The sequence below is a fragment of the Hymenobacter psychrophilus genome (assembly GCF_900107135.1).
Taxonomy (GTDB): domain Bacteria; phylum Bacteroidota; class Bacteroidia; order Cytophagales; family Hymenobacteraceae; genus Hymenobacter; species Hymenobacter psychrophilus.
The window spans coordinates 115,343-172,095 of record NZ_FNOV01000001.1; the positions used below are offsets into that span (position 1 = coordinate 115,343).

The window sequence follows — 56,753 nt, forward strand, 5'->3', positions numbered from 1 at the left end:
GGCGACGGGCGGGCCATTTCGCTGGGCGAGCTGCCGGGCCAGCAGGGCCGCCGCTGGGAAGTCCAGCTGAAAGGGGCCGGGCCCACGCCCTACTCGCGCCGCGCCGACGGCCGGGCCGTGCTGCGCTCTTCGGTGCGCGAGTTTCTCTGTTCCGAAGCCATGCACCACCTGGGCGTGCCCACTACCCGGGCGCTGAGCCTGGTGAGCACCGGCGACCAAGTGCTGCGCGACATGTTTTACGACGGCAACGCCCGCCCCGAGCCGGGGGCCGTGGTGGCCCGGGTGGCCCCCTCATTTGTGCGCTTCGGCAACTTCCAGCTCCTGCTAGCCCACAACGAAACCGACAACCTGCGGGTGCTGGCCGACTACGTAATCCGCCACCACTTTCCCGAACTGGGCGAACCCTCCCCGGCGGTGTACGTGGCCTGGTTAACGGAAATCTGCCGGCGCACGGCCGAAACGGTGGCGCAATGGCAGACGGTCGGCTTCGTACATGGCGTGCTCAACACCGATAATATGAGCATCCTGGGCCTGACCATCGATTACGGCCCTTACGGCTGGCTGGAACCCTACGAGCCCGGCTGGACGCCCAACACCACCGACTTCACCAACTACCGTTACGCCTTCGGTCAGCAGCCGCAGGTGGTACTCTGGAACCTGACGCAGCTGGCCCAGGCCCTCACGCCCCTCGTGCCCGACCCCGAGCTATTGCGCCCCGCCCTCAACCAGTACGTGGCCACGTTCAACCGCAGCCACCACGTGCGCCTGCTGGCCAAGCTCGGCCTCACGGCTTCTGGCAATGAAGCAGCAGACAAGCAGTTGGTAGGTAGCCTGCTGCCGGCCATGGAAGGTGCCCGGGTGGATATGACGCTGTTCTACCGCCATCTTTCCCACCTGGTGCCCCGCCTGCTGGCCGCCGAATCAGTAAATGAACCGGTGGAGAAACTGGCCACTGCGTTGCTGCAGGCCGTTTCGTACGCCGCACCCGATGCCACTGACTCCGCGGCGCTACGGGCGTGGCTGGGGCAGTACGCGGCCCGGCTGCGGCAGGAGCCGTCCACGCCCGAGGCCATCCGGGACGGTATGCTGACCGTGAACCCCAAGTACGTGCTGCGCAACTACCTGGCTCAGCAGGCTATTGAGGCCGCTGAGGCTGGCAACCTGGCTCCGCTGCATACCCTGCACGAGGTGCTGAAAAGGCCCTTCGATGAGCAGCCTGAGCACGAGGCCCTGGCTGCCCGCCGCCCCGAGTGGGCCGCTACCAAGCCCGGCAGCGCCACGCTCTCGTGCAGCTCGTAGCACCACTGCAGTCCGCACCGTGTTTGCGCTGGCGCGACGTGCTGACGTATGCCCGCTATGGCAATCCTGAACCCGTGCGCCGCCTGGAGCTGCCGGAGGCTGCATGGGCTGACCGGCTAACGGCGCTGCAGTTTCGGGTGTTGCGCCTGGCCGAAACCGAGGCGGCTTACCGCAATGAATTCTGCCGCAGCTACGCGCCGGGCTGCTACTGCTGCGCCGGCTGCGGGCAGCTGCTGTTCGATTCGGCCACCAAGTACCACGCCATTTCCGGCTGGCCCAGCTTCACCCAGCCCGCCAGCCGGGCCACCCTCAGCTTCCACTCCGACGACAGCCACCACATGCAGCGCATAGAAGTGCGCTGCAACGTCTGCGCCGGGCACCTGGGCCACGTATCGGCCGACGGGCCCGCGCCGGCCGGGCTGCGGTTTTGCATCAACTCGGCCAGCTTACTATTGAAAGCGGGGTGACAACGCGTATTCGCGTCTGGTCATCCGCTCCGTCAGCCCGGTTTCATCTAACGACCAGATGCAAATACGCGTCGCTACAACCTGTGAAGCTCGTTCTATTCGGCGGAAAAGGCCAATTCCGCGTATTGCTGGATTCTACTTTACGCAGTATGTATGTCGGAATGGAAAGCTGAACAGTCAACTACTGGCTTCGTGCAAGTGCGCGGTGCCCGGGAACACAACCTGAAAAACGTGGACGTTGATGTACCCCGCGATGCGCTGGTGGTGTTTACCGGCGTGTCGGGCTCAGGCAAAAGTAGCCTGGCGTTTGGTACCTTATACGCTGAGGCCCAGCGGCGCTACCTCGAGTCGGTGTCGCCGTATGCGCGGCGGCTGTTTCATCAGATGGCCGTGCCCGAGGTGGATTCCATTGAGGGCCTGCCGCCGGCCGTGGCCCTGCAGCAGCAGCGCGGCACGCCCACTACGCGCTCGTCGGTGGGCTCGGTGACTACGCTTTCCAACCTGGTGCGCATGCTATATTCGCGGGCCGGCGACTATCCTAAGGGGCAAAGTATCATCTACGCCGAGGCGTTTTCGGCCAACACGCCCGAGGGTGCCTGCCCCACCTGCCACGGGCTGGGCCGCGTGTACGAAGTGACGGAGCAGAGCATGGTGCCCGACCCTACGCTGACGATTCGCGAGCGGGCCATTGCCGCCTGGCCCCAGGCCTGGGGCGGCCAGAACCAGCGCGACATCCTCGTGACGCTGGGCTACGACGTGGACACGCCCTGGCAGGACCTCCCGCAAAAGCAGCGCGACTGGATTCTGTTCACCGACGAGCAGCCGGTGGTGCCCGTGTACCCTGGCTACTCGCCCGAGCAAACCCAGCGGGCCGTGCAGCGGAAGCAGGAGCCCAACTATATGGGTACCTTCAGCAGCGCCCGGCGGCACGTGCTCTACACGTTTTCCAACACCCAGAGTGCCCAGATGAAAAAGCGGGTGCAGCAGTATATGCTGAGCACCGCCTGCCCCACCTGCCACGGCAAGCGCCTGCGCCGCGAGTCGCTCAGCGTGACATTTGCGGGCCTCGATATTGCCGACTTCTCCGCCCTGCCACTCAAGCAAGTGGCGGCCCTACTGCAGCCCTACGAGGCCGGCACCGAAACCCGCCACGCCCAGCACGCCGCCCACGACCCGGCCCAGGTAGAAGCCGCCCGCCGCATTGCCGAAGACCTGCGGGCCCGGCTGGCAGTACTGCTCGATCTGGGCCTGGGCTATTTATCCCTGGAAAGAAGCACGCCCAGTCTTTCGCCGGGCGAATTACAGCGGCTGCGGCTGGCTACCCAGCTCTACTCCAATCTGTTCGGGGTAGTGTACGTGCTCGATGAGCCCTCGGCGGGCCTGCATCCGGCCGATACCGAGGCGCTGCTCACGGCCCTGGCCAGCCTGCGCAGCGCGGGCAACTCGCTGTTCGTAGTCGAACACAACCTCGACGTGGTGCGCCGGGCTGATTGGCTGGTGGATGTGGGCCCCCAGGCTGGTGAGCAGGGTGGCCAAATCCTGTACAGCGGCCCGCCCGAAGGGTTGAAGCAGGTGGAAGCCTCGCACACGCGCCGCTTCCTGTTCCCGCCGCAAGCAGGCCGCCCGGCCACCGCCGAACCCCGCGAGCCGGCCGGCTGGCTGGAGTTGGCCGGCATCACGCGCCACAACCTGCACGACCTCACCGTGCGCTTCCCACTGGGCGTCCTCACGACCGTAACGGGCGTTTCGGGCTCGGGCAAATCGAGTTTGGTAAGCCAGCTGCTGAAGCTGGAAGTGAGGAGCCCGCGCGAAAAGGCCCCAACGGAGGACGAGCCGGAAACGGCCGATGAGCTGCTGGCGGCCGAAGGCGACGACCGCGACCAAGGGAGCGGGGCGTTGGCGTTCAGCTTCTCGCCCGATGCGGCCCCGCTGACGCGGCTGGTACAGGTAGACCAGAAGCCCATCGGCCGCACGCCCCGCTCGAACATGGCCACTTATACCGGCCTGTTCGACCATGTGCGGCGGCTGTTTGCGGCCACGCCCGAGGCCCGCAAGCGCCGCTACGATGCCGGCCAGTTCTCCTTCAACGTGAAGAAAGGCCGCTGCCCCAACTGCCAGGGCGAAGGCTTCGTGATGGTGGAGCTGCTGTTTCTGCCCAGCGTCTACGCGCCCTGCCCCGTCTGCCACGGCACCCGCTACAACGATAAAACCCTCGAAATTGAGTACAACGGCCAGAATATTGCCCAGGTGCTGGGCACGACGGTGGACGCGGCCAGCGAATTTTTCGCCGACGAGCCGCCCATCCATCGGGCCCTGACGGTGCTGCGTGAAGTGGGCCTGGGCTACCTGCGCTTGGGCCAGCCGGCCACCGAACTGAGCGGGGGCGAGGCCCAGCGCATCAAGCTGGCCACCGAGCTGCAGCGCCCCGCCCGCGGCCACACGCTCTACGTGCTCGATGAGCCCACCACTGGCCTGCACCCCGCCGATGTGGAGCGCCTGCTTGTGCAGCTGCAGGCGCTGGTAACGGCCGGCAACACCGTGGTGGTAGTGGAGCACGACATGCGCGTAGTAGCCGCCTCCGACTGGGTGATGGACATGGGCCCCGGTGCCGGCGACGAGGGCGGCCAGGTAGTAGCCGAAGGCCCGCCGGCTACGGTAGCCAAGGCGAAGGCCAGCAAAACGGCCCCTTACCTGCGGCGGTTTATGGGGTAGTAAATTGCCGCTTCTGCTCCGGGTAATATTGACCGGAACTATTAGAACGTCAGCCGGACAAGCGTGACTCTCGGGCTGGCTGGCTGGCTTCCGGGAATGTTTCAGCGGCTCTGATGCACGAGCTTTTTAAGGAAGCTATGTGAAGTAGCAGGAGCCAAACGAGCGAGTATCCCGGAGCATATTTTCGGGGTACTCGCTCGTTTGGCTCCTGATCTTTTTTCAGGCCGTAAAATCACTTCGGCAGCGCATCTGCCAAAATCAGTTCCTGATAAGCAAGCGGCTTTCGGAACCTTGCGGGGTAATTGACCGCAACAGGTAGGCCCCGGCCGGGAGCGTGCGGATATCCAGCAATATCTGGTTATCGGCGGACAGTACGGTGCGGGAAAGCAGGAGCTGGCCGGTCATATTATACAGATGAAGCATGGTGGGCTGTCCGCGCTTGTTCGGCAGTAATACGGTCAGGCGGCCATCGGGCGTGGGGTTAGGATACACCTGCAGGGCAGTAGGTGCCGATGAAGAACGGGTTGTGGTGATAACCAGCGGCAGTGAAGGCTGCGAAGCGCAACCCTGGTCCGAGGTTGTGATGACCGTGTAGCTACCCTGGGCCGCATTGGGGTCGGTGGCCAGGGTATTGGCCGTAGCACCGGGCAGCGCCGTTCCGTTCAGGTACCATTGGTTGCCAACTGGGGCGCTGCTGGTTAAAACCGGACCCGGTGCGTAGCTCACCGATACCGTTGGGCGGACCGGAACGGGGTTTATGCGCACGACTACCGCCTCCGAAACCGTGCTGCAGCCGGTGGAGTTGGTAACCCGAACCGTGTAGGAACCGCTGGCGGTAGCCGCGTAAATGGTGGCCGTAGCGCTGGCAATCGGCTGCCCGTCGCGCAGAAACTGGTAGGTGTAGCCCGGCGCATCGGTGGTGGTGGTAAGCCGAACCGAAGTGCCGGCGCAAACCGTAGCCGGACCCGCCGCCGCTAATGCCACCACGGGCAGCGGCAGCACCATAACGGTTACCGGCTCGGAATACACGATTTCGTTGGCCGGGTTGCGCAGCACGGCGCGGAAGGTAGTGGTGGCGGAGAGGTTGGCAAACGCAAAGGCCAGGTCGGTGCCGGCCAGGTTAGTGTAGCCGGAACCCGTGTTGGCCTGGTAGCCGAGCACCGTGCCCACGGCGTAGCGTAGCGTAAGCGTGCCTTGGTTGGAGCCCGCGCAAACCGTCGTTGCCGAGCTGCTTAGCACGCCGCCGCCATCGGTGTTGAGGCGGACACTGACCGCGCTGTTGCCCTGGCCCACGGTCAGCACATCCACGTCGCCGTCGCCATCCACGTCGCCCAGCGCCAGGCCCTGGGGCGAGATGCCGACTTCGTAGTTGCCTTCACCCGAAAAAACGCCGGTATTGGAGCCCGAATTATCGCCCCCGTTCAGCCGCACGCTCACCGAGGTGCTGATGCTGCCGTAGGTGATGGCCAGGTCCAGGTCGCCATCGGCATCGAGGTCGGCCAGGGCAATGCGGCGGGGCGTGCCGGCCACTGCCACGCCGGTAGCCGGCCCAAATAGGGGCGTGCCGCTGCCCGCAGTTGCGCCGGTGTTGCGGTACACCAGCACCTTGCTCACGCCGTCTTGCTCGTTGCCCACCAGCAAGTCCAGGTCGCCGTCGCCGTCGATGTCGGCCAGCAGCAGGTTGGCGGGGGTGTTGCCGGTCAGCAGCTCCTGCGCGGGTTGGGGGTTGAAGCGCCCCCCGTAGCCGCCCCTTTCGTTGCCTTCGTTGAGGCAGATGCGCACGGTGCCGTCACCGCCGCTGGCGAATACAAGGTCCAGGTCGCCGTCGCCGTCCACGTCGCCCAGGGCCACGCCGCTGGGGTCGCGCCCGGCCGGAATCCGGTAGCTGACGCCAAAAAGACCCGTCCCCCCGTTGCCAGTTACGTGGATGTAGCCCAGGCTCCGGTCGGCCGTTACCATATCCAGGTCGCCGTCGCCGTCGATGTCGCCCAGCGCCAGGTTGTAGGGGCTGGAGAGGTCGCGGATATCGTTGCCGCCCGAGAACCGGCCGGTATTGGAGCCCGAGGCGTCGCCCCCGTTCAGGCGCACGCTCACCTGGCCGCCGGTGTAGCCCTCGCAGGCCAGCACCATATCCAGGTCGCCGTCGCCATCCACGTCGGCCATATGCACCTGACGCGGCCCTTTGGTCGTTTCAATATCTTGCCCACCCGAAAAATGGCCGGTGTTGGAGCCCGAGGCGTCGCCCCCGTTCAGGCGTACGCTCACCGTGGCGGCATATTGGTTGGTCGTAACCATATCCAGGTCGCCGTCGCCATCCACATCAGCCAAAGCCACGCTGCTGGGGTAGTAGCCCACGGCTACCTCGGAGCCGGGGCGCAGGTAGCTGCGGCCCGCGCCCGAAGTGGCCGCGTGGAACTGATACACGTAGGGCCGCCGAAACAACGTATCGGTTACGCTACGGGGACCGCGCAACACGGTAGCAAACAGCTTCTCGCCGGGCATGAACGCGTATTTTGGCTGCAAGCGGAGCGTGCTGCCACTCACGCTGGCTGTGCCCGTCAGCCAGCCCCCGCGCTGGGCACTGCTCACCCGCAGGGCCTGGCGGGTGGCGGCAACATCCTGCATGGGCGACGAAAACGTAACGGCCACGCCACCGGTCCGGGGCGCGTTGGGCTGGTTGCGGGCCGGATTCAAGCCGGCCACGACCAATGTAGGCAGCGTGGGCGGGGCCAAAACGAAAAACGAAGTGGTACTTACGGCTTCGCCGTTGGGCGTGCGCACTGTGATGGGGCCGGTGGTGGCCCCGGACGGCACAGTAGCCGTAAGCCGCGTGGCCGCCGCAACCGTTACTTGAGCCGCTACCACGCCATTGAACAGCACGGTGGTGGCGCTGGTAAACGTGGTACCCAACACGGTTACCTCGGTGCCTACCAGCCCGCTGGTGGGGCTGAAGGCGGTAATGGTGGGCGCCGGTAACGCATCGGTGGGCTGGTTGAACCGGACGCTGACCATACTGCCGGAGCTGGTGCTGACGATGTCCAGGTCACCGTCGCCATCCACGTCGCCCAGGGCTGCACCCGTTACAAATTCGCCGATGGCCACATTGGGGGTGGTTGGCGGGGCCTCGAAGGTACCGTTGCCCATATTAACGCGCACGTTAACCGAGTTGAGCGAGCCGGCCGACGCCACCACGTCCAGGTCGCCGTCAGCGTCCACGTCGCCCAGCAACAGGCTGTAGGCGTTGCCCACATAGGCGTTGGGGCCGTTACTGAAGCTGGCATCACCGTTGTTGAGGCGCACGTTGAGCTGTCCGGGGCCGCCGTCGTTGGTGCCCACTACCAGGTCCAGGTCGCCGTCGGCGTCCACATCGCCCAGCGCCAGGCTGACTGGGTTCAGCCCCACCCGGATAGCGCCGTTGGTGGCGGGCAGCTGAAAATTAGCCGTTTGCTGCCCCGTATTGAGCAGCACGTTCACCAAAGAAGGCAACGCCCCGTAATTGGCGGCCACGATGTCCAGGTCGCCGTCGCCGTCCAGGTCGCCCAGCGCCACAAACTTGATGGTGTTGCCCAACTGGGGGTCGGGGTTGAGGGCCGGCGGAATGAAGCGCCCGCTGCCGTTGTTAAGCCGGATGCTTACCGAGCCGGTTTCGTTGGCCGTTACCAGGTCCAGGTCGCCGTCGCCGTCTACGTCGCCCAGGGACAGGTGCACGGGGTGGTTGCCTACTGCCACTTCGGCGTTGGCGGCCGGCGCGCTGAAAGAGCCGCGGCCATTGTTGAGGCGGACGCTGACGCTGCCCGGACCGTTGTAGTTGGCGTTGGCCGTGAGCAGGTCCAGGTCGCCGTCGCCGTCTACGTCGCCCAACGCTGCCCGCAGGCAGTACTGGCCCACTGCCACTTCGGCATTGGTGGCGGGCGCTGCAAAAATGCCGCTGCCGTTGTTTAACCTTACACTAACTGTGCCCGGACCGGTGAAGTTGGGGCTGGGCGTAACCAAATCCAGGTCGCCGTCGCCGTCGATGTCGCCCAGCATTACATCGCGGGCCGAAGCGGCTACGGCCACATCGGGGACGGCGGCCGCGGGCAGGAAATTACTGCGGCCCGTACCGCCCGTGGCCGTTGTAAACTCGAACACCCGCGGCGTACTTAGCGCCTGGCCAGCCGGGTTGCGGAGGCCAGTTGTTAGGGTGGCCCGCACGGTTTCGCCGGGTTGCCAGGCGTAAGTGGGGGCAAAGACCACGGTGTTGCCGCTAACGGTGGTAGTGCCGCTGGAGCCGCTACGCAGCCCCCCGCGCCGGCTGCTGTGCACCAGTAACGCCCCCGTGCTTGCGGGGGCCAGCACCTCGCTAAGCGTGGCACTTACCGTGCTTTGCCGGGACGCACTAAGCGTGTTGGCCACGGGAGAAACTGCCAGCACAGTTGGTTGGGCGTGGCCACCGAAGGCCAGCAGATTCAGCCCCAAACCCCAGAGCAGCGCAAGTAGACTTGTTTTCATTGACATAAGCGGAAATAGCGGAGGAATAGGGGGCTAAGCGGAGTGCCACGCTGCCGTAGCGAACGGAAAATAGTAGCGAATCCAAGCCGCATTAAGCTAAGCAGCTTGCTTGTTGAAACGGATGGTAGCCACCCGGGGTAAAACCAACTTGATCGTAAAAAAAGAGGGTGAGCTTTTGGGTCGGCATGGCGCACGGCCAAGAAAGAGATAAACCTCAGCCGGGCCTACTCAAGCACCACGCGCCGGCTGAAGCTTTGGCTGCCGATGGTGCCCTGGAGCAGGTACATGCCAGGCGCCAGGCCGGCTGCATCAAATTCCGCCGTGGCCTCGGTGGCGGGCAGGCGGAGCTGCTGGCTCCGTACTACCCGGCCCAGGTTGTCGCGCAGCGTGAGGCGGAGCGGGGCCGGCTGGGGCCGGGCCGGCAGCGTGAGGCTGAACCGCTGGCTGGCCGGGTTCGGGAAAAGGCGCACCGCGGCAGTGAAATCGGACGCCGTGGTGGTCGTGATAACGCCGGGATTCAGGCTGATCCGCACATTGCTGTCAGTAGACTGGCACATAAGCAGGTCCAGGTCCAGGTCGCCGTCGAGGTCGGCCAAAACCACGCCGATAGGGTTTTGGTCCGTCGCAATGCTGGCAGTGCCACTGAACCGGCCGGTGCCATCGTTGAGGCGCACGGAAAGCGAGTAGCCGTCGGAGTTGCTGGTTACCAGGTCCAGGTCGCCGTCGCCGTCCACGTCGCCCGTGGCCATCGTGCGCGGAAAGTTGCCCACGCTCACGCTGGAACCGACCGTGAAAGTGCCCCGGCCGGTGCCCAGCAGGGTTTGTACCGTGCCGTTGGCGCCCACCAGCGCGTCGGGTACATTGTCCCCGTTCACATCGGCCACAGCTAGGCTGCTGTTGCCGTTGAGCGCCATGTAATGCGTGCCGCTGAACTGGCCGGTCCCATCGTTAAGGCGCACGGCCAGCCCGCTGGGGTTGCCATTCAGGCTGATGCAGTCCAGGTCACCATCGGCATCCACGTCGGCCAAAGCTAGTTGATAAGGCTGCGAAAAATACTGCTGGCCATTGCCCACCCCAAAAGTGCCGCGGTTGGTAAAGCCCCCCGCCCGGTTGTTGAGCAGCACCCATACTGCGCTGTTAATTCCATCGGGCAGCAGCAGGTCGGGGTAGCCATCGGCGTTTATGTCGCCGACTACCAGCGAATAAATCTGGTCGGTGATGGTGGTTTGAATCGGCCGGAAGCCGCCATCCACGAAAGTGCCCGTTCCGGAATTGAGCTTGAGGATCAGCAGTCGGCCGTCGGTCGTCAGCAGGTCCAGGTCGCCATCTTTATCCATGTCCAGTACCGCGAAGGCCAGCATATCCGAACCGACCGACAAGTTGGTGGTACCGCTGAACTGGCCGCGGCCATCGTTGAAGCGCACCGAAAACGACCGCCCCCCCGGGTTGAGCGTAACCACATCGAGGGTGCCGTCGCCGTTCAGGTCGGCGGCGGCGGCGGCCAGGGGGTTCAGCCCCACACTGGCCACCTGCCTCAGGGCTGGAAACTGCCCCGAGGCTGCCCCGGCGGCCGTAGTAAACTGAAACACGTGGCCCGCGCTCAGGGCCCGCCCGCCGGCACTCTGCACGGCCGCAGTCAGGCTCGCCGTAACGGTTTCGCCCGGCTTGAAGGGCATCGCTGGCACGAAGGTCAGTTGGTCGCCGCTCACGGTCAGGGTCCCGGTCTTGCGGCCGCCGGCCTGCGAACTCACCACGCTCAGGGCCGCCGCCACGCCGGTACTGCTGATGGGTTGGTTGAACTGGAAAACCACCGGGCTGACCAGCAGGGCGTTGCGCTGGTTGCGCACGGGCAGCACCGAACTGAGCGTGAAGGAGCCCACGACTTCAAAATCCTGCGGGCTGCGGCCGCTGCCGGCCGGGCTGGTCACCGTAATCGGGCCCGTGCTGGCCGTGGCCGGTACGGTAGCTGTAAGCTGCGTGGCCGATACCAGGGTGAAAGCCGCCGCAACACCATTGAAGGCTACCCCGGTAGTTCCCGTGAAATGGGCCCCGGTAATGGTGACGACGGTGCCGGCCCCGCCGCTGGGGGGCGTAAAGCCGAGCACCACTGGCGGGGCCGGCTGGTTGAAGCGGATGCTGACCGTGCTGCTGGTTGCGTTGCCGGAGTTGGCGGCGGCCAGGTCGAGGTCACCGTCGCCGTCGAGGTCGCCCACGGCCAGGCTGAACGAGCCGGCCCTAGTGTAGGTGCTCGTGTCCACGGTGGGGTCGGAGCCGCCGCTGAAAATGCCCTGGCCGTTGTTGAGGCGCACCGAAACCGTATTGCTGCCGTAGTTGGCCGTCAGCAAATCCAGGTCGCCGTCGCCATCCATATCGGCCGCGAGCACGGTACTGGGGGCCGTGCCCACCCCCACCTCCGAGCCGCCGCCAAACGTGCCGCGCCCATCGTTGAGCCGCACGGAAGCGGTAGTACCCGCCGCGAGGCCGCCGAGGTTGGCCGTGAGCAAATCCACGAATCCGTCGGCATTCACGTCGGCCAGCGCTACGCTGTACGGTCCTGGCCCTACGGCTACGCTGGCCGTCCCGCTGAACGCGCCGGTGCCGTCGTTGAGGCGGATGGCCACCCGGTCTTCCCCGAACACCGAAGCCACCAGGTCCAAGTCGCCGTCGTTGTCGACATCGGCCACGGCCAGTCCGGAAATACTCGCCCCCAGTGGTAGCTCCGTGGTGCCCCGGAAGATTCCCCGGCCATCATTGAGCCGCACCGAAACCGTGTTGCCCAGGTTATTGGGGCCAAAATTAGCGGTCAGTAAATCTAGGTCGCCGTCACCGTCGATGTCGGCCAGGGCCAGGCGGTAGGGCGAGCCGCCCACGGGCGCGATACTTTGCGGGAAAAAGCTGCCGGTGCCATCATTGAGCAGGGTGGTTACGTCGCTGCGGCCAAAGTTGGCCGTCACCAGGTCCAGGTCGCCGTCGCCGTCCACGTCGCCGGCCGTTACGCCCCGCACGTCGGGGTTGTTGCCGCCCACCTCGAAGAAGGCCGGCAGGCCGCTGAACGTGCCCTGGCCCGCGTTGCGTAGTACGCTCAGCGAACCGGCAGAGCCCGCGCCCGAAAAGCCCGTAATCAGGTCCAGGTCGCCGTCGCCATCTACATCGGCCAGTGCTACCTGGTAAGGCGACGGAGAGCCGACGACCGGGTCGGCCCCGGGCTGGAAATTGGCCTGGCCGGTTCCGCCCGTCGCCGTCGTGAACTGCAGCACCCGGGGCGTAGCGCCAAGGCCGCCCGCGCTCAGCACCTGCGCGGGTACGGTTACGTTCACTACTTCGCCGGGTAGAAAGCCGGTGGCAGGGGCAAAGCTGGCCGTGTTGCCCTGCACGCTAACCGTGCCCGCCTTGCGGCCGCCGGCCTGCGCCGAAAAAACGGGCAGCGGTGGCGCGGGCGCAGTCCGGAGTGGTTCGGTAAAACTCACACGCACGCTGCTGCCGCTACGGGGCACGTTCAGGGCATTAGGGTCCGGCGCGGTGGCCGTAACCCGGAGCAGGACTGTAAACGCGGTGCTGCTGGAGCTGCCGAAAATATTGGTAACCACTACCGGCCCCGGCGAAGCGCCGGCCGGTACCACGAACGTGAGGCGGGTACCTGAATTGGTGAGAATGGTTGCCGCCACGCCGCCTACCGCTACGGTGGCTCCGGTCAGAAAGTCGCCGACCAGCGTAACCGTGCTGCCCGCCACCGCGCTGGTCGGGGCGAAGCTGCTGATGAGTGGCGTGGGCGGCAGGTTCAGACGGACGCTGACCGTGCCGGTGCCCGGGCTGGCCGTGAGCAGGTCCAGGTCCAGGTCACCATCGATGTCGCCCAGGGCCAGCGCTGCCGGGCCCAGGCCCACCGGGCTGGTGTAGCCACCGCCGAAGATGCCGGTGTTCGAGCCGCTGCCATCGCCGCCATTCAGGCGCACCGTTACCTGGCTGCCGGTGCCGCCGGGGCCGGGGCTGGTGTCGGTTACCACCAAGTCCAGGTCGCCGTCGGCGTCCACGTCGGCCAGCAGCACGGCGCCGGGCGTCGGCCCGACGGCCACTTCCTGCGCGCCGCCAAACGAGCCGGCCGGGTTGCCGTTGCCACCGTTGAAGCGGACGCTCACCGTGCCGCTGCCGGCGTTGGCGCTTACCAAGTCGGGCGTGCCGTCACCGTTCAAATCGGCCAAAGCCAGCGCGGCCGGCCGCAGGCCCACCGGCACCGACTGGCCTGCCAGGAAGAGCCCGGTATTGGAGCCTGAGGCGTCGCCGCCGTTGAGCGCGAAGTTGATGGTGTTGCCATTGGCGCTGGTGCCCAGCACATCCAAGTCGCCGTCGCCATCGATGTCGGCCAGCGCCAGGGCCGAGGTTTCGGCTGCCACGGCGAAGGCTTGGGTGCCGCTGAAAATGCCGGTGTTCGAGCCGCTGGCATTGCCCCCGTTCAGGCGCACGCTGAGCTGGCCGTCGGTGGTGCTGGCCGTCAGCAGGTCCAGGTCGCCGTCGCCATCCACGTCGCCCACCACCAGCGCCTGCGCAATACCTCGGATGGCCACGCTGTGGTTGCCACTGAACACGCCAGTGTTCGAGCCGCTGGCGTCGCCGCCGTTCAGCCGGATGCTTACCGTGCCGCTGTTGGTGGCTACCAGCAAATCCAGGTCGCCGTCGCCATCCACGTCGGCCAAAGCCAGGGCGCCGGGCCGGCCGGCCACGGGTACGCTGCTGCCATTGCTGAAGATGCCGGTACTTGAGCCGCTGGCGTTGCCGCCGTTCAGCAGAATATCCACCGTATTGCTGGCGGCGTTGCTGGTGAGCAGGTCCAGGTCGCCGTCGCCATCCACGTCGCCCAACGCCAGGCCCGCGCCCAGGCCCGGGCGGTACACCTCAGTACCCGGCTGAAAATTGCCCCGCCCCGAGCCACCCACGGCCGTTGTGAACGGGTAAGTGAAGGGCCGAATGCTGCTGCCACCGGGACCTTGAATAGTGCGCGGCACCGTTACCCAGATCTTCTCACCGGGCCGGAAAGCCCCGGCGGGCGTAAACCTGAGCAGGCTGTCGGTAACTACGTAGCTACCCGCTTTGCGTCCTCCCTGGGTAGGGTAAACGGCTAGTCGGGAAGCCGATGCCGGGGCGGGATTGCCCGAAAAGACGACGGTAACAGCCGTGTTGCGGTCGGCGGCTATGGCGTTGGCGGCCGGCCGTAGCTTCGTTACGGTCAGCGGCGCGGGCGGAAGCGTCTGCGCCGCGAGGGGAAGATAGCCGAAACTTAGGCCTAGAGTCAGCGCTAAAAAGCGCGGGGAAGCTACCGGATTGCCTCGGCGGAGGGTAGAGAAACGGGTAGAGGTTTGCACAAATCGTAGAAAATAAGGGAGAGATAACAGGACCGCGCTAGTAACCCCAACTCAGCGCCTCAAATTCCTGTTTATCATCGACTTAGAAAGTAGTGGCCGTTGGGATAAGGCAGCGAAATCAAAGGCGGGGCTAACGACAAAAATAGAAGATTTCAAGTTGGCAACCGCGGGCAACAGGCGGTGTATTCGCAAGTATTTGCTGGCCTTCGGGATGCCTTGGGTTGTCCGATTCTGTCCCGGTTCCGGAGGGTACCAATGGCTGGTATGCTCCCGGAATTGATCTATCCCGTGTATTGGCCGGCTGCCGGCTGCGGTATCCTGCCTGGGCTAAGGAGGAGCTTTGGGGCCGAAGTTGGCTGGAAAATGACGAACTTACGGGGCTTTGGTGATGCGGGTGCGGCTGTTTTTGCTGCCTTGCGCACTGCGGTAGTGGCTTAGCGCCCGGCCTTCCGGCCCCGCGTTCCGTTTCTGGGCTTTCTCTCCATGGATTCTTCTTACCAACCCCCGGCCGAATTGCTGGCAAAGTTTGGCTTCCGAAGCAATGCCTCGCCGGCCGGGCAGGTGCGCTACAGCCGCCCCAGCGAAGTCGGCCAGGAAACCGTGGTGCTCTATGCCGACGGCGAAATGACGCTGCTCGAAGCCGTAAACGGCCAGATGCTCTACTGTTTCCAGGGCCGCGTGGCTTCCGAAGCCGAACTGCGAGTGCTGCTGCGCCAGGTAAACTGGCCCGCCGAAGTATCCGGCTGACCTTAGCTGCCGGCTGCCAATGGCTAGTAGTGCCAGGCGGAGCGCCACCGACGCGTTACTGCCTCCGGGGTGTTTTTTCTATTCTTTTCAGCTTGCTCAACTCCTTCCTTTGGATCAGGACCTTCAACTCAGCTTAGCCAACAACGCCAAGGAATGGCTGGCACTTTCCCTCTCCATTTCATCGGCCGAAAAGCTGGCTTTCGACAAGATTCACGACGGTTTCTTTACCATGTACGGGGCCGATTTCATGACCCATGTGTACCGCATGACCTTCGAGCGGGCCCTGCAGCAGCTACCGGAAGTGGAGCGCGACAAGTTGCTGCTGTCGTTTAAGGCCGCCATGGACAAGGCCATCGACGAGCACTACTCGCGGCTGTAAGATCCCGGCCGCTTGCGTCGGGCGTCGGGTTGCCACAGGCTTAATCCATTCGCTATGGCGAAAATGCTCCCTGGGTGCTGGGGGCGGGCAGCGGCGTGCCCAGGCCAGACCGGCGGGCTCACACCCAAGCCCCCAGCAGCTGGCGCACGAGCACGATTTGGCCCACGTGGTAGGCATTGTGATCGGCAATGAGCAGGGCTTCGCGCAGCAGGCTCTGGCCCGTGCCGTGGGGCAGGGGCGCCAACAAATCGGGGGCGCGGCGCAGGTGGGCCAGGAAGCGGGTGCGGTCGGCTTCGAGCTGCGCGAGGCAGGTTTGCCACCGGGCCACATCGGCGGGTGGGGTGGGAGCGGGCCAGTAGCCGGCCGGAAACTCGGGCGAGACGTGGGCCGGGTTCAGGCAGAACTCCACGATATCCCACTGGGCCAGGCGCAGGTGCTCGGCCAGCTGCCAGATGGTGTGCGGCAGCCCGGGCGCGGGCGCGTTGATGAGGGCTGGGGTGAGGCCGACGCAGGCATCTTCGAGCGAAACGTGGGCGTTGCCAGTAGTCAGCAGAAACTCCAGCTCCTCCAGCAGCCGGGGGTAAGTGGTAGCGTTCATGGGAGAAACTAAAAGGGGTAAATCTGCCGGCTAGCGGACTTATCAAACCGCCGGCCGCAGCCTATTCGAAGACGATGGTTTTGTTGCGGTGCACGCATACCTGCTCGCGGCAAACCAGGGTGAGGGCGCGGGCCAGGGTGAGCTTTTCGACGTCGCGGCCGGCCTGGGCCATGTCGCGGGCGCTCTGGGTGTGGTCGGTCGGGATGACGCTTTGGGCGATGATGGGGCCCTGGTCGAGCTGGTCGGTGACGAAGTGGGCGGTGGCGCCGATGCTTTTTACGCCCCGCTCGTAGGCTTGGGCGTAGGGGCTGGCCCCGATGAAGGCCGGCAAAAAGCTGTGGTGGATGTTGATGAGGTGGCCGCTGAAGTGGGCCACGAACTCGGGCGACAGAATGCGCATGTAGCGGGCCAGTACTACGTATTCGGGCTCGTAGTGCTGAATCTGGGCCAGCACGGCGGCCTCGTGGGCCTCGCGGCTCAGGCCCTCGGCGCTGATGTGGTGGTAGGGCACATCGAGGCGCTCGGTAATAGTGCGCAGGTTGTCGTGGTTGCTGATGACGCCCAGGATTTCGGCGTGTAGCTGCCCGAAAAAGTGGCGCACCAGCAACTCGGAGAGGCAGTGATGCTCGCGGGTGGCCAGCACCACAATGCGGCGGGGCTGGTCGTTGCGCAGCCGGACAACGGCCGTGGGCGGCAGCGCAGCCTGCAGGTCGCGGATGAGGGCAGCCGGGTCGCAGTCGCCCTCAAACTCGGTGCGCATGAAGAAGTGGCTGTCGTGGGGCTCCACGAACTCGCCGTTGCGCAGAATGTTGAGGCCGTGGCGGAAGAGCACTTCGGAGGTGCGGTACACGAGGCCGGGCTCGTCGGGGCAATCAATCAGTAGATAATGGATCATAAGCGAAACCCGGAACAGCGGGGCCGCAAGATTAGGCATTGCCGGGCAGATTCTGGAGATGGGGTGACACTGGCGGGCAGTGGGCGGCGGGCCGGCCCCGCGCCGGTAAGCCCGGCCGTAGCAACGCCGGACCCCGTTTATTGCGTAAGCGGTTGACTGTTCTTTCAACTTACTACTCATGACTGACAACGAAACCAACCTCAGCCGCCGCCGGGCCGTGAGTGGCCTGGGCGCCGCCGGACTGGCCGTGGCCGCCGGGCCGCTGCTGGCCGCCGATGCCGCTACAGGTGGCGGTGGGGCCGCCGCCGCGCCCGCCGTACCGCTCGAAAATCCGCTGACCAAGTACCCGCGCCCGCCCTTCAAAAGCCAGGAGCAGCCCTGGCCGGGGCTGGCCTCCAAAATGGACCCGCGCCCCGACCACGGCGAGCAGAGCTACAAGGGCTCGGGCCGCCTGAAGGGCCTGCGCGCCCTGATTACAGGCGGCGACTCGGGCATGGGCCGCGCCGCCGCCATTGCCTACGCCCGCGAAGGCGCCGATGTGGCCATCAATTACCTGCCCGCCGAAGAGGCCGATGCCCGCGAGGTAATCGAGCTGATTAAAAAGGCCGGCCAGAAAGGCGTGGCCATTCCGGGCGACTTGCGCGACGAGGCGTTCTGCCAGAAGTTGGTGGCCGAAACCGTGCGCCAGCTCGGCGGCCTCGATATTGTGGTGAACAACGCCGGCCGGCAGCAGCAGCGCCAGTCGATTCTGGACCTGAGCACCGAGGATTTCGATGCCACGATGAAAACCAACATTTACGCGCCGTTCTGGATCATCAAGGCCGCGCTGCCCCACCTCAAGCCCGGCTCGTCCATCATCGGCTCGACTTCGGAGCAGGCCAACGACCCCTCGGCCAACCTCTACGACTACGCCCAGACCAAGGCGGCCACTACCAACTACGTGCGCAGCCTGGCCAAGCAGCTGGCTCCCAAAGGTATCCGCGTCAACGGCGTGGCCCCCGGCCCCATCTGGACGCCGTTGCAGATAAGCGGCGGCGCCACCCAGGAAGACGTGCAGAAGTTCGGTGGCAAAACCCCCATGGGCCGCCCTGGCCAGCCAGCCGAGTTGGGCTCCATCTACGTGCAGCTCGCCGACCCCCAGGCCAGCTACGCCACCGGCCAGGTATACGGCGCCATGGGCGGCAACGGCACGCCGTAGGGGCCTCACCCCCCCCTGTCCCCACGGGGCCGGCCCTTGGTTCGCTCGATGCGCGAAGCCTCTGGGAGGGGGGCGGAGGCTAGTAATGAAAAGGTCCCGACGCTGTTGCGGCGGGGCCTTTTTCGTTACCTTTCGTTATCTCCCTCCTCTACAAACCTGCCATTATGAATTCCGCCATTATCCACGAACATATTGCGCTCAATCCAGAAGTACGCTTTGGCAAGCCCATCGTGAAGGGTACGCGCACGACGGTAGCCGAGGTGCTAGAGATGCTGGCCAACGGCATGAGCGCAAGTGATATAGCTGAGGACTTCCCAGCCATCGGGCCGGAGCAGGTACGCGCCTGCCTCCTGTACGCCGCTTATAAAGAAAGCATAGTGCTACTCGCAGTAGCCTAAGAAGTATGCGCCTGCTCCTGGATGAAAATATTTCTTGGCGGCTCGTCGCTTATTTGCGCCCGCATTGCGCGGCCGTGGTGCACGTTCGCGACCTTAACCTAGATAGCAGCCCCGACACCAGCATCTGGCGCTACGCCCGGCAGCACGGCTACGACGTGCTGACCAAGGATGAGGATTTCTTGCGGCTGGTACTGGCCGAGGGCTTCCCGCCCCGCGTGGTCGCTGTGCAGAATGCCCAGGTGCCGGTTGCCCGACTCGCGGAGTTCCTATTGGCCCGGCTGCCGCAGCTACGCGAGTTTCTGGGGGAGCAGCAGGAGTTTGGGTTTGTGGTGCTACGGGTTGTGTAGCTGTTTTCTTTAGTAGTTGAGGCTCACATAAAATCCGCACCATATTATGGCGGCAAAGAGAGCATAGGGCCACCATTCCCTTACGCCGAATGGCTCGGCTCCAATAAGGAATACTGTCGGATAGCTGGGGTCGTAGCGTAACTGAACCAATTGGTTTGCCTGATACCGTGCCGGGTAGCGGTCAACACTGTAACGTGCTACTATCCACCCGTGCTGCTCAGTAAAAAATCGAATTACTGGATAGTGTGCCATCGTCTCATTGTCTGCTTCGTCTTCGACCAGTTTTAGCACCGTACCCGTCGCCAGCACACCGTGCGTTTGAAACCAGCGCTTTTTTCGATAGACGGAGTAGGCCATCGCCGCCGGAATTGCCAGCACAACAAGGAGAAGAATGAATTGACTAGTCGTCATGCTACAAATACCTGATTTACGCTGCACCCAACGACTTCCAGAGAAGAAAAGAGCCCAAAACTAGACCAGCTATTCCCAACAGTGTTATGCTGGTGTAACCTTCAGGAGAATCTACATCGTCTGCGTTGGTCTTGGAAATTAACCTTGAAGTGGCTGATATACCCTTCCCTTACTTCAGTCAGGTTTGTATCTGTAATAACGGACGAAGTAAGGATGCCGTGCTCACGCAGGTAGCGGTTGAGGCGGAGTTGCCGGATGGTATCCCAGAGAATGAATAAACCGCATAGAAAGCAAATCGCGCTTACGAGAAGGGAAACGTAATCCATATCGCATCAACTATCCCTTCAACACCTCCCGAATCCCGCTCAACCCGCCGGTAATGCCTTCCAGCTTGTCGAGTAGCTGCAGGAGCTGACCGGCGCCGGAGTTGCGCAGGTTGGCCTGGTAGGTGGCTTTGATTTCCTGCCAGCGGGCGGTTTCGGCGGGAGTTTGCCAGCCCAGCAGCTCGCGGAGCTTGAGCAGGTTGGCCTCGGTGGCGCTGGTCAGGGTTTGGGCCTCGCTGGCGTAGTGGGCGGCCAGCAGGTCCGTTATTTCCTGGTCGTTCATCACGGGGCGCACCTTTTCGGCCAGCTTGTTCATGTTGCGGTACGAGCCCTGGAGCTTGAAGGGCGGCTCGGTGCGGTAGGCGTCGGCCTGGGCAGCCGAGGCAATGTAGGCGGCATTCACGCGGGCCACTACGTCGCGCAGGCGCAGCAGCTGGCGCAGCACGGCCACGTACTCGTTCAGCTCCTCAGGCGAGTGGTTGCCCTCGAAGGTTAGGCCCTCGGCCGAGCCGGTTTCGGCCAGGCGCAGCAGCGCGGGCACGTCCTGCGGGCTCTGGGTGGCCAGGCGGGCCAGGGTGGGGTGGCTGGTAAGGGCGTTTTCGAGGTAGGAGAGGCGGAACGCGGCCTCGGAGCCGGCCGTGAGGATGTCGCCGAGGTTGTAGATGTCGGCGCGGTTGGCCAGCATGTCGGGCAGCTGGAACACGTCGCCGCTTTCGGTGTAGGGGTTGCCGGCCATCACCACGGCCACCTTGCGGCCCCGGAAGTCGTAGGTGCGGGGGTGGCCGCGGTACACGCCCTCAATCTGGCGCTGGGCGTCGCAGAGCGAGATAAATTTCTGCAGAAATTCGGGGTGGCAGTGCTGGATGTCGTCGACGTAAATCATCACGTTGTCGCCCATCTCGAAGGCCAGGTTCAGCTTTTCCAGCTCCTGCCGGGCCCCGGCGTTCGGGGCCTGGGCCGGGTCGAGGCTGGTTACCGAGTGGCCGATGGCCGGGCCGTTGATTTTCATGAAGATGAGCCCCAGGCGGTTGGCCACGTACTCCATGAGCGTGGTTTTGCCGTAGCCAGGGGGCGAAATCAGCAGCAGCAGGCCCATCAGGTCGGTGCGCTTGCCCTCGCCGGCCGTGCCGATCTGCTTGGCCAGGTTGGCCCCAATCAGCGGCAGATACACTTGGTCGATGAGCTGGTTGCGCACGAACGAGGTGAGTACCCGGGGCCGGAAGCTCTCCAGCCGCAAGGCCGCCGTGGCCTCGGCCACGCGCTGCTTTTTCAGAGCCTGGAAGGCCTCGAATTGCGGCACCGTGCGCTGCTCGTGGTGCAGCAGCCGGCGGCGGAAGGCAGGGAAATCGAGGGGATAGTCGGTGCCGTTGAGGCGCGGGTGGGTGCCCTGGAAGCCGGGGAGGATTTCGCGGGTAGGAGTGGGCACGATGCGGGCGGCGTCGAAGGAGTCAGTGAGCAGCAGGAGCGCCACCTCACCCCCCGGTCCCCGCAAATGCTCCATGCGCATTACCTCGGGAAGAGGGGGAGCCTGACGATTGGTATCGTCAGAATCGTTGGGCAACTTCTCGTCTTCGTTTTGAGAGAGAAGTGTTGATTGCGTTTTTGAAGTAGAAGCCGAGCCGTCTGCTGACGACTGGCTCCCCCCTCTCCCCGAGGAGAGGGGGGCCGGGGGGGTGAGGTGCGACGCCTGCACCCACTGCCGCACCAGCGCAAACTGGGCCACCGGCTGGCCCGCCAGCGCCGCTACCGACTGCCCAAACAACTCACTCGCCCGCCGCTCCTGGAGCTGCTGCTGAAACTGTCGGTACAGCGCGGCCGCTTCCTGGGAAATAGGGAATTCGTTTTTAGTGCTTAGCGCCTGGTGATTAGTGCTTAGGTTGTTCTGGGCAGCCTTGTCATTCTTCTTGGCTTTGACTGGCTCGGGAATATCAGCTAGCTCAGTAGGAAGGCCATTTTTAATTAAAGAATTGAACAGGAACTCGCCCGCTTCCTGCACCTGATCCAGCGTAAAGAGGCCGGTTTGCTGGGCAAAGTGCTCGACGGCGGTTTGCAGCTCGGCTTGCAGGGCGTCGAACTGGCGGGAATCGGGGAAGACCTGCAGCAGCGTGCTGATGCCCTGGAGCTGGCGCTGCCAGTGGGCGCGTTGGGCGGGGTCAGCGAAGCGGAGCCAGAAAAGGGCGGCGGCGGTGCGGGTGTCGGCGGGGTAGCGCAGCAGGTTGGCAGTGCGGGTGAGGCGCACCAGGGCCGCCAGCAGCTTGGCCGCGTCGTGGTCGTGGACGCCTTTGAGGTAGCCCTCGGCGTAGCGCGGGGCCATGAACTGCTGCACGTAGCTTAGCAACTCGGCCTCGCTTAGGTGCGAGAGGTCGGTTACCGACAGCACGGCGAGGCGGCCGGCTTCGGGGTCGGCGGGCAGGGGGTGGTGGGCGGCTTGCAGGATGCGCCAGGCCAGGAACTCGGCCCGGTACACGTCGGGGCTTTCCGATACCACCGTCTGGTCCCAGACCGGGCGGGCGGCCAGCAGGGCCTCGTCTTCAATGGGCTGGAAGAAATTGGTGCCGGTGAGGTGGTAGAACAGGGCGTCGTCGCGCTGCACCACCGTCAGCTCCAGCGGCTGGGTGTTCACGGTGAAGGCGTAGGGGCCAAACCTGATGGTCTGGCCGCCGTCGGCGTAGAGGTCGGCCCGGTCGCGGAGCTGGCGCACGGCGTTTTCGCGCAGGGTTTTCAGGCGGCTCTGCACGTCGTCGGCCTTCACCGGGTCGCCCAGCGCCAGCAGCTCGCGGGCGGTCTGGCGCACCTTCTCCACCATCAAATCCGAAGCGAAGTAGCCCCCGATATCGGCCACCGACTCCAGGCGGGCCAGGCGGCTCTGCACGGCTTTCAGCAGGCGCTCGGCGCTTTGCAGCAGGGCCGAGGCGCGCTGGTTGCGGGCGGCCACCAGGGCCACTTTCTTGGCCTCGAAGGCCTCCACCACCTGCTCGCGACGGGTGGTGAGCTGCTCGATAAACTGGTCGAAATCGGGGTAGCGGCCCTCCAGCTCTTCGAGCTGCACCATGAGCTTGGTCAGGTACTCGTCGCACTTGGCGGGCGTGTCGGCCAGGTCGAGGTAGTTGGTGAGGGCCTGCTCCAGCAGCTTGAGCTGGGCCGTGAACTGGGCCTGGGCCTCGGTGCCGGCCAGCGCCTGCCGCCGCCGCTTCAGGCTGGCCCGAATCTGGTTGAAGCGGGCGTACACCGTCGAAATCCGGTCGATGATGGCCGTGGTCTGGGTGGGGTCGGGGATGGGCAGGTTGCTCACCACCTCAATCAGCAGCTCCAGCTCCTGGGCTAGGGCCGTAGTTTCGCGCTCCCGCTCGTCGGCTTCCACGGTCTTCTGCACCTTTTCCACCGCGTCGGCAATGGTTTGCACGCGCTGCTCGTAGGGGGCCAGCGCGTCGTCGCGGAGCAGGAACTCCACCGTCTGCTGGGCCACTTCCTGACTTAGCGTTTCGAGGGTGGCGGCCTGTTCTTCCACGGCCGGCAGCGCCACGTAGCGCAGCTCCTTAAGGGCCACCACGGCCCCGCGCACGGTGCGCAATTCGCCCAGCAGCTGCACGAAACCCGTTACGTCGTCGGGGGCGGTGCGGCGGATGCGGTCGGTTAGCTCGGCGGCCTGCCCGAAAACGTTCTGGGTTTGCTCGGCGGTGCTTTTGCGGATGGCCCGCACCTTGTCGAACTCCTCCACGGCGGCCGTGGCGGCCTGGCGGATGTCGGCCAGTGGCTCGGCCATATTCTGGGCGGCGGGCTCGCGCAGCCAGTGGTAGGTGTCGGTGAGGGCCGTGGTCTGGCGGATAAGGTCGAGGTAGAGCCCGGCGTACGAATCTTCCTTGCCCGTGAGCGTGAGCACCTCCTGCACCTCGCTCATGGCCCGCACGATTTCCTTGTTGCCCAGCTTGTAAAGGTAGGAATCGGAGGTAACCGGCAGCTCGAAATCAGGCCCCGTGAAGGGCGTCTGCCAGATTTGCACCGCGTGGTGCTTCTTGGGCTCCTCGTCGGTGCGGAAGTAGCACAGCTCCCCGTTCTCAAACACCGCGTAGCCGTGGCACACGATGGGGTTGTCCACGCGCTGGGCGATGCGGTTGTAGCTCAGCAGCAGGTACAGGCCGCTGTCCTTGTTGTAGAAAACGTACAGGAAATCCTCGCCGTTGGGCGAAGTGAGGCGCTTTTCGAACAGCATGTCGCGCAGGCCGTTGTCGAAGAGCTTGTTGTCGCCGGTCTGCAAATAGAAGCCGTGCGGGAAAATGAGGCCCTGGCCGTCGGGCAGCAGCACGCAGGCATCGGCCAGGGCATCGAGCCGCTGGGCCTTTTTGAGCTTGTAATTGAAGATGAAGTAGCGGTACGCGGCTTCCTGGTAGGGCCGGATTTTGAGCAGCACCAGATTGCCCACCACCGCGTAATAGATTTCCGAGTCGTCGAGGGTCTGGTCCTTGTCATCGACCGGCTCGCTCAGAATACCGCGCCCGGTAGCAGTGTTATTCTCGACTTTAATGGTGAGGTCGCCGCCCACGGTTTCCACAAACACCTTGTCTTCGATGCTGATGTGCGGGTGCCGGCCGCCGCGCTGCATGTCGCGGGTGGCGCGCTGCCAGGCAAACTCGTGCTGGGGCGGAAACGTGTACTCGTGGTCGGAGCGGTTGTCGAGGTAGGTGAGCGTGTCGCCCTGCATGAGCCACTTAAACGTCTTCACATCCGAAGCGCCCTTGCCGATGCGGAACACCATAAACAGGTGAGCCCCCAGCACCGCGAACTTCACGAACTGGGTGTGCTTGTAGTAGCGGTACAGGTTGCGGAACTCCTCCTCGAACTTGGCATCGGCCAGCAACTCCAGTCCCAGCGGCCGGAATTCCTGGTTGTGGTAGTCGTACACGTTGAACACGTCGGCCAAATCGGGCTCGGCCTTGAGGCCCAGCACCACGTTGTAGCCAAAAATGAACTGCCCACCCACCGGCACCAGGTCCCAGGCCACGCAGTTGTATTCGGTGGTGATGCGGCCGGTGCCAATGAGGCGGGTATCCACGGCCCCGAACACCTGCTTGCGCTCGGTATTGAGGGTGTTGAGGCGCTGACGCAGCTCGTCGCCGCTGTTGCGCAGCCGGTTGCGCAGGATTTCGTAGGTGCCGGTTTCGAGTTGTTCCATTGTAGTCGCCTCACCCCCTGGCCCCCTCTCCGAAAAGGAGAGGGGGGACTAGCTTTTAATCTTAGTTAGAGCTAAAAGCTAGTCGGTGATTAGTAGAAATTAGAAGCTAAAAACTAGTTCCCCTCCTCAGCTGAGGAGGGGCTAGGGGTGGTTGATGCTGACGGAACGATGCTATAACAGGTGGTTGACTGAGCAACGATTGTCAACCACCCCCAACCCCTCCTCAGCTGAGGAGGGGAGCTAGTTTTTAGCACTAGCTATAAAAAGCTAAAAGCTAGTTCCCCCTCTCCTTTTTCGGAGAGGGGGCTAGGGGGTGAGGCGCCCGTGAGGCACCCGCGTCAGGGTTACATCAACCCCCGCACCATCGTATCGCCAATGCCCAGCGCCTTGGCCGTGCCCGTGAGCTGCTTGATGGTGTTGCGGGTGGCGTCGTCGTTGGCCTGGCTCATGAGTTTCAGTAGCAGCGCCGAAACGCTCAGGTTCTTCAGCTCCTCGGAGTTCAGGCCGAACTGGTCGATGAAGCGGCGCAGGTTGGCTTTGAAGTCGCCGCCGCCGTTGCCGTCGTCGCCGAAGAAAGTGTGCTGCACGGTGCTCAGCACTTCGGAGTTGTGCACGGCGCGGTCGACCATTTTGCCCTTGGTGATGGAGCCGATAATCTGGTCGAAGAACATGGTTTCGCCGCCTACAATGTCGATTTTAGCCGCCTTGAGGGCCTCGCCGATAACCTGGGCCTGGCTGGCGGCAATGTCCTTCTGAATGCTGATTTGGGCCAGCTCGATGGACTTCTCCTTGTCGAGGCGGAGCTTGAACTCCTCGTGGTCCTTGCCCACGCCGTCGAGCTTGCGCATGGCGTCGGCTTTGGCTTCAATGCCCTTGGCTTCCACCGCGTACTTCTGCTCCGATACGGCGGCTTCCGCTAGGCCTTTCTGCTGGTCGGCGCTGGCGCGGGCCTGGATGATGTCGGCGTCGGCCAGGCCTTTTTCGCGGTTCACCCGCGCCGCTACCATCCCCAGCTTTTCGTCGGCTTCGGCCTGGGCCCCGGCTTTGGCCTGAATGCCCTGGGCCTCGGCCGTGGCCGTAAGCTGGAGCACGTTGGCCTCCGACTCGCCCTCCTTCTGGCGGGCGACGGCTTTGGCCTGCATCACCTGGGCCTCGGCCAGGCCGATGGCGGCTTCCTTGCTGGCTTCGGCTTCGGCCAGCGTGCGGATGGCCTGGGCCTTGAACTCGGCGGCGGCTTTTTCGGCCTCGGCCTCAATCAGGGCCTGCTTGCCGCGGAACTCGGCGGCCTGGCGCTCCATGTCGGCCGTGCCTACCAGGCTGACGCTGGCAGCTTCGGTCTGCTGGCGGGCAGCCGTCAGGGCCACCAGCTTGTCGCGCTCGGCCAGGGCCTGGGCGCGGGTATCCTTGATTTTCTCCTCCTCGATTACCGTGGCTTTTTCCACCGTAATCCGCTCGCGGATAATGGTCTGGATGTTCTTTTTCTCTTCTTCCAGCGCCTTTTCCTTTTCAATCTGAGCCAGAGCCACAATCCGCTCCCGCTCGTTTACTTCCAGAGCCTTGGCCTGGGCTACGCGCTCGGTTTCCACGGCGTCGGTGCGCTCTTTGTTGCGCTCGGCCACCAGCACCTGCCGGTCGCGGTTCTGCTCGGCAATGCCTACTTCTTCTTCCGTCGAAATACGGGCCCGCTCCGATTTCAGCATTTCTTCCTGCTGCACCTTGGCCGACTCGGCGTTTTCGCGGGCCCGGATGTTGGCCACCTCGCGCTTCTGCTTCTCTTGGTTTTCAATCAGCTGCTTTTCCAGCTCCAGAATGGTTTCCTGAGCCTCTACGTCCTGCTTCTTGATGGTTTTCTGCTTCTCGCGCTCAATGGAGTTGGCCTGAATTTTCTGCTCCGAGGTTAGGGCAATAATCTTCTTGATACCCTCAGCATCGAGGATATTGTCTTGGTTGAGGGCCGCGAGTGGGGTTTGCTCCAGGTAATCAATGGCGCAGTCGTCGAGCACGTAGCCGTTGAGGTCGGTGCCGATGATGGCCAGAATCTGCTGCTTGAATTGCTCGCGGGAGTTGTAGAGCTCAATGAAATCGAAGTGCTTACCAACAGTCTTCAGCGCCTCCGAGAACTTGGCGTCGAACAGGTTTTCCAGCGCGGCCGGGTCGGAGGCGCGGTGCGCGCCGATGCTCTGGGCCACGTTAATCACGTCCTGCGGTGTCTTGTTCACCCGCACGAAGAAGTTCACCTTCACATCGGCCCGCAGGTTGTCTTTGCACACCAGCCCCTCGGAGCCGGCGCGCTGAATGATGATGGTTTTGAGCTTGATGTCCATCACCTCCAGCTTATGGAGCACGGGCACCACGATGATGCCGCTGAACGACACCTTGGTGTCGCCCATGCCGGTGCGCACCAGGGCTTCGCCCTGCACGGCTTTTTTGTACATCCGGGCCACAATGGCAATAAAGCCCAGCACGAAAACGGCGATGATGACGAGCACCACCAGGGAGAGATTTTCTAGCAACATGAAAGTAGGGAGTAGGAGTGTTTCAGAGAGAAGGATGGTTTGGTCGGGTGCAAAGGATTTTGTGCGCGGAAGGACGATTTTTCGTCAGTTCTGCCTTACGTCTGCAGCCAGTCGGCCAGCCAGTTGAAGAAATCGGCCAGCAGGCCGTCGAGGAGGGCTTCGCCGAGCCAGCGCAGGGCGTTTTGCAACCAGTGGAGTAGCTCAGTCATGGCGGATGGCGGGGTTTAGCTGGAGCAGCGCAGCCAGGAAGCCGACGCGGTCGGCCGGTGAAATCAGCACCGAATTGTATTGGCCGTAGCGCACGCGCAGTCGGTCGAGCGAAAGGGCCGGGGAGCTAAAAGGGCTGTAACTGGGCAGCATCGACGTGATATCCTGGACCGGTACCCGCCACACCATCGGCCCCGCCACTACGCGGAGCACGTGTTGCCCGGGCAGCACTTCGTAGTAGGTATAACGCAACAGCCAGTAAAAGAGCCCCAGGACCGGTACCATCATCAGGGCCTCCAGCCACGCTTTTTCCAGGGCCGCGTAGATGCCGCAACCAATCAGCAGGATCATCACCGGCCCGAATAGCCACCAACTGACTGCGGAAGGGAAAATCTGTTTCATAAGTGAATTGAATAATTGCTAGGGAATAAGGAATAGCCGGTTTGGTTAAGCTCCCAGCTCAAACGGCTCAATCAGGTAGCAGCGGCGCTGCTGGTCGTAATCAATAATCAGGGCCGTGTCGCCCTTGCGAAGCTCGGTGCTGGCCGAGGCGGCCCGCACGTTGAGCATCAGTGGGGCTCCCTTTGGTAGCTGCACGCTGGCTTGGCCCAGGCGCTCGTGGGTAGTGGGCAGTAGCAGCGTGCACATCTTGCCCAGCGGCGAACTGCTGCCCTCGTGGTCCTTTTCCAGGGCCGCAAACAGGTACACGAAGGGCGTAGTAAGCAACTTGGCCACCAGTAGGCTGCCCAGCAGCAGCGGCACGAGCAGAATGCCGCCAATCAGCAGGCGCTCGTTGCCCAGATAATGGTTGGCCAGAATACTGGCTACCCACCAGGGCAGTACCACGAAGCTCACAAAAATCATTAGTGGCACCCGGCCCAGGTTGAAAAACCCCAGCACCCCGTTCATAAACGAAGTGCCCGCCTCGCCGGGGTGCCCGTGCGCCCCGGCGTGGGTGTCAAAATCCGCGTCGGCGTCGGTTTGCACGTCCAGGTCCAGCGACTTGAAATCGAGCAGGCCCAGCAGCACCGTCAGCCAGTACAGCAGCACGAATACCAGCAGGCCCGTGGGCAGCAGGTTGGCCGGCGCAACGGCCGCGTGGAGCAGTTCTTTCATCGGGGTAGTATTAGCAGCGGGAAGGTACGGGAATTGTGAGGCCAGTTCAAAAGCCGCCGAAGCGCGGAGGAAGTCCTACTAGTTAGCGACGCGGCTGTGCTTCCAGTTCCTGAATCCGCTGCTGCAACCGGCGGTTGTAGCGGTTCTGACCATTAAACTGCAGTGCCGCGCCTATCAGCATCAGGAAGTAGGCTTGCTCCAGCTCGATGACGTTGGTAATCCGCGCCAGGGCCGAACCCAATATCAGCGCCAGACCAGCATAAAAGAGTACTTTTTCGAGGGTTGTCATAGGTTGGTAAGGAAAAAGGCTGACTTACGATTCGGAGCTGCCCAGCTGTTTCTGCATGCCCAGCTTGGCCTTGAGGGCTAACAGTTCGACCGAGGCCTGGCCGCTGCCGTCGGTGCCCAGCGCCTGATCGATTTCCTGGTCTACCGACTTGCTCTCGTTGGCTAGCTGACCGTACGATTCGGCCAGGGCTTCCTCGGTGGCAATCTTCTCCTTCATGCGCTCGAGCAGGGTTACCGTGCCCGACGAGTCGAGCTGGGCCAGCTGCTGGTTGATGGTTTTGGTGGCCGTGCTCACCGTTACGCGCGCTTTCAGCGTCCGCAACTCGTTGTCCCACTGCGAAATGGTTTGCTTGAGCTGCTGCACGTTCTGGTTGAGCTGGTTGGCCGAGGCTTCGAACTTCTCCTGGTCTTGGCCGGCGCGGGTGGCCTGGGCCTCGTGCTGGGCCTTTTTGGTCAGCGACTCAGTGGCCAGGCGGTCGGCCTCGGTGGCTTCCAGCTCCTCGCGGTGGGCTTTTTGAAGTAGCAATACCGCTTTATTCTCGTAGTCGAGGGCTTTGCTGCGGGACGTTTCGGCATCGTTGCGGCTTCTGATGGCCAGTGCCTTGACTTCGGCCAGCGCGTGCAGGGCTTTGTCGAGGTCCTCGCGCAGGTCGCGCAGTCCCTGCTCGGTCATTTTGATGGGGTCCTCGAACTGATTGACAGCCGAATGGGCTTCGGCCTGCCCGATTTTGAAGAGACGGTTAAGAAAGCTCATGGTACTGGGGGTATAAGGTTCTGGAAATCGGAAATCCTGGCTGATGACGTTGCTTACGCCTCCAGCTTCTGCTGTCCTCCTTTGGAAAATTCAATCAGCTCGTCGCCAAACTCGCTGAGGACTAGTGCCAGGGAATTGAGCACGGCTTCGAGCGCCGCGCGGTCGAGGATGTCGAGCTGAAGCGTGTCGCGGTAGATAACCTTGCGGCCCGACTCGTCGAGCACGAAGGCGCCGTGGATGATGTCGCGGTTTTTCTGGAGCAGGCGCTGGTAAACGCTGCAGTCAGGAGCGGGTAGTTCCAGCAGGTACTGCTCCATAATCAGCAATGGCTCGCCACAGCCCAGCACCAGATGATGAATGCCCAGTTCCGGCCGGCTTACCACCAGCAGGTTAGCGCCTCCGTCCTGGTGATGGACATCGAAGCCCAGCTCCAGCAGATAGGTATGTAGTAGCGTAAAGTAAGGAGTAGCCATAGCGGTGCGGGAGAGGAGTGAATTAGCGTAGACAACTTAAGTAAATCGGGCAAACTATCGGGCAGACAATCCCGAATGACTAACCTGGCTCAAAAAAGTAGCAGCCGGATTGACTGACTGATCATATTGTGGTAGCTTTACGATGCAATGGTAAGCAAAGTTTACTTGATGCTCAAGCTTTGAGCTAAAAATATTTTCGTCCATGTCGTACGTTGGTAAGAATATTCGGAAGATAAGAACCGTTAAAAAACTCAGTCAGGCCGCATTTGCTGAGCTTTTTGGCTTAGCCAGGCCCAGTGTAGGGGCGTACGAAGAGGGACGTTCGGAGCCGAAAATGGAGACGCTGCTGCAGATTGCTCAGCATTTTGGCTTGTCAGTAGATCTGCTACTCACGAAAGAGCTGACCATAAATGAGCTCTACCGCTTCGATATTTTCAAGCCCCAGGAATCGGCCCAGGCTGATGCACCCGCCCCAACGGCGCTGGCCGATCAACGGCCCCAACTCACGCCCTACGTGCCCCAGGCCCGGCTGCTCGAGTACATCGTGCGCCACCACGACTCGGCCTTTATCGACGCGCTGCCCCCGCTCACGTTCCCGCACCAGCTGGGCCCCGCCACCCGCGCCTTCGACCTCAACGGCCCCGACATGGCGCCCACCCTGCGCCACCAGGACGTGCTCCTTTGCTGCCGCATCGATAAGGCGCTGCCCCGCCTGCACAGCGGCCGGGTGTATGCGCTGCTCACCCAAAGCCGGCTGCTGGTGCGCCGACTGCAGGAGCAGCTGCCCGGCCAGCTGCTGCGGCTGCGCGCCGACAACCCCGATTACCCACCCCAGGATTTTCATCTGCCCGAAGCCCTCGAAATCTGGGAAGTGCATGGTAGCTTCAGCACCTACCTGCGCCGCCCGGCGCTGCTGGAAGAGCGCGTGGCCCTGCTCGAACAGCAGCTCACGCAGCTGCAAACCCGTTTTGAAGAAACCCCACTGCCCGCCGGCCAGCCATAAAAAAACCGATGCAGAGCGGCGCTGATATGCCTCTCTGCATCGGTCCAGGCCACTTTTGCGGTAGGGCAGACTGCCTCAAACAAAAACTGCCGCGGCACCAGGGTGCCACGGCAGTTTTACGGAATAATTAAAGGGCGTGTCCGACCCAAGATGACTGAGCGGGAGGCAGCAAAAACCCGGCTGTTGGGCCGGGCTGGGGTAGTAGGGCTGTTGGGTTTAGGTGCGGGGAATAGTAGTGGTGCGGAATAGGGCTAATACTTCGTCGGTGAAAGATACGCGGGGAGTAGACTGCGGACGGTTGGCGGCGCCAACCACTAACAACACAAAGAGGAGGAAAAATCGAAGGAAAGTAGTAAAACGTTGCATGTTGAGGTAAAGTACAAATCGGGGCAGCCGGCCCAACGGAGGGCCGCGCCGCTGCATACGGCAAAGGTACGGCTTCGGCTGCCGCCCCACCCCTATAAATTGACGAACAGCCCCTGATTCTCTGCCAGAGACGAAAAAAAGTCGCCAGTCCCCGGTATTCTGTGTGCTGCCAATAGGCCGGCCGGCCTTGGGCGGGGTAAAAACAATACCTTGCTGGCACACTGTCTTTCCGGCCGCCGCCCGCTCGCTATGCCCCATTCTGCCCTCGAAACCCCCGAGCTCAACCTCGAAGCCACCTCGCAATCGACCCCTGCGGCGGCGCCCACCACGCGGCCCATGTACTACGAGTACCAGCCCGAGGAAACGGTGAAAGCCCAGCACGGCACCACCCTGCGCTGCAAAACCTGGGAGGCCGAAGCGGCACTGCGGATGCTGGAAAACAACCTCGACCCGGCCGTGAGCCTCGTGTACGATGAGCTGATTGTGTACGGCGGAGCCGGCCGCGCCGCCCGCAACTGGAAGGAGTACCAGACGATTGTTAAGAGTCTCAAGAACCTGGAAGCCGATGAAACCATGCTGGTGCAGAGCGGCAAGGCCGTGGGCGTGCTGCGCACCTGGACCCACGCCCCGCGGGTGCTCATTGCCAACTCCAACCTGGTGCCCGCCTGGAGCACGCAGGAGCACTTCGATGAACTGGATAAGCTGGGCCTGATGATGTACGGGCAGATGACGGCCGGCTCCTGGATTTACATTGCCACCCAGGGTATTCTGCAGGGCACCTACGAAACCTTCGCCGCCGTGGCCGACAAGCACTTTTCGGGCACCCTGGCCGGCACTGTAACCGTTACGGCCGGCCTCGGCGGCATGAGCGGCGCCCAACCCCTGGCCGTTACCATGAACGACGGTGTGTGCCTGGTCATCGAGCCCATTGACGCCCGCGTGAAGCAGAAGGTGCAGGAAGGCTACCTCGACGAGCAGGCCCGCGACTTACCCCACGCCCTCGAGCTGTGCGAGCAGTACAAGCAGGCACGCAAAGGCTGGAGCATCGGCCTCACCGGCAACGCCGCCACTGTGCTGCCCGAACTGCTGGCCCAGCGCTACAAAGCGGATATCGTAACCGACCAGACCTCGGCCCACGACCTGATGGACTACCTGCCCGAAGGCGATATTGCGGAGGTGCTACTGCTGCGGAAGGATAACCCCGATGAGTTCAAACGCCGGGCTCTGGCTTCCATCGTGAAGCACTGCCAGGCCATTATCGACCTGCAAACGGCCGGCGCAGTGGCCCTCGACTACGGCAACAACCTGCGCGGCCAGGCCGAGAAAGGCGGGTTGAAAGTGCGCGACGAGCAGGGCCAGTTCCTGTACCCCGGCTTCGTGCCCGCCTATATCCGGCCGCTGTTCTGCGAGGGCAAAGGCCCCTTTCGGTGGGTAGCGCTTAGCGGCGACCAGCAGGATATTCTGCGCATCGACCGGGCCCTGCTCGAAACCTTCCCCGATGATAAGCTGCTGGCCCGCTGGATTGAAAAAGCCCAGGCCAAGGTACCGTTCATCGGCCTGCCCGCCCGCGTCTGCTGGCTGGGCTACGGCGAGCGGGAGAAGTTCGGCCTCGTCATCAACGACCTCGTGGCCCGGGGCGAAGTGTCGGCCCCCATCGTCATCGGCCGCGACCACCTCGACTGCGGCTCGGTGGCCTCGCCCAACCGCGAAACCGAAGGCATGAAAGACGGCTCCGACGCCGTGGCCGACTGGCCCCTGCTCAACGCCCTGGCCAACTGCGCCAGCGGCGCCGACTGGGTAAGCTTGCACAACGGCGGCGGCGTAGGCATCGGCAACTCCACCCACTCGGGCATGGTAATCGTAGCCACCGGTACTCCCGAAAAGGCCGAACGCCTGCGCCGCGTGCTCACCACCGACCCCGGCATGGGCGTGTTGCGCCACGCCGACGCCGGCTACGAGCTGGCCCAGAAGGTTGCCCAGGAGCGCGGCGTGCAGATTCCGGGGATGAAGTAGGGCTGCTGCCACCGCGCAGGCTACAGATTTATCAGTAGTATTGGCGATCCGTCGGCGCCCGTCGCGCCGGCCACACCGTCTTTTTTGCTATGCGTTTACTCCTTCATCTAAGTGTACTCATTAGCTTGGTGGGCGCGTCCCTGCGTCCGGCTCACGCCCAGCAGCCTCTGGAAGTAGTTATTATGGCTGCCTCGCACTACAACGGCAGCCCGGCCGCCACCTACCAGCCCATCATCAAAAAGCTTCGGGCCTACCAGCCCGATATGGTGTTTGGCGAGTACCTCACGGCCGCGGATGCCCAGGCGCTGCCCGCTACCAATGCGTATCAGGCGGCGCACCAGCGCCGCCTGGCCTACCTGCGCCGGCGCACTCTCACCACCGACCCGCTCACCAGCCGGGCCGCCACGGCCGCCATCCGGCAGCTGCGCCGCCAGCCGCAGCTCGTACGCCCGCGCATCGATCTGGCCCGCTACTACACCTTCACCAACGATCGGGGCAATGCCGAGTATCAGCTGTACATGCTGGAAGAACCGCTGAAAAAGAGCCTGACTGCCAGCGACCAGGCATACTACACCCAGGCAATGGGGCCGGTGGATTCCCTGCGCAAAGCCCGGTTGGTACGGCCCCTCACCGAATACCACAAGATCATATTTCCCCTGCTCACGGAGCTGGGCCAGGCCCAACTTTACGGCATGGATTGCCAGCGCTATGATGAGCCCTGGGGCCAGGCGTACTACCAGGCCATGAGCCAAGACAAGGCGCTAAAAGCAGCCTTTCAACTTGATTCTGCCACCGCTCAGGCCGATACCTACCGGCGCATGGCCGCGACCCGCACGGCCTACTTTGCCTACCTCAACCAGACGGAGGATGATGTGGCGGTGTATCGTCTGCTCAACTCCCCGGCCTACGAAAAAATCGATGGTGCCCTCAACTTCTTCGGCGGCGATGCGCTGTATGATGCGCCGGGTTTCCCTACAGCAGCCGTGCAGGAAATGCGCCGGCAGTGGGTACTGCGCAACCAGGGCATGTGCGACAATGTGGTGCGCCAGGCCCGGCAGCAGGGCGCCCGCCGCGTATTGGTAGCCGTAGGTGCCTCGCACGGCCAGGAAATGCGCACGCTGCTGCAAAAGATGCCCAACGTACGCGTGCGCACTTTCAACGAGCTGCCCTAAAGTGGCGGCAGGCAGCACCTTGGCCCTGAGGGCCGAGCACCGGGGCTCCCACATTACGCACTTTTAGGTCGGATTGTCTGTGGTGAGCTTGCAGGGCGAATGGTAACTCCGCTGCCCAAACCCACCGCTACATCGGGCCGCCGTAACAGCAGAAACGCGCCTCGGGGTGGTGGCCGGCAGATTCGCAGCGGGGCAGCGGGGTGGCGTTGGTCGTTTCAGTTACAGGCTCTGGCAATCAGAAGCCATAGCGCAACCCGCGCAGCCTGCAACGTGCCCGAAGCAATCGGTAGCGCGGCCGATTGGACTTATAACGTGGGCGTTCGAACCTGCAACGTGGTCAGTCGAACCTATAGCGTGGGAGTGCACACCCATAACGCAGCTGGTTGAACCTGGAACGTGGCATCTGTAGCCTGTGGCGGGGCTTGTTGAGGTGGCCCCATGTGCGAATCCTCCGCCAGCATATCCTGCTCACTGGCTTTGGGTGGAGGTTGTTGCTCCACTGCCGCATCAGTGCCAAACCGCTGCCGCGCCGCCTGAACTTCTTCGGACGGCGCGGTGCGTTCCAGGCAAGTAAGCTCCACGAAAAAAGCAAAACGCCCGCCCCGGCTGTTTACCTCCCTGCGGCGGCGCATCGTCGGCGCGCAAATCGTGTAAACTTCCTGACTATGAACATCGGAATCATTGGCGCCGGCCACATCGGCAGCGCCCTGGCCGTGCGGCTCACCAGCCTCGACCATACCGTATACATTGCCAACTCGCGCGGGCCCGAAACCCTGAAAGACGTGGAGCAGAAAACCGGCGCTACGCCCGTTACGGCCGAAGAAGCCGCCCGGCGCGGCACCGACCTCATTGTGGTAACCATTCCGCTGAAAAATATTCCCGACCTGCCCAACGACCTGTTCGCGGGCGTACCGGCCCAGGTACCCGTCATCGACACGAGCAACTATTACCCGCTGCTGCGCGATGGCCAGATGCCGGAGCTGGAAACCGGCGACCTCACGGAAAGCGAATGGGTGCAGCAGCACCTGGGCCGCCCCGTGGTGAAGGTGTTCAACAACATCTACGCCGCTCACCTGGAGAACAAAGGCCAGCCCGCCGGCACGACCGGCCGCATTGCCCTGCCCGTAGCCTCCGACGATGCCGCCGCCAAGCAAAAAGTAATGGCCCTGGTGGAGGAGCTGGGCTTCGACGCCGTGGACGACGGTACCCTGCACGAATCGTGGCGGCAGCAGCCCGGCACCCCTTCGTACGGTGCCGACATGCCGGCTGACAAGCTGCGCGAGCACCTGGCCAGTCTCGGCACCGAGCGCACCGAGGCCCAACACGCCGAGTACCTGGCCAACCACGCCAAGCAGGAACAGGAAATGGCGGCCCAAGGCATCAAGCTGAAATAACCGCTTGGAGCTGACGGCGAAAGCGCCGGCTCATAAAAGGCCTTAGCTGTGCCCCGGCCGGTACGAGCCTGGTGCTTGTGCCAGGTAGTGAGCGAAGGCGCTACGTCTTCTGCCGCATCAGCAGTAAATCCATAAAAAGTACCGCTCAGCGAAACCTGAGCGGTACTTTTTGTTTCCAGGCAACTGCTTTGGCCACCCAGGCTTCAGGCGGCCCCTGCGGAATACGCTCCGCACTACTGTTGCTGCCGGCAACTCGCCCGAACCAACAGTAGCGCGCGGGGCGGCTGCCGCATCAGTTGCCGCAGCTAGTATCATCCCAATAACATTCATTGACACCGGGACTACAGTCAAGGACATTCCGACTACCTGCTTTGCCAGGCCGACTGGGGCTGTTATATCCCTCAGGGCTTTACCGCTACACCGGGCCGCCGCAGTGCCAGCAGAAATTGGCGTCGGGGCGGTGGCCGGCCGACTGGCAGCGGGAGCAGCGGGCTTGCTTGTATGCGGGGGCGGCCGGTGCCGCGGCAGTTTCGGCAGCGGTGGCGCCGGCCGCCGGAACCGCCGCGGCCTGGCTGCGCGACATCTGGGCCGACACGATGCCGGTGGGCACGGCAATAATGGCGTAGCCCATAATCATGAGCAAAGCGGCCAGCGTCTGCCCCAGCACCGTTACGGGCGAAATGTCGCCGTAGCCCACTGTCGTTAGCGTTACCACGGCCCAGTACACGCTTTTCGGGATGCTGGTAAAGCCATTCTGGCCCCCTTCGAGCACGTACATAAACGTGCCCATCAGAACGGTCAGCGTCAGGACCGACGACAGAAACACCAGAATTTTGAAGCGGCTGGCTTTTAAGGCATTTAGAATGAATTCGCCTTCGCCGATAAACTGCCCCAGCTTGAAAATACGGAACACGCGCAGCAGCCGCACCGTGCGCACCACCAGCAGATAGTGGCTGCCAGCCAGCACCAGTACCAGCAGCGAGGGAACAATGGCTACCAGATCAATCAGGCCCAGCCAGCTGAGGACGTAGCGCAATGGCCGCCGCACAATCAGCAGCCGCACCATGTACTCGACCAGAAACACCACCGTAAACACCCACTCCACCACCCGTAGTGCCGGCCCGTACTGCGCGTTGATGCTGCTCACGCTCTCCAGCATCACGGCCAGTACGCTCAGCAAAATGGCCAGCAGCAGCAGGATGTCGAACAACTGGCCGGCTCGGGTATCAGCCTCAAAAACGACGCGGTAAATGTTCCGCTTCCAGATCGGAGCGGCGGGGGAGGGGCGGTTATCCATAAGCGCAAACGGTGATGCTGTAAAGCTACGGTGCCCAACCGAAAGCCTGTTGACGGATTACCATACTGGTTTGCGGCCAGTACAGCGCGTGCTGCCCGGTGGCCAGCGCACAGTTTTCAGGCAGGGCGGCTTACCTTCCCGATGATGTTTACCAACCTCAAGAGCCGCGCCCGGGCCCTCAAAACCGAACTGGTGGCCCTCTACTATGCTGCTCGCGACCCGCGCACACCCTGGTACGCCCGCCTGGTGATGGTGGCGACGCTGGCCTACGCGGCCAGCCCCATCGACCTGATTCCCGATTTCATTCCCGTACTGGGCTACCTCGACGACCTGATTCTGGTGCCGGCGGGCATTGCGCTCAGCCTCCGGCTGGTGCCGGCCGAGGTAATGCGTGAAGCCCGGGAGCGGGCGGCTGCTACGCCCGTTTCCCGGCGCGCGAATTGGCTGGTAGGTGCGTTAATGCTGGTAATCTGGCTGATAGTGCTGGCCAGCGTAGGCCGGCGCGGGTGGGCATGGTGGCAGGCGCGGCCATAACCCTAAAACGGGCGTTACCCACCCGTTTCGAGCCGACCCCCCGCCTATCGGTTCTCTGCCAGTACTTTCCGTACCGGCGTCCACTGAATGCTGGGGTAGCGGGCGTTGTCGAGCGGTTCGGTTAGCTTAGCCTGGCCGCTAAGCATGTTGTGCAGATACTGCATGCCCTGCCAGGGTGGAAATACGTCGTCTTCGGCCGGTACCAGGGTTTTGGTAATCTTGATGAGGGTGCCCAGCAGGCCCAGGCTACCTACTCGCAGCAGGCCAAACGACCGGCCGGTGGCGGCAGTGGCGTCCGCTTTCAGCTGCCGGATGCTGGCTACTTCGCCGGCTATGCGCAGGTAGCGGGGCGTGGTGGCATCGAGGGCAGCGGCGGCCGTAAAGTCGGCCGTGTCTACCATAGTGGTGAAGTCCAGGGGCTGGTCGGCGCTGCCCCAGTACAGCACCCGCCGAATGCCCGGCTGAATCAGGGGAGCCTGGCCGGTGAGTAAATCCATGAACATGCCGTTGAGAATGGAAGTAGCCTGAATCGGAGCCTGGTTGAGACGGCGCTGGAACTCCCGGCGCAAATCGAAATTGCGGTTACTGCCCTCCGGCAGACGGGTAAAATCGGCCGAGAAATCGGATGGGATGAAGCGGGGTATACCGGCCGCTACGGCCGCTTCCAGCAGCCGGGTCTGCGTATCCACAATAATGTCGCGCAGGCCATTGAGGGCTGACACTACGCAGCTGCCCCCCTGGCAGGCCCGGGTGAGGTCGGCCACGCTGTCGTAATCCACGGCCACCACCTCCGCCCCCTGCAGGCGCAACGATTCCGCTTCCGCGCCGGTCTTGCTCTGCGGGCGTACCAGCGCCCGCACATTGGCCCCGCGGCGGCGCAGGTGATGGGCAATAAGCAGGCCCAGCGCCCCGGTGGCCCCGGCCAGCACAATCAGCGGTTGAGCAGCAGGGGCGGGAGTGGTTGGTTCAGTCATGGATGGAGTAAGAAGCAGGAGTAGGAGCGGAGCAGTAGTGCAAAAGAGGCCCAATGCGGCGGTTGCAGCACCGAAACGAACAGTTGCTTTACCCGGCCGGCCCCGATAAAGTTGTAGCCCCGGCCACAGCTGCCACGAAGTGTTGCCGCAATAAACCCCCGCGCCGAATACATTTACTGCCGTATGCAAACCATGCCCAAACCGCTCGTCGGCCTGTTCGATGCCCTCGTGGAGTTATTTATGAGCGTCAGCCGGCTGCTGGGCCTGAGCTACGCCGAGCTTAACATTGTGGTGTACTGCGGGCTGGTGCCGCTGGGCTGGCTGGCGCTGGTGGTGCTGCGGCAGCCCCGCTATAAGTGGCTGCTGCTGGCCGGCACGCTGGCGCTGGCGGCGCTTACGCTGGTGCTACGGCAGCCCGGCAGCACCGGCCAGAGCTTCTACAACTACAATATCCGGGTGCTGGAACTGCTGGGCCGCGCTACCGGCCTGGGCTACCTGCTGGTGTCGCTGCTAATGGGCGTGCTCATCCCGGCCGGGGCGGCGGGACTACTGCTGCTGGTGCCACGCCGCCGGGCCCTGCTGCTCTGGGGCGGACTGCTGGCGTTGCTGTTGGGCTATTTTATGCTCGGGGCCCGCCTCAGCTGAGTTGGAATAGTGCTTTTCCCCCTTTACTTATGAACCAGCTTCGCGCCGCTCTGGCCCCTTTCATCTCCCTCACCGATAGCGAGTGGGCCGCTCTGGCCCCGCAGCTGCACCGGCGCCAGCTGCGGGCCGAGGAATGGCTGCTCGCTCCCGGCCAGGTATGCCAGGAAATCTCCTTCGTTAGTCAGGGGCTACTACGAACCTGCTACCAGCGCCCCGATCAGGCGGAAGTCAATTTCCTCTTTCATTTTCCGCGCACGTTTGTAACTGATTACGAAAGCGTGCTGTTGCGCGAGCCGGCCCGCCTCGGCATTCAGGCCCTGGCACCCACGCAGGTACTTGCCCTGCCCGTTGCCCTGCTGCCCACGCTGTACGAAGATGTTCGTTGGCAGCGGTTCGGGCGGTTGATGGCCGAGCAGATTTACCTCGCCGCCCGCCGCCGGGCCGAAGAACTACTGTTTCTGACCCCCACCCAGCGCTACGAAAAGCTGCTTCATGAACAGCCCGACTGGCTCCGCGAGTTGCCGCTCCGGCACCTGGCCAGTTACCTCGGCGTGCAGCCCGAGTCGCTGAGCCGCATCCGCCAGCGGCTGACGCAGCCCGCTCCCGTAGGCGGCGCAAACCGGGGGCATGCCTTCCCGGAGGCCAACACTTGCGGCGGCCCTGCATTTCTTAACCAACGTCAAGGGTAAGTGCCTGCTCGGGAGGGTAGGTTTGGGCTTTCACCAAATCCACTTCCGCTCATGTCAGTTTTATATCGTAGCCTCGGGCTGCTAATGGGGGCCACCGGAATATTGCACATGCTGCTGGGTGTGGCGGTATTTACCGGTCCGGCCCGGTCCATCTGGCAGGCCGGTATCTGGAACTCCATTGCCCACGACTATAGCCGGGCTACTTTCCTGTGGTTTAGCTGCAGCGGCGCGCTGTTGCTGCTGCTAGGCTACCTGATGCACTGGGTTTTGCAGCAAAGACCCCTGCCGCGGGCCTTGGGAGGCGGGCTGGCGGCCTTGGCCCTGGCTGGCGGAATCATAATGCCGGTCAGTGGGTTTTGGCTGGTCCTGATTCAGGCTGGCCTTATTCTGAGGGGTCCGCGCACTGTGCCTGCCAAACAATAACGCCGGCTAATACCAGCGTTGCACCTAGTCCGGCAGGCATAACAGGAAGTTCCAGAATAAAAGTCTATCTTTAGCCCGTTAAAAGGCAACTTGTCAACGAGTCAATTAACTTAGTTCAGCCTGGCTGAGCTGAGCCAAACGGATCCGCTGCTGCTTGCTTCATCACTTCCACCACCTTCCAAGCATCATGCAGACGGGAACCGTAAAATTTTTCAATGAAACCAAAGGTTTTGGTTTCATCAACAACGCCGAAACCGGCGAAGACATCTTCGTACACGTAACCGGCCTCATTGACGAAATCCGCGACAATGACAAGGTAGAATTCGAAGTAGAGCAGGGTCGTAAGGGCCTGAACGCCGTTAAAGTGCGTCGCGCTTAGCCTAACCTACTTTTTGTAGTTGCAAAAAGCACGCTCCAACTGGGGGCGTGCTTTTTTGTGCTCCATAGCGGACGACGGCGAAGCGAATTTGTGAGGGCATTTTCTGTAGTTTAGTCGCATGAAGCAAGCAGCCTCCACCGTATTTGCCGTCCGGCCCGCCCGCTTCGGCTTCAACACCGAAACGGCCGAATCCAACCACTTCCAGCAGGCCCCCACCAACCTGAGAGCCGCCGACGCCGACGCCCGCGCCGTGGCCGAGTTCGAGGCCCTGGTTGAAACCCTGCGCAGCCGGGGCGTACAGGTGCGCGTGTTCGACGATACGCCCACGCCCGCCAAACCCGACGCCGTATTTCCCAACAACTGGCTCTCGCTGCACGCCGATGGCCGCGCCGTGCTCTACCCCATGTGCGCCCCCAACCGCCGCGCCGAGCGCCGCCCCGATATTGTGGCCGCCCTGGGTCAGGAATTCCGGATATCAGAAGTGCTGGACCTATCGGGCGCGGAGGCGGAAGGCCGGTTTCTGGAAGGCACGGGCAGTATCATCTTCGACCACGCGCACCGTCGCGCCTACGCCGGCCGCTCGGCCCGCACCGAGCCAGGGCTGCTTGCCGAGGTCTGCGCCCGGCTGGGCTACCGGCCGGTGTTGTTTCGGGCCATCGATGCGGGCGGGCAGGAAATCTACCATACCAACGTGATGCTCAGCATCGGGCCCGGCTTTGCGGTGGCCTGCCTCGAAAGCATTGCCGATGCCGCCGAGCGCCGCGCCGTGGAGGACTCGCTCCGCGAAACCGGCCACGAAATAGTGCCTATTTCGCTGGCCCAGGTGACCTGCTTTGCCGGCAACATGCTGGCCCTGCAGCCCGCCGGCGGCCCCGTGCTGCTGGCCATGTCGCAACGCGCCCACAACTCGCTCACGGCCGAGCAGGGGCAGCAGCTCAGCCGCCACGCCGAGCTGCTGCCCCTGCCCATCCCGACCATCGAAACCCTGGGTGGCGGCAGCGTCCGGTGCATGCTGGCCGAGGTGTTTCTGCCCGAATTACAGGGTGCCGCTACGAAGTAAATACAGGTCTATTGGCTGGCCGAAACCTTCGCCAAAAAGGCTGTTTAACGGAGCTATTCAGGCCTGAAACGCGTTGTCTATCCAATGACGCAAACTGCCCTTTTTCCCTCGCTCGATATCCTGCCCGAACCCGCCGCAACTGTTGCCACGCCGCGCCAGCATGGAGCCAAGCTCTGGCTGCCCAAGCGCGTGGTGTTCACCCCGGCCGCCCTCGACGAGCCGTTTGGCCAGCAGATGCTGGCCCGTGCCCAAAGCCACGGGCTGGAAGTGGAGCTGCTCAAAAGCAACCGCCTCACCGGCCTGCGCGGCGACGACGTGCGTGAAACCTACCGCCGGGCCAAAGGCACGCTGGCCGTGGTCTGTGCCCCGCCCGGAGCCCTGCGCCTGCAACCCACGCCCCCCTCGGCCGATTGGCAAATGAACCTGGCCGAAGGTTGCCCGGCCCATTGCCAGTATTGCTACCTGGCCGGCAGCCTCAGCGGCCCGCCGGTAGTGAAGGCCTTCGCCAACCTACCTAGATTGCTCGAAAACACCCAAAGCTACGAGCAGGCCGGCCGCGTTACGAGCTTCGAGGTGAGCTGCTACACCGATGTGCTGGGCATCGAGCACCTCACCGGCTCGCTGGCCGAATGCATCCGCTACTATGGCCAGCGCGAGGGCACGCACCTGCGCTTCGTGAGCAAGTACGACCACGTAGCGCCGCTGCTGGCGCTGCCCCACCACGGCCGCACCCGGGCCCGCTTCAGCCTGAATGCTGAGCCGGTGGTACGGAAGCTGGAGGGCGGTACGGCCTCGGTGGAGGCGCGCCTGCAGGCGTTGCGCCAGCTGGCGCTACCCCGCGAACGGGGCGGCGGGGGCTATCCGGTGGGCGTGGTGCTGGCCCCCATCATGCCCCTGCCCAACTGGCAGCAGGAGTATGGCCAGCTGCTCGACCGGGTGGCGGCGGCCCTCGATTTCAACTGCGACCTGACGGTGGAGTTCATCACCCACCGCTTCACACCTGGCTCTAAAAACGTGCTCTTGGATTGGTATCCCAACACCAGCCTCGACTTTGATGAAGCCACCCGTGCCGTGAAGCGTAACAAGTTCGGTGGTACCAAATTCGTGTACCAGCCCGCCGATATGCGTCAGCTCAAAGAGTTCTTCTACGCCGAGTGGCAGGCCCGTTTTCCCAAGGCCCCGGTGCTGTACTGGACGTAGGTTTTTTTGAGAAGCTAGAAGCTAGAAGCTAGAAGCTAGAGCCTGTTATGGACTTGTAGCTCGAAAAACGCCTTTTGCCAGCAGGAGTGTGACAAAGGCGAGGAAGTGAAATTGGTGCATGGTCAGGGCCAACCGTTCGTAATCACGCGCTAAGCGCCGGAAGCGGGCCGCCCAGCCAAAGCTGCGCTCAACGACCCAGCGGCGGGGCAGCAGCACAAAGCCGGTTTGGCCTTTGGGCTTGGCAATAACCTGTAAATCAATATCGTGCACGGCCGCGGCGTACGCCGCGTCTTCGCCCGTGTAGCCCTGGTCGACGTAGGCCACCTGCACTTTTTGGCCCGTGACCTGCTGCACCCGCTCACAGAGTGCGTCGACCTGCCCGCGGTCAGGCTCGTTGGCTGGCGTAACGACAGCGGCCAGCAGGTGACCCAGCGTGTCGACGGCCACGTGCACCTTGCTACCCTTGCGTCGTTTGGCCCCGTCGTAACCGGCGCGGGCGCCGCTTTCGGGCGTGCTTTGCAGGGTGCGCGAGTCCAAAATGACGGCTGTGGGCTCGGCCTCACGTCCGACCAGCACGCGGGCCAACTCGCGCAAATCGGCCATCATGTGCTCAAAACACCGGTTATCGCGCCAGCGCGCCCATTGCTGGTAGACCGCCGGCCAAGGCGGCAGGTCGTGGGGCAGGTAGCGCCAGCCGCAGCCGGTTTTGACCAGGTAGCGCAGGGCGTTGAACACGGCCCGGAGCGCGTGCTGCCGTTGCGACGCGTTTTCGCGCACCAGGGCCAAATAAGGCGCTACAAACGTCCATTCGTCATCCGTTACGTCGCTGGGGCAACCACTTCGCTGTGCCATACCCCCAAATTACGCTACCAGTGCATAACAGGCTCTAGAAGTCAGGAGTTAGAATACAGCCTGTCATCCTGAGCAAAGCGAAGGACCTTATCACGTTGGAACAGCCGCAACAACGACTCGTTCAGACGTAATAAGGTCCTTCGCTTTGCTCAGGATGACAGGCTGTATTCTAACTCCTGGCTCCTGACTTCTAGCTTCTCAAATCATACCCCCAACTGCTCCGGCGTTACCAGGTCCAGCAGGGTGCTGGTGCGGGTGCGCGTCTGGTTGACCAGTTCGGGTTCGTCGGCCAGCGTATGGCCGAAGGTGGGCACCATTTCGCGGAACCGGGCCTGCCACTCGGGCGTGGCCGATTGCGCGGGGAAGCAGCGCTGCACCAGCCCCAGCATAATGCTGACGGCGGTGGAGGCGCCGGGCGAAGCCCCAAGCAGCGCGGCAATAGTGCCGTCGGCGGCCGTTACCACCTCGGTGCCGAATTCGAGCACGCCGCCCTGCTTTTTGTCCTTCTTGATAACCTGCACGCGCTGGCCGGCAATGGCCAGCTCCCAATCCTGGGCCTGGGCTTCGGGCAGGTATTCGCGCAGAGCCGCCAGCCGGTCATTTGGCGACTGGCGCACCTGCTGAATCAGGTATTTGGTGAGCGACAGGTTTTTGAGGCCGGCCATAATCATGGGCTTCACGTTGCCGAACTGAATCGAGGCCGGCAGATCGAAGTAGGAGCCCGTTTTCAGGAACTTGGTGCTGAAGCCGGCGTAGGGGCCGAACAGCAACTGCTTTTCGCCGTCAATTACGCGCGTATCGAGGTGGGGCACCGACATGGGCGGCGAGCCGACGGAAGCCTTGCCGTACACTTTGGCATCGTGGCGGGCGATTACGGCCGGGTTCACGCAGCGCAGCCACTGCCCGCTCACCGGGAAACCGCCGTAGCCGGCGGCCTCTGGAATGTGCGACTTTTCGAGCAGCGGCAGCGAGCCGCCGCCGGCCCCGATAAACACGAACCGGGCCCGGGTTTCCGTTTCCTGGCCGTTTTGCAGGTTTTCGGTTTTCACCCGCCAGCTGCCGTCGGCGTTGTGGTGCAGCTTGTCTACTTCGTGGTGGAAGTGCAGGGTTACGCCGGGTTTCTCCTGCAGCAGATAGAACATGCCGCGGGTCAGGGAGCCGAAGTTAACGTCGGTACCCAGGTCCATGCGGGTAGCGGCCACGGTCTGGTCGGGGTCGCGGCCGTCCATCACCAGCGGCATCCAATCGGCTATTTCGGCCTGGTCTTCGCTGAATTTCATGCCCTTAAACAGAGCCGACGCGGTGAGGGCAGCATGGCGCTTGCGCAGGAACTCTACATTTTCGCGCCCCATCACGAAGCTCATGTGCGGAATGTGGTTGATGAAGCGCTGAATTTCCTTCACGTCGTATTTCTCCGTCAGGAAGGCCCAGAACTGCTTGCTCTGCTCGAACTGCTCGGCAATGCTGAGGGCCTTGCTGATGTCGATGGAGCCATCGGGGCGCTCGGGCGTGTAGTTAAGCTCGCAGAAGGCCGAGTGGCCGGTGCCGGCGTTGTTCCAGGCGTCGGAGCTTTCGGCGGCGGCCACATCGAGGCGCTCGAAAATGGTGATGGTCAGCGTTGGGTCGAGCTCCTTGAGCATCAGGCCCAGCGTGGCGCTCATAATACCGGCACCAATCAGCACAACATCGGTAGTGGGTAAAGAAGAAGTAGTGGAATGCATAGGGAAAGAGGCTAGATGATAGGTACGGACCACGGGCCTAAAAAGATAGAATCCTTGCCAGCGTCAGGGCGCAGGGGCTGCACAGATTTGCCAATCTATCTATAAATCTGTATATTAATGATCTGCTCTTGCCGGGTTTTTCCAGCGTTGTTTGGTGGGGGCGGCGGGCCGGGCCGGCTACGTTCGTTTCAAACCTCATTTGCCATGCATCATATTGTTTATTCGAGCCAGGTAGTGGGCGAGTTAAGCGAGGGCCTGCTGCGGGAAATGCTGGTAAAGTTCCGGGAGAAAAACCGCCAGCTCGATATTACCGGCATTTTGCTGTATTGCGACGGACAGGTGCTGCAGGTGTTGGAGGGCGAGCGCACGGTAGTGGAGCAACTCTACAGCGTCATTGAGCACGATCTGCGCCACCGCGCCGTGGCCAAGCTGGCCGATGGCCCGGTGAGCTGGCGCGAGTTCCCCGAGTGGTCGATGGCCTTTGCCATTGCCTCGCCCAGCGCCTTCGCCTCGCTGGCCGGCTACTGCAACCCCAACAACCCCTGGCAGCCCCGCAACGAAGCCGGCCTGCTCATCCGGGAGCTGATCCGGGAATTTATCCAGCAAACCCATCTTATTATCTGATGAACCTACTACCCGACCTGCCACCCGCCATTCCGGCCGATTACCTCGAACTGAACCGTCGCCTCTGGAACGCCAAAACGGCTTCTCACCTTGCTTCCGATTTCTACGATGTGCCCGGTTTCGTGGCGGGCAACTCGTCGCTCAACCCGCCCGAGCAGCAGCTGCTCGGCGACGTAACCGGGCAGCGCATTCTGCACCTGCAATGCCATTTCGGCCTCGATACCCTCTCGCTGGCCCGGCTGGGTGCCCACGTCACGGGCGTCGATCTGGCCGATGACGCCATTACCTCTGCCCGCGCCCTCAACCAGCAGCTGGGCCTGGAGGCCGAGTTTTTACAGGCCAACGTACTGGCCCTGCCCGCTCACCTCGACGGGCAGTTTGATGTGGTGTTCACTTCCTACGGTGTGCTGGGCTGGCTGCCCGACCTGCCGCAGTGGGCCGCCAGCGTGGCCCGCTGCCTGCGCCCCGGTGGCCGGCTGGTGCTGGTCGAGTTTCACCCCGCGGTCTGGATGTTTGACAACTACTTCACCCGCATCGAGCACTCGTACTTCAACCGTCAGACCATTGTTGAGCAGGAAAACGGCACCTACGCCGACCGGGCTGCCCCGCTGCAGGAAACGTCGGTATCGTGGAACCACAGCCTGGGCGAGGTGCTGGGGCGCTACTAGGCCAGAGGCTGGCCATCCGCCACTTCGAAGAATACGACTACTTGTGCTACGACTGCCTGAACGGGCTGGAACCAGCCCCCGGCGGTGGCTACCGGCTCGCCCACATGCCCGGCAAGCTACCCCTCATGTACTCGGTAGTAGCCCAGAAGCCGTAGGTTTTAGTCGTTTAGCAGAGGAACGTCATTCTGAGCGGAGCGAAGAATCTCGCGTGAGTTGATTGAATGATTGTAGCAACGATTCACGCGCGGTTCTTCGCTCCGCTCAGAATGACAGTTCTTTCACTAACCACTAACCACTAACCACTACATCGGCTGTAGTTACAAACCGGGCCCCGCGCTGCGCCAGGTCGGCGCGGGCCTGCTGGTAGCCTTCGGCGCTGATAGCACGGGTGGCATCTTCCACGAAGAATACTGCAAAGCCTTCCTGCAGCGCATCGAGGGCCGAGAAGTAGACGCAGAAGTCGGCAGCCAGGCCGGCCAGGTATACTGCGGTTACGCCGCGGCCGCGCAGGTAGTCGGCCAGGCCGGTGCTTTTGCGGTGGCCGTTGTCGAAAAAGCCGCTGTACGAGTCGATGGCCGGGTTGGTGCCTTTGCGAAAGATGGCCTCGATGCGGTGCTGGTCGAGACCGGGTACGAATTCGGCGCCGGCGGTGCCCTGCACGCAGTGGTCGGGCCAGAGCGTTTGGAGCAGCCCGTGCAGCTCGCCCTGCTCGAAGGGCTGGCGGCCGGGGTGGGTGCCGGCAAAGCTGCCGTGGCCGGCCGGGTGCCAGTCCTGGGTGGCGACCACCAGCTCGAAGCGGGGCTGTAATTGGTTGGCCAGCGCCACAACGGCATCACCGCCGGGCACGGCCAGAGACCCGCCGGGCACAAAATCATTCTGAATATCAATCAGCAGAAGCGCTTTCATCGGTCAAAACTGAAAAGTGAGTGGCCCTGGCAACAAGTGATTTTCGGGGGAAGGTGTATGCCGCACGGCCGGGCAAACTTAGCCCAATCTGTCCACTCGGGGGCTCGCTCGCCCGATTCGTGCGTACTTTGCCCCGAATTGAGGGCCGGGCCCGACCCGGACCGAAAGCGCACGATAGGCAATGACGAAGTTTTTTCTGGTAGGAATGGGCCTGCTGCTGGGCGGCTGGCCGCAAGTGGGCACAGCCCAAACCATGAGCCCCGTTTCGGCTCCCGAGCCCGCCGCCCGGCAGGCCGTGGCCGGCACGCGGGTGTGGCTGAGCCCGCCGCCCGGCTTCGGGCCGGCGGCGGGCCTTACGGGACTGCGCCGGGGGCCGGCCGCGTTGCAGGTAATGGAGATGCCCGGCAGCAACTATTATCGGCAGGCAGCGGGCTTCAATCCGGCCCGCTTCACGGCCCGTGGCGGCACGGTTATCAGCTTCAGCACGCTGCAGGTAGATGGGTATCCGGCCCAGCTGGCGCGCGTGCAGCTCAGCCCTACTCAGGAAACCAGCCAGCTGCTGTTCGGCGACTCGACGTTTGTGGTGATGCTCGACGCCCGTTACCCGGTGGCCGACACGGCCGCCGGGGCCGCCCTGCGCCGCAGCCTGCGCTCGGCTACTTACCGCCCCGCCGCCGCCGATGCGCCGGTCACGCTGGGCAATGTCGTGTTCGTGCTCGACGAGCCCAAGTCGCCCTTCGCGCTGGCGCTGGCCCGGCGGGGTACCTATACCTATACGCTGGGCGGGCAGCGCAAGCCCGATTACGGCACCGAGCCGCAACTCACGGTCAGTACCTACCCCTACAACCCGTCCATCACGGCGGCCGACATCAGCGACCAGCTCCTAACCCGCCCCGACGGTCCCAGGGCTTACAAGCCGCGTAAGATGAGCTCGGGCAAAGTAAACGACCTGGTAACCTACGAAACCGAGGGCTTTGCCCAGCTGCAGGGCCAGCGGGTGATGGTGTACCAGCAGGTGACGGTCATCGGCAACACCGCCGTGGCCCTGCAGGGCATTGCCCGCCAGGATTTCGAGCAGGCGCTGGAGCAGTTCAAAAGCCTGACCCACACGATTAAGGCGCGCTAGTTTAAGCAGCGGGGAAACAGCAATACCACCTCACGTTCCTTCAAACGGAAACTGCTCCAGCGCCTCCCAGGGGCCGCCGCGGTAGGCCCAGAGGGCCAGGCCGGTGCCGGTAATGTCGTAGGGCTCGAAGTCGGCAGCAAGCTGCTCGTGCAGGGTGCGGGCCACGGCAGGCAACACTTTGTTCTGCACCGTGATGTGCGGCCGTAAGGGCTGCAAATCCTGAGGCCGGAGTGTGGCGGCCCAGCGAGTCTGCAATGCCCAATGCAGCTGGCGCAGCTGGTCGTTTTCGAGGGAATATGCCACGCCCTGGCCCAGAAAGCGTACGCCCGCCACGCGCAGCAGCAGCGGCGGAGTGGCGGCCGCCAACTCGTGCAGCTGCCCGGCAAGGGCTGCGTAATCAGCTCCCGGTAAGTGGTGGAAAAGCGTGACGTGGGCCCGCAGGTAGTTGCGGGCCGGCGGAAAGTGCGCAGCGCATCGAAGTGCTGCTGGGCCTCGTTGTTGAGAAGTAACGTCAGAATCAGGGGCGCCTCGATGGCAACCGGCCGCAGCTCAGTCATAAGCAACCAAATACCCCGATACGCAGCCGAAGCAAATCGGGGCAAAAAAGCGGGTATAAACCGCCGCATTGCACGCCCCCGATGTCGGGCAGGGTCTTACTTTTCCAGCATTACGCGGGTAGTGGTGGTAGCACCGGCCTGCTGCACCCGCAGCAGGTAAAAGCCAGCGGGCAAATCGGCCATTGATACCTCGATGGAAGCCGGGCCAGCCGGGGCGGTAAGCCGCTGCACCACCTGGCCCCGGGCCGAAATCAATTCCAGCGTGGCCTCCTGACCGGGCAGCGGCAGCACCACCCGCGCCGTATTGCGCACGGGGTTAGGATACACGGTGGCGGTGGCCGCGCTACGCACCATCCGTACGCTGGAGTAAGCTATGGTGCCATCGAGGTCGTGCATGGCCAGCCGGTAGTAGGCCACGCCGGGCAGCGGCTGGGCATCGGTGGCCGCATATTGCTGGCCGGTGGCCTGGTTGCCGGCCGTCACCCGCGCCACGGTGCTCCAGGCGGTAGCAGTGGGGCTGCGCTCTATCTCGAAATGGCTGGCGCGTGCTTCGGAAGCCGTGGTCCAGCTCAGGCGTACCGTGGAGCCGGTGGCCGCCGCCTCGAAGCGGGTGAGTGTAACGGGCAGGGGCAGGGCATCGGGGAAACTCACGGCGTCGCCGCGGTTGCAGCCTAGGGCCGCCCCGTAAGTCTGGCCGGTCCAACTGCCAGTCTGCCGGTCAATCTTATAAATGGTGCCCACATCGGCCGTCACGGCATACACGCCGCCCTGGCGGTCGGAGAACATAGCCCCGATATCCTGCGTGGCGGGCAGCAGCGTGGCCGGAGTGGTGGTAACGGCTACCGGCGAGCTGCTGATACCGCTGATAGTGAGAAATTTGCCGTCCTGGCCGATGTAGCTGACCAGATTGCCCGAAAACGGGTCGAACACCCAGTCCTGGATACCGCCGGAGGGGAGTGGCCCGGTATTGTTGTTCTGGCCAAACAGCGTAATGTTGTTGAGGTAGGCTTGGGTTTGGAGCCGAAACGTGTTGATAAGGGCCGCTGTGGCCGGGTCGCTGACGTCGAGCAGCCGCCAGGTGGGAGTGGCGGTGATGAAGGGCGTAAGCTGCACCTGACCCACATAAAAGCGGAAATCGGTGATGGTGCTGGCGCCGGCGAAAAAAACGTTGCGGTTGTAGTTGAACGACACACCGCCCACAAAATAGCTCGACGAGTTATCACCGTCGCCGATGAAGTTAAGCGTCTGGTTGTAGGACAGCGTTGCGTAGCCGAAACCCGCTGGGCCGGTGGTAGCGGGTGGGGCGGGTGGCCCCGAAACCGGCCCCAGGTTGGTGGCCTGGGCCGTAGTAAGGCTTACGCGGTAGAGGTTAGGCGGCGTATTGATGCTCAGCACCGTGAACGGGGCCACATTCATGGCGTACAGATTGGCGCGGTCCTGCTGGTCGTTGCCCAGGGCATTGAGTACCAGCGGCATACCCGCCTCGTTTACGGTGCCAATCAGCGTCAGCGAGCCATCCACATTGATGCTCTCGAGCGTGGAGGGGTTGTTGGCGCTGCCCGGACAGGCCGAGCGCACGGCAAAGCTGTTGGATGGGAACTGGGCCCGTGCCTGCAATGCACTTGCAGCGACCAGGCAGAAAAGAATAAGTTGTTTCATAATGGGAAGGAAAGGCAGGGTCAAAGAACGGATATCTGCCTGAATATAGTAAAATAACTGGTTATAATGCAATAAATAAGCGGACATTTTGAATGTATTCCCGAAACAGGGTACTGTCAGGGCATATTGATACCGTTCCTGGACGGGCGCGCTGGGCTGTCAGGATCCACAGACGTTCTGCGCATCTTTACCCGCCCAACCCCGCTACCGCTACCATGCCCTACACCCTGCTCATTCGCCACTGCGGCCAGCTGCTCACGCTGGCCGGCCCGCCCGCTACCCGCCCGCTGGCCGGCCCCGACCAGGCCAACTGGCGCATCATTGCCAATGGCTACGTGGCCTGCGAGAACGACCGGATTGTGGCCGTGGGCCCCATGGCGGAGCTGGACGAAAGCCAGCTGACGCCTACTACCCAAGTTGTTGAGGCGCACGGCCGGGTGGTGATGCCCGGGCTGGTAGAGTGCCACACACACCTAGTGTTTGGCGGGCAGCGGGCGGCCGAGTTCGAGCGGAAGCTGCGGGGCGAATCGTACCTGGCTATTCTGGCCGGCGGCGGCGGCATTCTGAGTACCGTACGCGCCACCCGCGCCGCCACCGAAGCCGAGCTGCTGGCCGCTGCCCTGCGCCACCTAGTCGATTTCTGCCGCTACGGCGTTACCACGCTCGAAGCCAAAAGCGGCTACGGCCTCGATACCGAAACCGAGCTGCGGCTGGTGCGCGTGGCCCGCGAGGCCGGCCGCCGCCAGCCCGTGCGGGTGGTGCCCACTTTCCTGGGCGCCCATGTGCCCGGCCCCGAGTACGCCGGCCGCCCCACCGACTACCTGACCATGCTCGTGGCCGAGGTGCTGCCCCGCCTCGACCCGGCCGAAGTGCCCTTTGTGGACATTTTCTGCGAGCAGGGCGCGTTCAGCGTGGCCGATTCCCGCAAATTCCTGACGGCGGCCCGCGACCTGGGCTTCAAGCTGAAAATCCATGCCGAGCAGCTGCACGAGCTGGGCGGCAGCGAAATGGCCGCCGAACTGGGCGCCGTCAGCCTCGACCACGCCGACTACCTCTCGGCGGCGGCGGCGGCCCGCATTGCTGCCGCTACGCAGGGGCGCACGGTGGCGGTGCTGCTGCCGCTGGTGCCGCTGTTTCTGCGGCTGGAGCGGTATGCGCCGGGCCGCGCGTTTATTGATGCCGGCCTGCCGGTAGCGCTCAGCACCGACTTCAACCCCGGCTCGTGCCCCAGCAAAAACCTATGGCTGGCCCTGAGCATGGGGTGCCTGAAAATGGGCCTCACGCCTGCCGAAGCCGTGGCCGCCGTAACGCGCAACGCCGCCTGGGCCATCGGTCAGCAGCAGGAGTGCGGCAGCCTGGAGCCTGGTAAGCGGGCCGATGTGCTGGTGCTAAACGTGGCCTCGCTGCCTGAAATACCCTACTGGCTGGGCGATAATCCGGTGCAGCAGGTGATAATCGGGGGTGAAATAATAGCCGATAACGGCTGAGCCCGCCCGCAAAAAAGCCCGGTCGTCGTCAACCTGACGGCCGGGCTTTTTCGCGGGCGGGTTTTAGGCTTACAACGTGTTCAGCTCGGTGAGCAACGCGGCAACGCTGATTTCGTTGAGGGCGGGGGTGAAGGGCACGCCCGCCTGCAACGTGCCATCCTGGCGGCCATAGTAAAGTTTGTTGTCTACGGTGCGCATCACGACTATGCTCACGCGGGCCCCCTGGGGCATTTGGGCGGCCCGGAACGTATTCGGGGGGGTGAAGTCGCAGACTGCTACCGCGCCGTTGAAATCCCGGAATACGGCGAATACACTGGTATTGGTGGTCGGGTCGATGTTGGTGCCGGGCACGTTCACGACGATGGGCAACGCACTGGGCGTATAGTAAAATCGGTCGCAGTTGAACCAGCCGATGCCGCTGTTGTAAAGGGCGCTGCCGATGGAGATGAGGTTGCCCGTGGGCGTGGGCGTCATGCCGGACCCAAAGTCAGGGTTCAGATACCAGCTGAAACAGGTGCCGCCGGCCGGCCCCGACACGAACAGCTGCATGGAGTCGCGGCTGACCAGGTTGGGCGGGTTCTGGGTCTGGATCTGAATAATGGCCCCGGGGCTCATCCGCACGGCCGTGTCCTGCTCGGCCCGCAGAAACACTTCCCCCGCCGATTCGAGTGCCGCCCCGTACGCCACGGTGGGGGTGTTGCTGAGTACCATATCGGCCCGGCGGTAAATTTCGCGCAGCGTGAGCTGAATGGGTACCGTGAGGGGGCGGCCGTTGCGCACAAACGCGTCGCCCGGAATGGTAACGACGGTGCGTTGGCTGCCCACGAAGGTGTTGGCCTGGCCGGGCGTATAAGTGAATGTTTGGCGGGCGGCCCCAAGCTGGGTTTGCAGCTCGCGGATAGTGGTCGGGACGGGGAGTTGAGGGCCAGTGCCATCTTCGCAGATAACTGTGCCGGCATCGAACTGGCAGGCCGATAGCAGGGAAAGCAGCAGCAGCAGCGGCGCAAACAGGAACCGTATCATAAGGCAAATCGGAGTTAGAAGGAATGAACTGGGGAAGAAATCAATGCTTGCGCGGATCGAGGTTCCAGCGGTACCCAAGCTGCACGCCCACGCTGAAGGGGTGGCGCGGTGCCCGGTTGTTGGGGGTGGTAAGTGAGTTGAGAAACAGCTCGCCCTGGGGCCGTATGGTGAGCCACTGGCCGGGGGCGAACTGGTAGTCGGCAAACGCGCCAACGGTCAGGGCCAGGTTCAGGCGCCGGTACGCGGTGTCGGTCGGAGTGGGGCGGCGGAGCCGCTGCCCGCAATTGCAGGCCGAGCCCTCGGTTACGCGCATGCTGGTGAGCAGGGCCGCAGTGCCGCCGCCCAGCACCCCATAGCGCCAGCGGTGGTTGCCCCCGAGCGTCAGCTGGGCCTGCACCGGAATGGTTATGAAATTGTAGGTGTCGCGGAAGTCGATCTGCCTAGTTTTAGCCGAGTCCGCGTTGCTGAGGGTGTAGCGCAACGTGTTGGCGTACTGCGCGAAACCCAACCCGCCGGCTACCGTCAGCCGGGGCGAGAAAGCGTAGGCGCCCATCAGCTGGCCACTGCCACTCCAGGCGGGGCGCTCCAGTTTTTCGAGCTGGGTAGAAGCGCTGCCCAACAGCCGGTAGGTCAGGCTGGGACCAGCAGTAAGCTGCACACTCCAGTTGCGCAGGCGCAACTCCTGGCGGGTGGGGCGCGGCGGGCGGGGCAGGGGCCGCGAACTTACTTTAGGTACGGCAGGCTGCGGCGGCGTTGGCAGGGGGCGTCGGGCCAGCGGCTCGTTGCTAAACGTAGCCGCCAGCCCGGCCAGATCGGATGCCGGTGTAGCCCGGCCCTGGCGGTCGGCGGGGCGGTTACTGGCTTTGGCACCGCGCCCGCGCCGGTTCATCGGCCGGTTGCGGACCAGGGCCAGAGTGGTTGGTTGCTGCTCGTTGGCTGTACGCTGCGGCTGGTTTCGGTGCTTAGCCACGCCTGCGAACTGGGTGGGCTGGTCGGTGGCGGCAGCAGCGGGCCGATTGGCCTGGTGGCGGTTGCCAGGCCGGATAGTTGGCAGGTTGAAGCCGTTGCCGGGCAGTGTGTTTGAACTGCGTGCGGCCCGGGTCGCCGGGCTGGCATCAGCGCCCGCATTAACGCCCGAATCGGAGCCCGCACCAATGGCCGGCGAAGGGGGCGTATCGAAGTCATTGATGGAGGTAGCCGCATCCGAATCGGCAGCAGTGGCCCCCGTTAGCGGAGAGTCAGTTGACGGCTCAACCGTATTCGAAAGCGGGTTTGACGCTCGCCCGGCAGTGCTCCGCTCCGGGGCGCGGGCTACCGTAGCAGCGGCATGTTCCGCCGGCTCCTTCTGGAAGAAGGGTCGCCAGTAGGTACTAGTAACCGTGATGCTCACCAGCAGCACCGCCAGCAGCCCCAGCGGCATCAGCCGCCGCAGCCAGGACGGCCGCTGCGGCGGCAGCTGCTGCTGAATGCCGGCCCACACCGATTCGGGCGGCGGGCTGCCGTAGGGTTCCAGCTTGCGGCGCAGGTCCCGGTAGAAATGGTCGGAGTCTTTCTCAGTCATGGCAGCGGGAAATGTGGGCCTGCTGATGCAGGCGGGCTTCGAGCAGGCGGCGGGCCCGGGAAAGTTGCGACTTGCTGGTGCCCTCCGAAATGCCGAGCAGCTCCGCAATTTCAGCGTGCGAGTACCCCTCAATGGCGTACAGATTCAATACCGTGCGGTAGCCCGGCGGCAGGGCGTGCAACTGCTGCACCAGTTCGTCGGCCGACAGCTGGTCGAAGGGTGTGCCGCCGGGGGCGGGCAGGTCGTAGGCTTCGTCGGTCAGGTCGAAGTGCAGGCCCCGCTGCCGGTGCTGCTGCCAGAGGTTGAGCGAGGTAGTAACGGCAATGCGCCGGGCCCAGGCCTCGAACGGCCCCTGGCCACGGAACTGGTCGAGGCGGGTAAAAATCTTCACGAACGCAAGCTGCAAGGCATCTTCGGCCTCCTCCCGCGACGGACAGTAGCGCAGGCAAACGCCCATCAGCTGATGGCCCAGCCGCTCGTAGAGGGCACGTTGGGCCGCCGGCTGGCCGCGGCGGCAACCCGCCACCAGTGCATCAAGTGATTCGGCCATAGGCGGGAGAAGATAAGCGGATAAACACGTCGGGCGCTAGCATGCTGACCCCATGACCGGCTTACCCCAGGGGCGGGTTGCGTGGGCAAACAACTATTTTTTTCAGCGCCCGGCCGCGCTTTCTGTTCCGTCAACAATAACGGCCGAAACCGTAGCTTCGCCGGGCGGTGTTGCACCGCCGTTTTCATTCGCGTTTTCCCTTTTGCTATGCTGCTGCCCCTTTATCAGGTCGATGCCTTTTCCGACCGACCCTTTGCCGGCAACCCCGCCGCCGTGTGCCCCCTTACCGAGTGGCTGCCCGAAGCCACTATGCGGGCCATTGCGGCCGAAAACAACCTGGCCGAAACCGCCTTTTTCGTGCCCAAAGCCGGGGCAGAAGGTGAGTACGAAATCCGCTGGTTTACACCCGCCGTGGAGGTGGAGCTGTGTGGGCACGCCACGCTGGCCTCGGCCCACGTGCTCTACCGCCACCTCAATTTCCAGCCCGAGGAAATCGTATTTCACTCGAAAAGCGGCCCGTTGCGCGTGAGCCGTGCTGAGAATGGCATGCTGACCCTGGATTTTCCGGCCCGGCCTCCGAAGCCGCTGGCCCAGCACCCCGACGGCCTCGTCGATGGCCTGGGGGCCACCCCGCTGGCCCTGCTGGCCGGCCCAGACCTGGTGTGCCTGTTTGCCTCGGAGGCCGAAGTGCGGGCCCTGCGCCCCAACCAGGCCCGGCTGGCCG

45 protein-coding genes and 1 pseudogene (2 of these 46 running past the window's edge) are annotated in these 56,753 nt (G+C 63.4%); 24 read left to right on the forward strand and 22 right to left on the reverse strand.

Translation table 11 applies throughout. The annotated features are described in order from the left end of the window. The 3 genes from BLW21_RS00430 to BLW21_RS00440 all read left to right on the forward strand — a co-directional run. Positions 1-1,299, forward strand: partial view of a protein adenylyltransferase SelO gene (locus BLW21_RS00430; RefSeq protein ID WP_092736757.1) — the 3' portion only. 309 nt of this gene lie to the left of the window's left edge; only the last 1,299 of its 1,608 coding nucleotides appear in the window; its start codon lies off the left edge, out of view; its stop codon occupies positions 1,297-1,299. A 23-nt stretch (positions 1,300-1,322) separates the two neighbouring features. Then, positions 1,323-1,766 (forward strand): peptide-methionine (R)-S-oxide reductase MsrB, encoded by a 444-nt coding sequence (gene msrB / locus BLW21_RS00435; protein ID WP_245711763.1) that lies wholly within the window; start codon positions 1,323-1,325, stop codon positions 1,764-1,766. Positions 1,767-1,919: 153 nt separating this feature from the next. After that, positions 1,920-4,478 (forward strand): excinuclease ABC subunit UvrA, encoded by a 2,559-nt coding sequence (locus tag BLW21_RS00440; protein ID WP_092736761.1) that lies wholly within the window; start codon positions 1,920-1,922, stop codon positions 4,476-4,478. Between the two features lie 258 nt (positions 4,479-4,736). On the opposite strand, the gene BLW21_RS00445 is transcribed toward BLW21_RS00440, so the two are convergent. Beyond that, positions 4,737-8,969, reverse strand: coding sequence for an FG-GAP-like repeat-containing protein (locus BLW21_RS00445; RefSeq protein ID WP_175470802.1), 4,233 nt, complete (start codon positions 8,967-8,969; stop codon positions 4,737-4,739). 224 nt (positions 8,970-9,193) lie between these two features. Next, positions 9,194-14,326, reverse strand: a complete 5,133-nt coding sequence (locus BLW21_RS00450) for an FG-GAP-like repeat-containing protein (protein ID WP_092736765.1) — start codon at positions 14,324-14,326, stop codon at positions 9,194-9,196. Between the two features lie 483 nt (positions 14,327-14,809). On the opposite strand from BLW21_RS00450, the gene BLW21_RS00455 reads away from it, so the two are divergent. Further along, positions 14,810-15,073 (forward strand): hypothetical protein, encoded by a 264-nt coding sequence (locus BLW21_RS00455; RefSeq protein ID WP_092736767.1) that lies wholly within the window; start codon positions 14,810-14,812, stop codon positions 15,071-15,073. 109 nt (positions 15,074-15,182) lie between these two features. Continuing rightward, positions 15,183-15,452 carry a hypothetical protein gene (locus BLW21_RS00460; protein WP_092736769.1) on the forward strand — a complete coding sequence of 90 codons (270 nt, stop codon included), beginning with the start codon at positions 15,183-15,185 and terminating at the stop codon, positions 15,450-15,452. A 118-nt stretch (positions 15,453-15,570) separates the two neighbouring features. On the opposite strand, the gene BLW21_RS00465 is transcribed toward BLW21_RS00460, so the two are convergent. Then, entirely contained in the window at positions 15,571-16,050 is a 480-nt protein-coding gene (locus tag BLW21_RS00465) for a DinB family protein (RefSeq protein WP_092736771.1), read from the reverse strand. A 61-nt stretch (positions 16,051-16,111) separates the two neighbouring features. Beyond that, positions 16,112-16,945: a formyltetrahydrofolate deformylase gene (gene purU, locus BLW21_RS00470; RefSeq protein WP_092736773.1), complete on the reverse strand. Its 834-nt coding sequence runs from the start codon at positions 16,943-16,945 to the stop codon at positions 16,112-16,114. Between the two features lie 178 nt (positions 16,946-17,123). Between purU and BLW21_RS00475 the strand changes: the two genes are divergently transcribed. The 3 genes from BLW21_RS00475 to BLW21_RS00485 all read left to right on the forward strand — a co-directional run bounded on the left by BLW21_RS00475 (position 17,124) and on the right by BLW21_RS00485 (position 18,888). After that, a complete protein-coding gene (locus BLW21_RS00475; protein WP_092736775.1) occupies positions 17,124-18,143 on the forward strand; it encodes an SDR family oxidoreductase in 1,020 nt (339 codons plus the stop codon). A 164-nt stretch (positions 18,144-18,307) separates the two neighbouring features. Beyond that, a complete protein-coding gene (locus BLW21_RS00480) occupies positions 18,308-18,541 on the forward strand; it encodes a DUF433 domain-containing protein (protein WP_245711764.1) in 234 nt (77 codons plus the stop codon). 5 nt (positions 18,542-18,546) lie between these two features. Continuing rightward, positions 18,547-18,888 (forward strand): DUF5615 family PIN-like protein, encoded by a 342-nt coding sequence (locus BLW21_RS00485; protein WP_092736779.1) that lies wholly within the window; start codon positions 18,547-18,549, stop codon positions 18,886-18,888. 9 nt (positions 18,889-18,897) lie between these two features. Here the strand turns inward: BLW21_RS00485 and BLW21_RS00490 are convergent, their stop codons facing one another. From BLW21_RS00490 to BLW21_RS00525, 8 genes are all read right to left on the reverse strand, one after another. After that, positions 18,898-19,299 carry a DUF3592 domain-containing protein gene (locus BLW21_RS00490; RefSeq protein WP_092736781.1) on the reverse strand — a complete coding sequence of 134 codons (402 nt, stop codon included), beginning with the start codon at positions 19,297-19,299 and terminating at the stop codon, positions 18,898-18,900. A 336-nt stretch (positions 19,300-19,635) separates the two neighbouring features. Beyond that, the gene (locus BLW21_RS00495) at positions 19,636-24,792 is read right to left on the reverse strand and encodes a DNA repair ATPase (protein ID WP_092736783.1); all 5,157 of its coding nucleotides are present in this window, start codon (positions 24,790-24,792) and stop codon (positions 19,636-19,638) included. A gap of 344 nt (positions 24,793-25,136) precedes the next feature. Continuing rightward, positions 25,137-27,308, reverse strand: a complete 2,172-nt coding sequence (locus BLW21_RS00500; protein ID WP_245711765.1) for a flotillin family protein — start codon at positions 27,306-27,308, stop codon at positions 25,137-25,139. Between the two features lie 201 nt (positions 27,309-27,509). Continuing rightward, positions 27,510-27,917: a PH domain-containing protein gene (locus BLW21_RS00505; RefSeq protein WP_092736785.1), complete on the reverse strand. Its 408-nt coding sequence runs from the start codon at positions 27,915-27,917 to the stop codon at positions 27,510-27,512. A gap of 45 nt (positions 27,918-27,962) precedes the next feature. Then, positions 27,963-28,631 carry an OB-fold-containig protein gene (locus BLW21_RS00510; protein ID WP_092736787.1) on the reverse strand — a complete coding sequence of 223 codons (669 nt, stop codon included), beginning with the start codon at positions 28,629-28,631 and terminating at the stop codon, positions 27,963-27,965. Between the two features lie 82 nt (positions 28,632-28,713). Continuing rightward, a complete protein-coding gene (locus BLW21_RS00515; protein ID WP_092736789.1) occupies positions 28,714-28,920 on the reverse strand; it encodes a hypothetical protein in 207 nt (68 codons plus the stop codon). A gap of 24 nt (positions 28,921-28,944) precedes the next feature. Then, positions 28,945-29,673, reverse strand: a complete 729-nt coding sequence (locus tag BLW21_RS00520; protein ID WP_092736791.1) for a PspA/IM30 family protein — start codon at positions 29,671-29,673, stop codon at positions 28,945-28,947. 53 nt (positions 29,674-29,726) lie between these two features. Next, on the reverse strand, positions 29,727-30,146 hold the full coding sequence (locus BLW21_RS00525; protein WP_092736793.1) for a YbjN domain-containing protein: 420 nt from the start codon (positions 30,144-30,146) through the stop codon (positions 29,727-29,729). 202 nt (positions 30,147-30,348) lie between these two features. Here BLW21_RS00525 and BLW21_RS21705 point away from each other — a divergent pair, with 202 nt between their 5' ends. The 4 genes from BLW21_RS21705 to BLW21_RS00545 all read left to right on the forward strand — a co-directional run bounded on the left by BLW21_RS21705 (position 30,349) and on the right by BLW21_RS00545 (position 36,094). Then, positions 30,349-31,149, forward strand: a complete 801-nt coding sequence (locus BLW21_RS21705) for an XRE family transcriptional regulator (protein WP_092736795.1) — start codon at positions 30,349-30,351, stop codon at positions 31,147-31,149. A 615-nt stretch (positions 31,150-31,764) separates the two neighbouring features. Beyond that, positions 31,765-33,528, forward strand: a complete 1,764-nt coding sequence (gene hutU, locus BLW21_RS00535; RefSeq protein ID WP_217633822.1) for a urocanate hydratase — start codon at positions 31,765-31,767, stop codon at positions 33,526-33,528. A gap of 89 nt (positions 33,529-33,617) precedes the next feature. Further along, complete coding sequence (locus tag BLW21_RS00540; protein WP_139255026.1) at positions 33,618-34,700, forward strand: DUF5694 domain-containing protein; 1,083 nt, start codon at positions 33,618-33,620, stop codon at positions 34,698-34,700. Between the two features lie 665 nt (positions 34,701-35,365). Then, complete coding sequence (locus BLW21_RS00545; protein WP_092736799.1) at positions 35,366-36,094, forward strand: NADPH-dependent F420 reductase; 729 nt, start codon at positions 35,366-35,368, stop codon at positions 36,092-36,094. A 415-nt stretch (positions 36,095-36,509) separates the two neighbouring features. Here the strand turns inward: BLW21_RS00545 and BLW21_RS00550 are convergent, their stop codons facing one another. Further along, a complete protein-coding gene (locus BLW21_RS00550; protein ID WP_092736802.1) occupies positions 36,510-37,391 on the reverse strand; it encodes an ion transporter in 882 nt (293 codons plus the stop codon). A gap of 141 nt (positions 37,392-37,532) precedes the next feature. Between BLW21_RS00550 and BLW21_RS00555 the strand changes: the two genes are divergently transcribed. Then, positions 37,533-37,925, forward strand: coding sequence for a YkvA family protein (locus BLW21_RS00555; RefSeq protein ID WP_217633823.1), 393 nt, complete (start codon positions 37,533-37,535; stop codon positions 37,923-37,925). 44 nt (positions 37,926-37,969) lie between these two features. On the opposite strand, the gene BLW21_RS00560 is transcribed toward BLW21_RS00555, so the two are convergent. Then, positions 37,970-38,899 carry an NmrA family NAD(P)-binding protein gene (locus BLW21_RS00560; RefSeq protein WP_092736804.1) on the reverse strand — a complete coding sequence of 310 codons (930 nt, stop codon included), beginning with the start codon at positions 38,897-38,899 and terminating at the stop codon, positions 37,970-37,972. A gap of 192 nt (positions 38,900-39,091) precedes the next feature. Here BLW21_RS00560 and BLW21_RS00565 point away from each other — a divergent pair, with 192 nt between their 5' ends. The 6 genes from BLW21_RS00565 (at position 39,092) to BLW21_RS00590 (ending at position 43,295) form a co-directional block, all read left to right on the forward strand. After that, positions 39,092-39,544, forward strand: coding sequence for a hypothetical protein (locus BLW21_RS00565; protein WP_139255027.1), 453 nt, complete (start codon positions 39,092-39,094; stop codon positions 39,542-39,544). Positions 39,545-39,573: 29 nt separating this feature from the next. Beyond that, a complete protein-coding gene (locus BLW21_RS00570) occupies positions 39,574-40,233 on the forward strand; it encodes a Crp/Fnr family transcriptional regulator (RefSeq protein WP_092736808.1) in 660 nt (219 codons plus the stop codon). Between the two features lie 51 nt (positions 40,234-40,284). Next, on the forward strand, positions 40,285-40,656 hold the full coding sequence (locus BLW21_RS00575; protein ID WP_139255028.1) for a DUF6463 family protein: 372 nt from the start codon (positions 40,285-40,287) through the stop codon (positions 40,654-40,656). Between the two features lie 187 nt (positions 40,657-40,843). After that, positions 40,844-41,035, forward strand: coding sequence for a cold-shock protein (locus BLW21_RS00580; RefSeq protein WP_019949498.1), 192 nt, complete (start codon positions 40,844-40,846; stop codon positions 41,033-41,035). Between the two features lie 118 nt (positions 41,036-41,153). Continuing rightward, positions 41,154-42,095, forward strand: a complete 942-nt coding sequence (ctlX, locus tag BLW21_RS00585) for a citrulline utilization hydrolase CtlX (protein WP_092736812.1) — start codon at positions 41,154-41,156, stop codon at positions 42,093-42,095. 84 nt (positions 42,096-42,179) lie between these two features. Then, positions 42,180-43,295 (forward strand): SPL family radical SAM protein, encoded by a 1,116-nt coding sequence (locus BLW21_RS00590; RefSeq protein WP_092736814.1) that lies wholly within the window; start codon positions 42,180-42,182, stop codon positions 43,293-43,295. 45 nt (positions 43,296-43,340) lie between these two features. Here the strand turns inward: BLW21_RS00590 and BLW21_RS00595 are convergent, their stop codons facing one another. Together BLW21_RS00595 and BLW21_RS00600 are read right to left on the reverse strand one after the other, a co-directional pair. Next, the gene (locus BLW21_RS00595; protein ID WP_092736816.1) at positions 43,341-44,147 is read right to left on the reverse strand and encodes an IS5 family transposase; all 807 of its coding nucleotides are present in this window, start codon (positions 44,145-44,147) and stop codon (positions 43,341-43,343) included. Positions 44,148-44,350: 203 nt separating this feature from the next. Next, entirely contained in the window at positions 44,351-45,868 is a 1,518-nt protein-coding gene (locus BLW21_RS00600) for a malate:quinone oxidoreductase (protein WP_092736818.1), read from the reverse strand. Positions 45,869-46,072: 204 nt separating this feature from the next. Here BLW21_RS00600 and BLW21_RS00605 point away from each other — a divergent pair, with 204 nt between their 5' ends. Beyond that, positions 46,073-46,492, forward strand: coding sequence for a BLUF domain-containing protein (locus tag BLW21_RS00605; protein ID WP_175470803.1), 420 nt, complete (start codon positions 46,073-46,075; stop codon positions 46,490-46,492). Continuing rightward, positions 46,492-47,160 (forward strand): class I SAM-dependent methyltransferase, encoded by a 669-nt coding sequence (locus BLW21_RS00610; RefSeq protein WP_245711767.1) that lies wholly within the window; start codon positions 46,492-46,494, stop codon positions 47,158-47,160. Before BLW21_RS00605 ends, BLW21_RS00610 begins: the two co-directional genes overlap by 1 nt. Positions 47,161-47,448: 288 nt before the next feature. Here the strand turns inward: BLW21_RS00610 and pncA are convergent, their stop codons facing one another. Continuing rightward, entirely contained in the window at positions 47,449-48,066 is a 618-nt protein-coding gene (gene pncA, locus BLW21_RS00615; RefSeq protein WP_092736822.1) for a bifunctional nicotinamidase/pyrazinamidase, read from the reverse strand. Positions 48,067-48,247: 181 nt separating this feature from the next. Between pncA and BLW21_RS00620 the strand changes: the two genes are divergently transcribed. Continuing rightward, complete coding sequence (locus tag BLW21_RS00620; protein ID WP_139255029.1) at positions 48,248-49,192, forward strand: hypothetical protein; 945 nt, start codon at positions 48,248-48,250, stop codon at positions 49,190-49,192. 30 nt (positions 49,193-49,222) lie between these two features. Here BLW21_RS00620 and BLW21_RS00625 read toward each other — a convergent pair. Continuing rightward, positions 49,223-49,669, reverse strand: a pseudogene (locus BLW21_RS00625) (2'-5' RNA ligase family protein); the annotation flags it as partial. A gap of 176 nt (positions 49,670-49,845) precedes the next feature. Then, on the reverse strand, positions 49,846-51,408 hold the full coding sequence (locus BLW21_RS00630) for a T9SS type A sorting domain-containing protein (protein WP_139255030.1): 1,563 nt from the start codon (positions 51,406-51,408) through the stop codon (positions 49,846-49,848). 215 nt (positions 51,409-51,623) lie between these two features. Here BLW21_RS00630 and hutI point away from each other — a divergent pair, with 215 nt between their 5' ends. Continuing rightward, the gene (gene hutI, locus BLW21_RS00635) at positions 51,624-52,895 is read left to right on the forward strand and encodes an imidazolonepropionase (protein ID WP_175470804.1); all 1,272 of its coding nucleotides are present in this window, start codon (positions 51,624-51,626) and stop codon (positions 52,893-52,895) included. A 69-nt stretch (positions 52,896-52,964) separates the two neighbouring features. Here the strand turns inward: hutI and BLW21_RS00640 are convergent, their stop codons facing one another. The 3 genes from BLW21_RS00640 to BLW21_RS00650 are packed head-to-tail and all read right to left on the reverse strand — an operon-like array spanning position 52,965 to position 56,029. Then, the gene (locus BLW21_RS00640; RefSeq protein WP_092736830.1) at positions 52,965-53,918 is read right to left on the reverse strand and encodes a hypothetical protein; all 954 of its coding nucleotides are present in this window, start codon (positions 53,916-53,918) and stop codon (positions 52,965-52,967) included. 40 nt (positions 53,919-53,958) lie between these two features. Continuing rightward, the gene (locus tag BLW21_RS00645; RefSeq protein WP_092736832.1) at positions 53,959-55,479 is read right to left on the reverse strand and encodes a porin family protein; all 1,521 of its coding nucleotides are present in this window, start codon (positions 55,477-55,479) and stop codon (positions 53,959-53,961) included. Next, entirely contained in the window at positions 55,472-56,029 is a 558-nt protein-coding gene (locus BLW21_RS00650; RefSeq protein ID WP_092736834.1) for an RNA polymerase sigma factor, read from the reverse strand. The genes BLW21_RS00645 and BLW21_RS00650 overlap by 8 nt, the downstream gene beginning before the upstream one ends. Before the next feature lie 207 nt (positions 56,030-56,236). On the opposite strand from BLW21_RS00650, the gene BLW21_RS00655 reads away from it, so the two are divergent. Beyond that, on the forward strand, positions 56,237-56,753 hold the 5' portion of the coding sequence (locus BLW21_RS00655; protein ID WP_092736836.1) for a PhzF family phenazine biosynthesis protein. It continues 293 nt past the right edge of the window; 517 of the gene's 810 nt are visible here — the first part of the coding sequence; the start codon lies at positions 56,237-56,239; its stop codon lies off the right edge, out of view.

What these genes read in the sequence shown, in the direction of transcription:
- BLW21_RS00545 (WP_092736799.1), top strand. Translation starts at nt 35,366, where the DNA reads ATGAACATCGGAATCATTGGCGCCGGCCACATCGGCAGCGCCCTGGCC.
- BLW21_RS00485 (WP_092736779.1), top strand. Translation starts at nt 18,547, where the DNA reads ATGCGCCTGCTCCTGGATGAAAATATTTCTTGGCGGCTCGTCGCTTAT.
- BLW21_RS00610 (WP_245711767.1), top strand. Translation starts at nt 46,492, where the DNA reads ATGAACCTACTACCCGACCTGCCACCCGCCATTCCGGCCGATTACCTC.
- BLW21_RS00525 (WP_092736793.1), bottom strand. Translation starts at nt 30,146, where the DNA reads ATGGCTACTCCTTACTTTACGCTACTACATACCTATCTGCTGGAGCTG.
- BLW21_RS00480 (WP_245711764.1), top strand. Translation starts at nt 18,308, where the DNA reads ATGAATTCCGCCATTATCCACGAACATATTGCGCTCAATCCAGAAGTA.
- BLW21_RS00510 (WP_092736787.1), bottom strand. Translation starts at nt 28,631, where the DNA reads ATGAAAGAACTGCTCCACGCGGCCGTTGCGCCGGCCAACCTGCTGCCC.
- BLW21_RS00455 (WP_092736767.1), top strand. Translation starts at nt 14,810, where the DNA reads ATGGATTCTTCTTACCAACCCCCGGCCGAATTGCTGGCAAAGTTTGGC.
- ctlX (WP_092736812.1), top strand. Translation starts at nt 41,154, where the DNA reads ATGAAGCAAGCAGCCTCCACCGTATTTGCCGTCCGGCCCGCCCGCTTC.
- BLW21_RS00620 (WP_139255029.1), top strand. Translation starts at nt 48,248, where the DNA reads ATGACGAAGTTTTTTCTGGTAGGAATGGGCCTGCTGCTGGGCGGCTGG.
- purU (WP_092736773.1), bottom strand. Translation starts at nt 16,945, where the DNA reads ATGATCCATTATCTACTGATTGATTGCCCCGACGAGCCCGGCCTCGTG.
- BLW21_RS00580 (WP_019949498.1), top strand. Translation starts at nt 40,844, where the DNA reads ATGCAGACGGGAACCGTAAAATTTTTCAATGAAACCAAAGGTTTTGGT.
- BLW21_RS00445 (WP_175470802.1), bottom strand. Translation starts at nt 8,969, where the DNA reads ATGAAAACAAGTCTACTTGCGCTGCTCTGGGGTTTGGGGCTGAATCTG.
- BLW21_RS00500 (WP_245711765.1), bottom strand. Translation starts at nt 27,308, where the DNA reads ATGTTGCTAGAAAATCTCTCCCTGGTGGTGCTCGTCATCATCGCCGTT.
- BLW21_RS00555 (WP_217633823.1), top strand. Translation starts at nt 37,533, where the DNA reads ATGATGTTTACCAACCTCAAGAGCCGCGCCCGGGCCCTCAAAACCGAA.
- BLW21_RS00595 (WP_092736816.1), bottom strand. Translation starts at nt 44,147, where the DNA reads ATGGCACAGCGAAGTGGTTGCCCCAGCGACGTAACGGATGACGAATGG.
- BLW21_RS00640 (WP_092736830.1), bottom strand. Translation starts at nt 53,918, where the DNA reads ATGATACGGTTCCTGTTTGCGCCGCTGCTGCTGCTGCTTTCCCTGCTA.
- BLW21_RS00540 (WP_139255026.1), top strand. Translation starts at nt 33,618, where the DNA reads ATGCGTTTACTCCTTCATCTAAGTGTACTCATTAGCTTGGTGGGCGCG.
- BLW21_RS00520 (WP_092736791.1), bottom strand. Translation starts at nt 29,673, where the DNA reads ATGAGCTTTCTTAACCGTCTCTTCAAAATCGGGCAGGCCGAAGCCCAT.
- BLW21_RS00575 (WP_139255028.1), top strand. Translation starts at nt 40,285, where the DNA reads ATGTCAGTTTTATATCGTAGCCTCGGGCTGCTAATGGGGGCCACCGGA.
- BLW21_RS00550 (WP_092736802.1), bottom strand. Translation starts at nt 37,391, where the DNA reads ATGGATAACCGCCCCTCCCCCGCCGCTCCGATCTGGAAGCGGAACATT.
- BLW21_RS00465 (WP_092736771.1), bottom strand. Translation starts at nt 16,050, where the DNA reads ATGAACGCTACCACTTACCCCCGGCTGCTGGAGGAGCTGGAGTTTCTG.
- BLW21_RS00590 (WP_092736814.1), top strand. Translation starts at nt 42,180, where the DNA reads ATGACGCAAACTGCCCTTTTTCCCTCGCTCGATATCCTGCCCGAACCC.
- BLW21_RS00605 (WP_175470803.1), top strand. Translation starts at nt 46,073, where the DNA reads ATGCATCATATTGTTTATTCGAGCCAGGTAGTGGGCGAGTTAAGCGAG.
- BLW21_RS00645 (WP_092736832.1), bottom strand. Translation starts at nt 55,479, where the DNA reads ATGACTGAGAAAGACTCCGACCATTTCTACCGGGACCTGCGCCGCAAG.
- pncA (WP_092736822.1), bottom strand. Translation starts at nt 48,066, where the DNA reads ATGAAAGCGCTTCTGCTGATTGATATTCAGAATGATTTTGTGCCCGGC.
- hutU (WP_217633822.1), top strand. Translation starts at nt 31,765, where the DNA reads ATGCCCCATTCTGCCCTCGAAACCCCCGAGCTCAACCTCGAAGCCACC.
- BLW21_RS00515 (WP_092736789.1), bottom strand. Translation starts at nt 28,920, where the DNA reads ATGACAACCCTCGAAAAAGTACTCTTTTATGCTGGTCTGGCGCTGATA.
- BLW21_RS00630 (WP_139255030.1), bottom strand. Translation starts at nt 51,408, where the DNA reads ATGAAACAACTTATTCTTTTCTGCCTGGTCGCTGCAAGTGCATTGCAG.
- BLW21_RS00475 (WP_092736775.1), top strand. Translation starts at nt 17,124, where the DNA reads ATGACTGACAACGAAACCAACCTCAGCCGCCGCCGGGCCGTGAGTGGC.
- BLW21_RS00565 (WP_139255027.1), top strand. Translation starts at nt 39,092, where the DNA reads ATGCCCAAACCGCTCGTCGGCCTGTTCGATGCCCTCGTGGAGTTATTT.
- BLW21_RS00650 (WP_092736834.1), bottom strand. Translation starts at nt 56,029, where the DNA reads ATGGCCGAATCACTTGATGCACTGGTGGCGGGTTGCCGCCGCGGCCAG.
- BLW21_RS00560 (WP_092736804.1), bottom strand. Translation starts at nt 38,899, where the DNA reads ATGACTGAACCAACCACTCCCGCCCCTGCTGCTCAACCGCTGATTGTG.
- BLW21_RS00505 (WP_092736785.1), bottom strand. Translation starts at nt 27,917, where the DNA reads ATGAAACAGATTTTCCCTTCCGCAGTCAGTTGGTGGCTATTCGGGCCG.
- BLW21_RS00495 (WP_092736783.1), bottom strand. Translation starts at nt 24,792, where the DNA reads ATGGAACAACTCGAAACCGGCACCTACGAAATCCTGCGCAACCGGCTG.
- BLW21_RS00440 (WP_092736761.1), top strand. Translation starts at nt 1,920, where the DNA reads ATGTCGGAATGGAAAGCTGAACAGTCAACTACTGGCTTCGTGCAAGTG.
- BLW21_RS00600 (WP_092736818.1), bottom strand. Translation starts at nt 45,868, where the DNA reads ATGCATTCCACTACTTCTTCTTTACCCACTACCGATGTTGTGCTGATT.
- BLW21_RS21705 (WP_092736795.1), top strand. Translation starts at nt 30,349, where the DNA reads ATGTCGTACGTTGGTAAGAATATTCGGAAGATAAGAACCGTTAAAAAA.
- hutI (WP_175470804.1), top strand. Translation starts at nt 51,624, where the DNA reads ATGCCCTACACCCTGCTCATTCGCCACTGCGGCCAGCTGCTCACGCTG.
- BLW21_RS00570 (WP_092736808.1), top strand. Translation starts at nt 39,574, where the DNA reads ATGAACCAGCTTCGCGCCGCTCTGGCCCCTTTCATCTCCCTCACCGAT.
- BLW21_RS00490 (WP_092736781.1), bottom strand. Translation starts at nt 19,299, where the DNA reads ATGACGACTAGTCAATTCATTCTTCTCCTTGTTGTGCTGGCAATTCCG.